The organism is Streptacidiphilus sp. MAP12-20 (assembly GCF_041262525.1).
In the GTDB taxonomy this organism is placed as follows: Bacteria; Actinomycetota; Actinomycetes; order Streptomycetales; family Streptomycetaceae; genus Streptacidiphilus.
In genome coordinates, this window is the sequence record NZ_JBGCCK010000018.1 from 55,953 (window position 1) to 112,694 (window position 56,742).

Annotated in this window: 52 protein-coding genes and 2 tRNA genes (2 of these 54 running past the window's edge); 13 read left to right on the top strand and 41 right to left on the bottom strand. The window is 70.9% G+C overall.

The window, feature by feature from the left end; genetic code table 11:
- From ABIA32_RS23555 to ABIA32_RS23605, 11 genes are all read right to left on the bottom strand, one after another.
- A protein-coding gene (locus ABIA32_RS23555; RefSeq protein WP_370098865.1) for an AAA family ATPase crosses the window boundary here: on the bottom strand, positions 1-60 show its beginning. Its footprint begins 645 nt before the window's first position; the window shows 60 of its 705 coding nt (coding positions 1-60); it begins with the start codon at positions 58-60; its stop codon lies off the left edge, out of view.
- A gap of 46 nt (positions 61-106) precedes the next feature.
- Positions 107-553, bottom strand: coding sequence for a type II 3-dehydroquinate dehydratase (gene aroQ, locus ABIA32_RS23560; protein WP_370098867.1), 447 nt, complete (start codon positions 551-553; stop codon positions 107-109).
- The gene (aroB, locus tag ABIA32_RS23565) at positions 550-1,650 is read right to left on the bottom strand and encodes a 3-dehydroquinate synthase (protein ID WP_370098870.1); all 1,101 of its coding nucleotides are present in this window, start codon (positions 1,648-1,650) and stop codon (positions 550-552) included. The genes aroQ and aroB overlap by 4 nt, the downstream gene beginning before the upstream one ends.
- Complete coding sequence (locus ABIA32_RS23570; protein WP_370098874.1) at positions 1,647-2,162, bottom strand: shikimate kinase; 516 nt, start codon at positions 2,160-2,162, stop codon at positions 1,647-1,649. Before ABIA32_RS23570 ends, aroB begins: the two co-directional genes overlap by 4 nt.
- The gene (aroC, locus tag ABIA32_RS23575; protein WP_370098877.1) at positions 2,159-3,343 is read right to left on the bottom strand and encodes a chorismate synthase; all 1,185 of its coding nucleotides are present in this window, start codon (positions 3,341-3,343) and stop codon (positions 2,159-2,161) included. Before aroC ends, ABIA32_RS23570 begins: the two co-directional genes overlap by 4 nt.
- Before the next feature lie 218 nt (positions 3,344-3,561).
- Positions 3,562-4,398, bottom strand: a complete 837-nt coding sequence (locus tag ABIA32_RS23580) for a shikimate dehydrogenase (protein WP_370098879.1) — start codon at positions 4,396-4,398, stop codon at positions 3,562-3,564.
- Positions 4,395-6,047, bottom strand: coding sequence for an endolytic transglycosylase MltG (gene mltG, locus ABIA32_RS23585; protein WP_370098882.1), 1,653 nt, complete (start codon positions 6,045-6,047; stop codon positions 4,395-4,397). The genes ABIA32_RS23580 and mltG overlap by 4 nt, the downstream gene beginning before the upstream one ends.
- 186 nt (positions 6,048-6,233) lie before the next feature.
- Positions 6,234-6,710 (bottom strand): Holliday junction resolvase RuvX, encoded by a 477-nt coding sequence (ruvX, locus tag ABIA32_RS23590; protein ID WP_370098885.1) that lies wholly within the window; start codon positions 6,708-6,710, stop codon positions 6,234-6,236.
- A 10-nt stretch (positions 6,711-6,720) separates the two neighbouring features.
- Positions 6,721-9,393, bottom strand: a complete 2,673-nt coding sequence (gene alaS, locus ABIA32_RS23595) for an alanine--tRNA ligase (RefSeq protein WP_370098888.1) — start codon at positions 9,391-9,393, stop codon at positions 6,721-6,723.
- On the bottom strand, positions 9,393-9,812 hold the full coding sequence (locus tag ABIA32_RS23600; RefSeq protein WP_370098891.1) for a DUF6167 family protein: 420 nt from the start codon (positions 9,810-9,812) through the stop codon (positions 9,393-9,395). The genes alaS and ABIA32_RS23600 overlap by 1 nt, the downstream gene beginning before the upstream one ends.
- A 4-nt stretch (positions 9,813-9,816) precedes the next feature.
- The gene (locus tag ABIA32_RS23605) at positions 9,817-10,302 is read right to left on the bottom strand and encodes a DUF948 domain-containing protein (RefSeq protein WP_370098894.1); all 486 of its coding nucleotides are present in this window, start codon (positions 10,300-10,302) and stop codon (positions 9,817-9,819) included.
- Between the two features lie 242 nt (positions 10,303-10,544).
- On the opposite strand from ABIA32_RS23605, the gene ABIA32_RS23610 reads away from it, so the two are divergent.
- Positions 10,545-12,722, top strand: coding sequence for a regulator (locus tag ABIA32_RS23610; RefSeq protein ID WP_370098897.1), 2,178 nt, complete (start codon positions 10,545-10,547; stop codon positions 12,720-12,722).
- On the opposite strand, the gene rpsD is transcribed toward ABIA32_RS23610, so the two are convergent.
- The 4 genes from rpsD to ABIA32_RS23630 form a co-directional block, all read right to left on the bottom strand.
- A complete protein-coding gene (gene rpsD / locus ABIA32_RS23615) occupies positions 12,710-13,324 on the bottom strand; it encodes a 30S ribosomal protein S4 (protein ID WP_370098900.1) in 615 nt (204 codons plus the stop codon). The two genes, ABIA32_RS23610 and rpsD, sit on opposite strands and share 13 nt — an antisense overlap.
- Positions 13,325-13,704: 380 nt before the next feature.
- A complete protein-coding gene (locus tag ABIA32_RS23620; protein ID WP_370098903.1) occupies positions 13,705-15,054 on the bottom strand; it encodes a replication-associated recombination protein A in 1,350 nt (449 codons plus the stop codon).
- Positions 15,055-15,137: 83 nt separating this feature from the next.
- Positions 15,138-15,824, bottom strand: coding sequence for a response regulator (locus tag ABIA32_RS23625; protein WP_370098904.1), 687 nt, complete (start codon positions 15,822-15,824; stop codon positions 15,138-15,140).
- Positions 15,821-17,461, bottom strand: coding sequence for an ATP-binding protein (locus ABIA32_RS23630; RefSeq protein ID WP_370098906.1), 1,641 nt, complete (start codon positions 17,459-17,461; stop codon positions 15,821-15,823). The genes ABIA32_RS23625 and ABIA32_RS23630 overlap by 4 nt, the downstream gene beginning before the upstream one ends.
- Positions 17,462-17,617: 156 nt before the next feature.
- Between ABIA32_RS23630 and ABIA32_RS23635 the strand changes: the two genes are divergently transcribed.
- Positions 17,618-18,964, top strand: a complete 1,347-nt coding sequence (locus ABIA32_RS23635; protein WP_370098909.1) for a cation:dicarboxylate symporter family transporter — start codon at positions 17,618-17,620, stop codon at positions 18,962-18,964.
- Positions 18,965-19,094: 130 nt separating this feature from the next.
- Here ABIA32_RS23635 and aspS read toward each other — a convergent pair whose 3' ends face one another.
- The 3 genes from aspS to ABIA32_RS23650 are packed head-to-tail and all read right to left on the bottom strand — an operon-like array spanning position 19,095 to position 22,840.
- A complete protein-coding gene (aspS, locus tag ABIA32_RS23640; protein ID WP_370098912.1) occupies positions 19,095-20,855 on the bottom strand; it encodes an aspartate--tRNA ligase in 1,761 nt (586 codons plus the stop codon).
- Complete coding sequence (hisS, locus tag ABIA32_RS23645) at positions 20,852-22,117, bottom strand: histidine--tRNA ligase (protein ID WP_370098914.1); 1,266 nt, start codon at positions 22,115-22,117, stop codon at positions 20,852-20,854. Before hisS ends, aspS begins: the two co-directional genes overlap by 4 nt.
- A gap of 12 nt (positions 22,118-22,129) precedes the next feature.
- A complete protein-coding gene (locus tag ABIA32_RS23650) occupies positions 22,130-22,840 on the bottom strand; it encodes an MBL fold metallo-hydrolase (protein WP_370098917.1) in 711 nt (236 codons plus the stop codon).
- Between the two features lie 216 nt (positions 22,841-23,056).
- On the opposite strand from ABIA32_RS23650, the gene ABIA32_RS23655 reads away from it, so the two are divergent.
- The gene (locus ABIA32_RS23655; RefSeq protein WP_370098920.1) at positions 23,057-23,929 is read left to right on the top strand and encodes a peptidylprolyl isomerase; all 873 of its coding nucleotides are present in this window, start codon (positions 23,057-23,059) and stop codon (positions 23,927-23,929) included.
- Between the two features lie 234 nt (positions 23,930-24,163).
- The gene (locus ABIA32_RS23660) at positions 24,164-25,393 is read left to right on the top strand and encodes a DUF349 domain-containing protein (RefSeq protein ID WP_370098922.1); all 1,230 of its coding nucleotides are present in this window, start codon (positions 24,164-24,166) and stop codon (positions 25,391-25,393) included.
- A 290-nt stretch (positions 25,394-25,683) separates the two neighbouring features.
- On the opposite strand, the gene ABIA32_RS23665 is transcribed toward ABIA32_RS23660, so the two are convergent.
- The 12 genes from ABIA32_RS23665 to ABIA32_RS23720 all read right to left on the bottom strand — a co-directional run bounded on the left by ABIA32_RS23665 (position 25,684) and on the right by ABIA32_RS23720 (position 38,375).
- Entirely contained in the window at positions 25,684-28,125 is a 2,442-nt protein-coding gene (locus ABIA32_RS23665) for a bifunctional (p)ppGpp synthetase/guanosine-3',5'-bis(diphosphate) 3'-pyrophosphohydrolase (RefSeq protein WP_370098924.1), read from the bottom strand.
- 151 nt (positions 28,126-28,276) lie between these two features.
- A complete protein-coding gene (locus tag ABIA32_RS23670) occupies positions 28,277-28,819 on the bottom strand; it encodes an adenine phosphoribosyltransferase (protein WP_370098927.1) in 543 nt (180 codons plus the stop codon).
- A gap of 2 nt (positions 28,820-28,821) precedes the next feature.
- Positions 28,822-29,961 (bottom strand): protein translocase subunit SecF, encoded by a 1,140-nt coding sequence (gene secF / locus ABIA32_RS23675; RefSeq protein WP_370098930.1) that lies wholly within the window; start codon positions 29,959-29,961, stop codon positions 28,822-28,824.
- Between the two features lie 4 nt (positions 29,962-29,965).
- Entirely contained in the window at positions 29,966-31,798 is a 1,833-nt protein-coding gene (secD, locus tag ABIA32_RS23680) for a protein translocase subunit SecD (protein ID WP_370098933.1), read from the bottom strand.
- Between the two features lie 147 nt (positions 31,799-31,945).
- Positions 31,946-32,392, bottom strand: a complete 447-nt coding sequence (gene yajC / locus ABIA32_RS23685; protein ID WP_370098935.1) for a preprotein translocase subunit YajC — start codon at positions 32,390-32,392, stop codon at positions 31,946-31,948.
- Between the two features lie 203 nt (positions 32,393-32,595).
- The gene (gene ruvB / locus ABIA32_RS23690; RefSeq protein WP_370098938.1) at positions 32,596-33,666 is read right to left on the bottom strand and encodes a Holliday junction branch migration DNA helicase RuvB; all 1,071 of its coding nucleotides are present in this window, start codon (positions 33,664-33,666) and stop codon (positions 32,596-32,598) included.
- A gap of 35 nt (positions 33,667-33,701) precedes the next feature.
- Positions 33,702-34,319: a Holliday junction branch migration protein RuvA gene (gene ruvA, locus ABIA32_RS23695; RefSeq protein WP_370098941.1), complete on the bottom strand. Its 618-nt coding sequence runs from the start codon at positions 34,317-34,319 to the stop codon at positions 33,702-33,704.
- Positions 34,316-34,840: a crossover junction endodeoxyribonuclease RuvC gene (gene ruvC / locus ABIA32_RS23700; RefSeq protein WP_370098944.1), complete on the bottom strand. Its 525-nt coding sequence runs from the start codon at positions 34,838-34,840 to the stop codon at positions 34,316-34,318. The genes ruvA and ruvC overlap by 4 nt, the downstream gene beginning before the upstream one ends.
- A gap of 277 nt (positions 34,841-35,117) precedes the next feature.
- Entirely contained in the window at positions 35,118-35,876 is a 759-nt protein-coding gene (locus ABIA32_RS23705; protein WP_370098946.1) for a YebC/PmpR family DNA-binding transcriptional regulator, read from the bottom strand.
- Between the two features lie 54 nt (positions 35,877-35,930).
- Positions 35,931-36,554 (bottom strand): pyridoxal 5'-phosphate synthase glutaminase subunit PdxT, encoded by a 624-nt coding sequence (pdxT, locus tag ABIA32_RS23710; protein WP_370098949.1) that lies wholly within the window; start codon positions 36,552-36,554, stop codon positions 35,931-35,933.
- Positions 36,555-36,650: 96 nt separating this feature from the next.
- Positions 36,651-37,565, bottom strand: coding sequence for a pyridoxal 5'-phosphate synthase lyase subunit PdxS (gene pdxS, locus ABIA32_RS23715; RefSeq protein ID WP_370098952.1), 915 nt, complete (start codon positions 37,563-37,565; stop codon positions 36,651-36,653).
- A 270-nt stretch (positions 37,566-37,835) separates the two neighbouring features.
- Positions 37,836-38,375 carry a hypothetical protein gene (locus tag ABIA32_RS23720; RefSeq protein ID WP_370098955.1) on the bottom strand — a complete coding sequence of 180 codons (540 nt, stop codon included), beginning with the start codon at positions 38,373-38,375 and terminating at the stop codon, positions 37,836-37,838.
- Between the two features lie 70 nt (positions 38,376-38,445).
- Between ABIA32_RS23720 and ABIA32_RS23725 the strand changes: the two genes are divergently transcribed.
- Positions 38,446-39,036: a chloramphenicol phosphotransferase CPT family protein gene (locus ABIA32_RS23725; protein ID WP_370098958.1), complete on the top strand. Its 591-nt coding sequence runs from the start codon at positions 38,446-38,448 to the stop codon at positions 39,034-39,036.
- A 33-nt stretch (positions 39,037-39,069) separates the two neighbouring features.
- Here the strand turns inward: ABIA32_RS23725 and ABIA32_RS23730 are convergent, their stop codons facing one another.
- The 3 genes from ABIA32_RS23730 to pgsA are packed head-to-tail and all read right to left on the bottom strand — an operon-like array spanning position 39,070 to position 41,845.
- Complete coding sequence (locus ABIA32_RS23730) at positions 39,070-40,233, bottom strand: glycosyltransferase family 4 protein (protein ID WP_370098961.1); 1,164 nt, start codon at positions 40,231-40,233, stop codon at positions 39,070-39,072.
- Positions 40,230-41,183, bottom strand: a complete 954-nt coding sequence (locus ABIA32_RS23735) for a phosphatidylinositol mannoside acyltransferase (RefSeq protein ID WP_370098964.1) — start codon at positions 41,181-41,183, stop codon at positions 40,230-40,232. The genes ABIA32_RS23730 and ABIA32_RS23735 overlap by 4 nt, the downstream gene beginning before the upstream one ends.
- Positions 41,180-41,845, bottom strand: coding sequence for a phosphatidylinositol phosphate synthase (gene pgsA, locus ABIA32_RS23740; RefSeq protein WP_370098966.1), 666 nt, complete (start codon positions 41,843-41,845; stop codon positions 41,180-41,182). The genes ABIA32_RS23735 and pgsA overlap by 4 nt, the downstream gene beginning before the upstream one ends.
- Positions 41,846-42,101: 256 nt before the next feature.
- On the opposite strand from pgsA, the gene ABIA32_RS23745 reads away from it, so the two are divergent.
- On the top strand, positions 42,102-44,246 hold the full coding sequence (locus tag ABIA32_RS23745) for an elongation factor G-like protein EF-G2 (protein ID WP_370098969.1): 2,145 nt from the start codon (positions 42,102-42,104) through the stop codon (positions 44,244-44,246).
- 136 nt (positions 44,247-44,382) lie between these two features.
- Here ABIA32_RS23745 and ABIA32_RS23750 read toward each other — a convergent pair whose 3' ends face one another.
- Positions 44,383-44,787, bottom strand: a complete 405-nt coding sequence (locus tag ABIA32_RS23750; RefSeq protein WP_370098972.1) for a thiol-disulfide oxidoreductase DCC family protein — start codon at positions 44,785-44,787, stop codon at positions 44,383-44,385.
- Positions 44,788-44,914: 127 nt separating this feature from the next.
- On the opposite strand from ABIA32_RS23750, the gene ABIA32_RS23755 reads away from it, so the two are divergent.
- Positions 44,915-46,540 carry a hypothetical protein gene (locus tag ABIA32_RS23755; RefSeq protein WP_370099101.1) on the top strand — a complete coding sequence of 542 codons (1,626 nt, stop codon included), beginning with the start codon at positions 44,915-44,917 and terminating at the stop codon, positions 46,538-46,540.
- A gap of 6 nt (positions 46,541-46,546) precedes the next feature.
- Here the strand turns inward: ABIA32_RS23755 and ABIA32_RS23760 are convergent, their stop codons facing one another.
- The 4 genes from ABIA32_RS23760 to ABIA32_RS23775 form a co-directional block, all read right to left on the bottom strand.
- Complete coding sequence (locus ABIA32_RS23760; RefSeq protein WP_370098975.1) at positions 46,547-47,107, bottom strand: HIT domain-containing protein; 561 nt, start codon at positions 47,105-47,107, stop codon at positions 46,547-46,549.
- A gap of 63 nt (positions 47,108-47,170) precedes the next feature.
- Positions 47,171-49,147, bottom strand: a complete 1,977-nt coding sequence (thrS, locus tag ABIA32_RS23765) for a threonine--tRNA ligase (RefSeq protein ID WP_370098978.1) — start codon at positions 49,145-49,147, stop codon at positions 47,171-47,173.
- 91 nt (positions 49,148-49,238) lie between these two features.
- Positions 49,239-50,579, bottom strand: coding sequence for a hypothetical protein (locus ABIA32_RS23770; RefSeq protein WP_370098981.1), 1,341 nt, complete (start codon positions 50,577-50,579; stop codon positions 49,239-49,241).
- A 43-nt stretch (positions 50,580-50,622) separates the two neighbouring features.
- Positions 50,623-51,180: a DUF4365 domain-containing protein gene (locus ABIA32_RS23775; RefSeq protein WP_370098984.1), complete on the bottom strand. Its 558-nt coding sequence runs from the start codon at positions 51,178-51,180 to the stop codon at positions 50,623-50,625.
- Positions 51,181-51,391: 211 nt separating this feature from the next.
- Here ABIA32_RS23775 and ABIA32_RS23780 point away from each other — a divergent pair, with 211 nt between their 5' ends.
- Positions 51,392-52,117 carry an exonuclease domain-containing protein gene (locus tag ABIA32_RS23780; RefSeq protein ID WP_370099104.1) on the top strand — a complete coding sequence of 242 codons (726 nt, stop codon included), beginning with the start codon at positions 51,392-51,394 and terminating at the stop codon, positions 52,115-52,117.
- 46 nt (positions 52,118-52,163) lie between these two features.
- Here the strand turns inward: ABIA32_RS23780 and ABIA32_RS23785 are convergent.
- Positions 52,164-52,235, bottom strand: a tRNA-Val gene (locus ABIA32_RS23785).
- A 107-nt stretch (positions 52,236-52,342) separates the two neighbouring features.
- On the opposite strand from ABIA32_RS23785, the gene ABIA32_RS23790 reads away from it, so the two are divergent.
- A complete protein-coding gene (locus tag ABIA32_RS23790; protein WP_370098986.1) occupies positions 52,343-52,780 on the top strand; it encodes a cysteine hydrolase family protein in 438 nt (145 codons plus the stop codon).
- Positions 52,781-52,855: 75 nt separating this feature from the next.
- Here the strand turns inward: ABIA32_RS23790 and ABIA32_RS23795 are convergent.
- A tRNA-Val gene (locus tag ABIA32_RS23795) sits at positions 52,856-52,927 on the bottom strand.
- 361 nt (positions 52,928-53,288) lie between these two features.
- On the opposite strand from ABIA32_RS23795, the gene ABIA32_RS23800 reads away from it, so the two are divergent.
- The 3 genes from ABIA32_RS23800 (at position 53,289) to ABIA32_RS23810 (ending at position 55,730) form a co-directional block, all read left to right on the top strand.
- Positions 53,289-53,702, top strand: a complete 414-nt coding sequence (locus ABIA32_RS23800; RefSeq protein WP_034091203.1) for an SsgA family sporulation/cell division regulator — start codon at positions 53,289-53,291, stop codon at positions 53,700-53,702.
- 274 nt (positions 53,703-53,976) lie between these two features.
- Positions 53,977-54,570, top strand: a complete 594-nt coding sequence (locus tag ABIA32_RS23805) for a CGNR zinc finger domain-containing protein (protein ID WP_370098989.1) — start codon at positions 53,977-53,979, stop codon at positions 54,568-54,570.
- 17 nt (positions 54,571-54,587) lie between these two features.
- On the top strand, positions 54,588-55,730 hold the full coding sequence (locus ABIA32_RS23810; RefSeq protein WP_370098992.1) for a low temperature requirement protein A: 1,143 nt from the start codon (positions 54,588-54,590) through the stop codon (positions 55,728-55,730).
- Between the two features lie 72 nt (positions 55,731-55,802).
- Here ABIA32_RS23810 and ABIA32_RS23815 read toward each other — a convergent pair whose 3' ends face one another.
- The gene (locus ABIA32_RS23815; RefSeq protein ID WP_370098994.1) at positions 55,803-56,258 is read right to left on the bottom strand and encodes a hypothetical protein; all 456 of its coding nucleotides are present in this window, start codon (positions 56,256-56,258) and stop codon (positions 55,803-55,805) included.
- A 65-nt stretch (positions 56,259-56,323) separates the two neighbouring features.
- Here ABIA32_RS23815 and ABIA32_RS23820 point away from each other — a divergent pair, with 65 nt between their 5' ends.
- Positions 56,324-56,742, top strand: partial view of a DsbA family protein gene (locus ABIA32_RS23820; RefSeq protein WP_370098996.1) — the 5' portion only. The gene runs 73 nt beyond the window's last position; only the first 419 of its 492 coding nucleotides appear in the window; its start codon is at positions 56,324-56,326; the stop codon falls past the right edge of the window.

Here is a 56,742-nt window from a genome sequence, read left to right on the forward strand (position 1 = left end):
CGGGCCGGAGGCCGGCGGCGGGGGCAGGCTGCCGGAGTAGTACCCCTGGCTCTCTGACATCCGGTCACCTCCGCGACGGAGAATACCGTCCCGCCCGTACCGAGGGTTACCGCTGCTCGGCCAGAGCCCGCAGCGCCAGCTCGTAGGAGCCGATTCCGAAGCCGGCGATCGTCCCCGTCGCCACCGCCGAGATGACCGAGGTGTGCCGGAACTCCTCCCGCGCGTGCGGGTTGGAGATGTGCACCTCGATGAGCGGGGCCGTCCGCTGCGACGCGGCGTCGCGCATGCCGTAGGAGTAGTGCGTGAACGCGCCGGGGTTGATCACGACGGGCAGCTTGCCGTCGGCCGCCTCGTGCAGCCAGCGGATCATCTCGCCCTCGTCGTTGGTCTCCCGCACCTCGACCGCGAAGCCCAGCTCCGCGCCGAGCTTCGTGCAGCGCTCCACCAGGCCCGCGTACGACGTCGAGCCGTAGACGTCGGGCTCGCGCGAGCCGAGGCGGCCCAGGTTCGGGCCGTTCAGCACCAGCACCCGCTGCGGTTCCTGCGCGCTCACACGCCCACCTCCGCGTACGCGGCGACGAGCAGCGACGGGTCCGGGGCCTCCAGCACGGTCGGCTTGCCGAGGCCGTCGAGCACGATGAAGCGCAGCCGGTCGGCCCGCGACTTCTTGTCGAGCTTCATCGCCTCCAGCAGCTTCGGCCAGGCGTCCGCCCGGTAGGTCAGCGGGAGGCCGACGGAGGCGAGGACGGCCTTGTGCCGGTCCGCGGTCTCGTCGTCCAGGCGGCCGGCCAGCCGGCCCAGCTCCGCCGCGAAGACCATTCCGACGCTGACGGCCGCGCCGTGGCGCCACTTGTAGCGCTCGTTGCGCTCGATCGCGTGGGCGAGCGTGTGGCCGTAGTTGAGGATCTCGCGCAGCCCGGCCTCGCGCAGGTCGCCGGAGACGACCTCCGCCTTGACCTTGATCGAGCGCTCGATCAGCTCGGCCGTGTGCGGCCCTGCGGGGGTCTTCGCGCCCTCCGGGTCGGCCTCGACCAGATCCAGGATGACCGGATCGGCGATGAAGCCGGTCTTGATGACCTCGGCCAGCCCGCTCACGTAGTCGTGGCGCGGCACCGTCTCCAACGTGTCCAGGTCCGCCAGCACGCCGACCGGCGGGTGGAAGGCACCGACCAGGTTCTTGCCCTCGGCGATGTTGATGCCGGTCTTGCCGCCGACCGCCGCGTCGACCATGCCCAGCAGCGTCGTCGGCATGGAGACCCAGCGCACGCCGCGCAGCCAGGTCGCCGCGACGAAGCCGGCCAGGTCGGTGGTCGCGCCGCCGCCGATGCCGACGATCACGTCGGTGCGGGTGAAGCCGGTCTGGCCCAGCACGGACCAGCAGTACGCGGCGACCTCGGCGCTCTTGGCCTCCTCCGCGTTGGGCACCTGCAGCGCGATGGCCTCGTAGCCCTGCGCGGCCAGGTCGTCGCGGATCGCCTCGCCGGTCGCGGCCAGCGCCTCGGGGTGGATCACCGCGACGCGCTGCGCGGCGTTGCCGATCAAGCTCGGCAGCTCGCCCAGCAGCTGGTGCCCGACCAGCACGTCGTAGGCGTCGCTGCCGCCGCTCGCGCCGACGCGAATGCGGGTGATGTCCTGCTGCTGCTCGCTCATGCCTTGCTCAGCTCCAGTGCGTCCATGACCGCGTCGGCCACCTGGTCCGGCGTCGACTCGGCCGTGCTCACCACGGCCCGCGCGATGCGCGTGTAGACCGGGCGGCGCTGTTCCATCAGTTCGCGCCAGCGGGCGCGGGGGTTGCCGATCAGCAGCGGGCGCGGCGCGTCCAGGCCGACCCGCTTGACGGCGTCGGCGAGCACCACGTCGAGGAAGACCACCGGCAGGCCGCTCAGCAGCGCCTCGGTCTCCTCGCGCATGACGGCCCCACCGCCGAGCGCGAGCACGCCCGTGTGCTCGGCGACGGCCGCCTTGACGGCCGCCGCCTCCAGCGCGCGGAAGTGCGGCTCGCCCTCGTCGACGAAGATGTCCGCGATCGGCTTGCCCGCCGACTCGACGATGTCGGCGTCCGTGTCCCTGAAGGCGACGCCCAGGCGCTCGGCGAGCAGCTGCCCGACGGAGCTCTTGCCCGCGCCGGGCGGCCCGACCAGGATCACCAGAGGTGCGGTCACTTCACGACCAGGTGGTCGAGGTACCCCTGAACGTTGCGGCGGGTCTCGGAGACGTTGTCGCCGCCGAACTTCTCCGCGACCGCGTCGGCCAGCACCAGCGCGACCATCGCCTCGGCGACGATCCCGGCGGCCGGGACGGCGCAGACGTCCGAGCGCTGGTGGTGCGCCTTGGCGACCTCGCCGGTGCGGGTGTCGATCGTGGCCAGCGCGCGCGGCACGGTCGCGATCGGCTTCATCGCGGCGCGGACCCGCAGCAGCTCACCGGTGGACAGCCCGCCCTCGGTGCCGCCGGAGCGACCGGAGGTGCGGCGCACGCCCTCGGCGGTCGGGACGATCTCGTCGTGCGCCTGCGAGCCGGGGATCCGGGCCAGCTCGAAGCCGTCCCCGACCTCGACGCCCTTGATCGCCTGAATGCCCATCAGCGCGGCGGCGAGCCGGGCGTCCAGACGGCGGTCCCAGTGCACGTGGGAGCCGAGGCCGACGGGGACGCCGTAGGCGAGGACCTCGACTACGCCGCCGAGGGTGTCGCCGTCCTTGTGGGCCTGGTCGATCTCGGCGACCATCCGCTTGGACGCGTCCGCGTCCAGGCAGCGCACCGGGTCCTCGTCCAGCCGCGCCTCGTCCGCCGGGACGGGCAGGACACCGGCCGGCGCCTTGGCCGCGCCGAGCTCCACGACGTGCGAGACCAGCTCGATGCCGCAGGTCTCCTTGAGGTAGGAACGGGCGACGGTGCCGAGTGCGACGCGGGCGGCGGTCTCGCGGGCGCTGGCGCGCTCCAGGATCGGGCGGGCCTCGTCGAGGGAGTACTTCTGCATCCCGGCCAGGTCGGCGTGGCCCGGACGGGGCCGGGTCAACGGCTCGTTGCGGGCGAGCCCGGCGAGGATCTCCGCGTCGACCGGGTCGGCCGACATGACCTGCTCCCACTTGGGCCACTCGGTGTTGCCGACCATGACCGCGACCGGCGAGCCCATCGTCAGCCCGTGGCGGACACCGCCGAGGAAGGTGACGACGTCCTGCTCGAACTTCATCCGCGCGCCACGGCCGTAGCCGAGCCGACGGCGGGCGAGCGCGTCCGCGACCATCTCGGTGGTGACGGGCACACCGGCGGGCAGACCCTCCAGCGTCGCGACGAGTGCGGGGCCGTGCGACTCCCCTGCCGTCAGCCAGCGCAGCGTTCCCAAGGGTTTGCTCCTTCAGATCCCGGACGAACGGTTGCCTACCGCGATCCTCCCATGACGGAGCGCGGAGGACAGAATCCGTCCAAGAAGTGATCAGCCACCTCGGGGGCGCGAGGAACTGCGCGACAAGCCACCCATGTAGGTAGAGCACCGAGCGCGCAGGGCCATCCGCACAGGGCGGTTGCTCGCGCAGTTCCTCGCGCCCCTGGAGGTGTTGCCACTTACCCAGGCTGTGAAAGTGCCGCCTCGCCCGCGGAGCGCATGGCCGCGACAACGTCCGCGTCTGGCAGCCCCGTGAACAAACGGCTCTGCAGGACCGCCTGGTGCACCAGCAGGTCCAAGCCGCCCAGCACCACCCCGTCCCGCTTCTGCCACGCGGAAGCAAGCGCCGTCGGCCACGGGTGGTAGAGGACATCGAAGAGCGTGCCCGGCTGCTCCGGGACCGCGTCCGCGAGGAAGTCCGTCGCGCCGACCGGCGTCGTGGAGATGACCAGCTCCGCGCCGAAGGCCTCCGCCGCGCGGTCCCACTCCTCGGGGACCACGTCGACGCCCAGCCGGTTCCCCACCTCCCGCATCTGCGCCGCCCGCTCGGGCCCGCGCACGAACGCCAGCACCGGACCGTCGCAGACCCGCGCCAGCGCGGCCAGCGCGGAGGACGCCGTCGCGCCCGCGCCCAGCACCGCCGCACTGCGGACCCGCTCGACGCCGCGCTCGCGCAGCGCCGCGACCAGGCCGGGGACGTCCGTATTGTCCCCGGTCCGGCGACCGTCGGCGTGGAAGACGACCGTGTTGACCGCGTCCACGCCGAGCGCCACCGGCGAGACCTCGTCGAGCAGCGGGATGACCGCCCGCTTCAGCGGCATGGTGAGCGAGAGGCCCGCCCACCCCTCGCCCTCGACGTCCAGTTCCCGGAGGAACCGGGGCAGCGCCGCCTCGTCGACCTCGAACCGGTCGTAGCGCCACTCCTCCGCCAGCCCCAGCGCCGCGAACGCGGCGCGGTGCAGGGCCGGCGAGAGCGAGTGAGTGATCGGGGATCCCAGGACCGCCGCGCGCCTCACTGGCACTGTCCCGATGTCCGGTTGACCTTCTGGCCGTGCTTGGCGCAGTAGACCTGGACGTCGTCGAGGAACGTGCTCCACGTGGCGGAGAAGCGGGTGTCGTTGGTGTCGACGGCGACGAAGAAGGCCCAGTCGCCCGGGGTCGGGTTCAGCACCGCCTGGATCGCGGCCTCGCCCGGGTTGCTGATGGGCGTCGGGGGCAGGCCCTTCACCTTGTACGTGTTGAAGCCGCCCTCGGGGCTGGCCAACTGGGCGTTGGTGAAGGTCTTGCTGCCCAGGTGGTACTGCAGCGTCGTGTCGACTTCCAGCATGCCGTAGGTGACGTTGCTGTTGAGGCGGTTGTAGAGCACCCGCGCGATCTTGCCGAAGTCGGACGTGTTGTTGCCTTCGGCCTGGAGGATGCTCGCCTCGGTCAGCACCTCGTAGCCGTTCGCGAGCTTGACGCCCTTCGCCCCGGCGTCCAGCTGCAGGCTGTCGATCTTGGACTTGGCCATGGTGACCATCGCCTGGAGCAGGTCGAGCGGCTTCATGCCCTTGGCGATCGAGTAGCGGGTCGGCCAGAGGAAGCCCTCAGGGTTGTTCTTGGCCTCCGCCGGCAGGCCGAGCTGGGCAGCGTGGTCCTGCGCGGCCTGAGCCGTCGTGCCGGCCTTGAGGTTGAGCTTGCCGTCGACCAGCGCGTAGATCTGCTTGGCGGTCTTGCCCTCGGGGATCGTGACGGAACTCCCGCCCGCCTGGTCGATCAGCGACTTCAGCGCCAGGGCAGCCGACATCTGCAGCTTCAGCGTGTAGTAGCCGGGCTGGATGTTCTGCGAGCTCTTGTCACCGTTGTAGGCGTTGACGAAGGCCTGGGCGCTCTCGATCACGCCGGCGGCCTTGAGCGTGTTGGCCATCTTCCAGCCGTCGGCGCCGTCCGGGATCTGCACCTGGACGTCGCTCGTCCCGGCACCGGCATAGTCCGGCGGCGGGCCGAAGTGGCTTTCGTAGTACTGGTAGCCGAAGTAGCCGCCACCGCCCAAGAAGGCGATCAGCATCATCGACAGGCCGAGGCAGGCGACGCCGCTGCGCTTGCGCTCGGTGCGGCCCTGCTGCTTGTCCTTGCGGCGACCGCTGCGGCTGTCGTCCTCGTCCGACAGGAAGGGGAGGTACTCCTCGCCGTCCTCGTGCTCCTCGACGTAGACGTCCTCGTCCGCGTGGACGTGGTGCTCCTCGACGGGCGGAGCCTCGCCTCGGGCCTCGGCCTCGAGTCGCGCGGCCTCGGCGACCCAGTCGATGCCGTCGGCGCCGGGGCCGGACGGCGGCGGGCCCTGCGGCCGCTGGGGCCGTGCCTGCGGCTGCTGGGGCTGCTGGGGCTGCTGCTGCGGGTTGAAGACCGGCTGCTGCCCCGTCCCGTACGGGCCCTGCGGCCACCCCGGCTGCTGGGGCTGCGGCTGCTGCGGCTGCTGCCCGTACGGGTACGGCTGCTGCGGGTACGGCTGGGGTTGCTGCGGCTGCCCGTACGGCTGGGGTTGCTGCGGGTTCCCGTAAGGCTGCTGGGGCTGCTGTGGCTGCCCGTAGGGGTACGGCTGCTGGGGCGGGTAGCCGCCCTGTTCTCCGTACGGGCCGGCCTGGCCCCACGGTTCGGAGCCGTAGCCCCGGCCCTGGTCGGTCATGCATCCCCTCGGATTCAGCGACGAATCGAACCGGCGTACCCATGGGCTCGCCGTGGACGGAACGTTACCCGACCGAAGCCAACCGGAGGCTTTGGGCACGTTCGCGCCACGCAGAGCACCGCACGTGGTAGCCCAGAGTGACGAAGGGGCCCACCCGAAGGTGGACCCCCAATGCAAGGCGTCAGCCTACAGCGACTCCCCAGCGGGTTCGACAGTCTCCCCCGGCGGGCGTCCGCTCGTCTTCTCGGTCTCCAGCGCGCTCTGCAGGATGACCACGGCCGCGGCCTGGTCGATGCGCGAGCGGCCCTGCTTCGATTTCACTCCCGCGGCGCGCATGCCCGCCGCCGCGCTGACGGTGGTCATCCGCTCGTCCACCAGCCGCACCGGCACCGGCGCGATCCGCGCCGCCAGCCGGCCCGCGTACTCGCGGACCTTCGCGGCGGCCGGGCCCTCGCGTCCGCTCATGGAACGCGGGAGCCCGACGACGACCTCGATCGGCTCGTACTCCGCCACGATGGCGGCGAGCCGCGCCTGCGACTTGCCGCCTGCGGGGACCGTCTCCACCGGGGTGGCCAGCAGCCCGTCGGGGTCGCAGGACGCGACCCCGATCCGGGCGTCGCCGACGTCCACGGCGATCCGACGGCCGCGACGCATGGAAGTCATCGATCCGGCCTCAGGCCTTCTCGGTGACGAGGGCGCGCACGGCCTCGACCGCCTGGCCGACGGCGGTCGGGTCCTGCCCGCCGCCCTGGGCCACGTCGTCCTTGCCGCCACCGCCACCACCGAGGGTCTTGGCGGCGGCGCGGACCAGCTCGCCGGCCTTGATGCCGCGCTCACGGGCGGCCTCGTTGGTGGCGATCACGGTCAGCGGACGGCCGTTCGCGACGGTGAACAGCGCGACCACAGCGGCCCGGCCGCCCTGGCCGACGCGGTTGCGCACGTCCAGGACCAGCTTGCGCAGGTCGTCGGCGCCGGTGCCGTCCGGGACCTGGCCGGTGACCAGGGCCGTGCCGCGCACGTCCTCGGCGCCCTCGGCCAGCCCGGCGGCGGCCTGCAGGACCTTCTCGGCGCGGAAGCGCTCGATCTCCTTCTCGGCGTCCTTGAGCTTGGCGAGCATGCCGGAGATCTTCTCCGGCAGCTCCTCCGGGCGACCCTTGACCAGCTCGGTCAGCTGGGCCACCACGGTGTGCTCGCGGGCCAGGAAGTTGTAGGCGTCCACGCCGACCAGCGCCTCGACGCGGCGCACGCCGGAGCCGATGGAGGACTCGCCGAGCAGCTTCACCAGGCCCAGCTGGGCGGTGTTCTCCACATGTGTGCCGCCGCAGAGCTCCTTGGAGAAGTCGCCGATCGTGACGACGCGGACCTTCTCGCCGTACTTCTCGCCGAACTCGGCGATGGCGCCCTGCTTCTTGGCCTCGGCGATGCCCATGATCTCGGCGGTGACGTCGAGCTCGCGGCTGAGCACCTCGTTGATCTTCTGCTCGACGTCGGTGAGCACCATGCCGGGGACGGCGGTCGGCGAGCCGAAGTCGAAGCGGAAGCGGCCCGGGGAGTTCTCCGAACCGGCCTGGGCGGCCGTCGGGCCGAGCGCGTCGCGCAGCGCCTGGTGGGTCAGGTGGGTGGCGCTGTGGGCGCGGGCGATGGCCCGGCGGCGGCGCACGTCGATGACGGCCTGCACGGACGCGCCGACGGTCACCTCGCCGACCTGGACGACGCCCTTGTGCACGACCACGCCGGGGACCGGCTTCTGCACGTCGTGGATCTCGATGACGGCACCGGACTCGGTGCGGATCCGGCCGTGGTCGGCGAGCTGGCCGCCGCCCTCGGCATAGAAGGGGGTGCGGTCCAGCACGATCTCGACGTCGTCGCCCTCGGAGGCGGCGGGCGAGGAGACGCCGTCGACGAGCAGACCGACGACGCTGGCCTCGTTCTCGTTGTTCGTGTAGCCGGTGAACTCGGTCTCGCCCGAGGCGTCCGCGATGGAACGGTAGGACTGGACGTCGGCGTGGCCGGTCTTCTTGGCCTTGGCGTCGGCCTTGGCCCGGTCCCGCTGCTCCTTCATCAGGCGGCGGAAGCCGTCCTCGTCCACGGCCAGACCCTGCTCGGCGGCGATCTCCAGGGTGAGGTCGATCGGGAAGCCGTAGGTGTCGTGCAGCTGGAAGGCGTTGTCGCCGGAGAGCACCTTGCCGCCCGCTCCGCGGGTCTCGGTGATGGCGGTGTCCAGGATGTTGGTGCCGGCGCGCAGCGTCTTGAGGAAGCTGGCCTCCTCGGCCAGCGCGACGGTCTCGACGCGCTTGCGGTCGGTCAGCAGCTCCGGGTACTGCTCGCCCATCGTGGTCAGCACGACGTCGATCAGCTGCTCGACGACCGGGCCGGTGGCGCCCAGGAGCCGCATGTTGCGGATGGCGCGGCGCATGATGCGGCGCAGCACGTAGCCGCGGCCTTCGTTGCCGGGGGTGACGCCGTCGCCGATCAGCATGGCAGAGGTGCGCATGTGGTCGGCGACCACGCGCAGCGAGACGTCCGAGCCGTGCTCGGCGCCGTAGCGAACGCCGGTCAGCTCGGTGGCCTTGTCGATGACGACGCGCAGGGTGTCCGTCTCGTACATGTTCTGGACGCCCTGGAGGATCATCGCCAGGCGCTCCAGGCCGAGCCCGGTGTCGATGTTCTTGGCCGGGAGGTCGCCCAGGATCGGGAAGTCCTCCTTGCCGTCGCCCGCGCCGCGCTCGTACTGCATGAAGACCAGGTTCCAGATCTCCACGTAGCGCTCGTCGTTGACGGCCGGGCCGCCCTCGACGCCGAACTCGGGACCGCGGTCGTAGTTGATCTCCGAGCAGGGGCCACAGGGGCCGGGGACGCCCATGGACCAGAAGTTGTCCTTCTTGCCCAGCCGCTGGATCCGCTCCTGCGGAACGCCGACGACGTCGCGCCAGATCCGCTCGGCCTCGTCGTCGTCGAGGTAGACGGTGATCCAGAGGCGCTCCGGGTCGAGGCCGTAGCCGCCATCGGCCACAGACGAGGTCAGCAGCTCCCAGGCGTACTTGATGGCCCCTTCCTTGAAGTAGTCCCCGAAGGAGAAGTTGCCGCACATCTGGAAGAAGGTGCCGTGGCGAGTGGTCTTGCCGACCTCCTCGATGTCCGGGGTGCGGACGCACTTCTGCACGCTGGTGGCGGTCGGGAACGGCGGCTTGACCTCGCCCAGGAAGTAGGGCTTGAAGGGCACCATGCCGGCCGGGACCAGCAGCAGGGTCGGGTCGTCCGCGATGAGCGACGCCGAGGGGACGACGGTGTGGCCGCGCTCCTCGAAGAAGCGCAGCCAGCGGCGGCGGATCTCAGCCGACTCCATTACAGGTCCTCATTCCGGTCGAGCTTGCTGGTGACGGTCTTGCTGGTGATGGTCGTGCGGTTCTGCAGAGCTGGGGTGACGGGACGGGCAGCGGGCTCGACGGCTGCCGCGTCCTGCCGCGCTCGCGGCAGGACGGAGCGCATCGGCGCCGCGCGCAGCACCGGCGCGTCAGGATGGACGGGCGCGGCCAGCACGCTGCCGTCCAGGCCGAGTTGGCGGTTCAGCTCCAGCTCGCGCTGGAGCATCCCGGCCCGCACCTCGTGCGTGAAGTTGCGCACGGCGCGGCCGACTTCGAGCGATCCGAGGGCCGCGCCCTCAGCCACGCCGCCCGGAGTGAGGCTGCGCGCGAGGCGGTTGGCCTTGTTGATGGTCCAGACGGTGGCGCCTGCGCCCACCGCCATCCAGAAGATCCGGCGCATCGGCTCAGCCCCTCCTTCCCAGGCCCACCAGGCGCAGCAGGCCGTTACGGCGGACGGTCGTGCGTCGCACCTCGGCCTTCACCATGCGCTCGATCAGTTCTCGTTCGGTCTGATGCGGAACGTACCGCTCCGGGCGGCCTTCCGCTCGTTGTTTTGCCACCGCGCTGCGGACGCCGTAGCTGAACGCGGAGAGCTTGACCAGCGGTCCGCCCAGCGTGGCGGCCATGGTCGAGGAGAGCGCGTGGGCGTTGGCGGCGGCGTCCTGGACGTCGGCGGTGATCGCGTCGACGCGCACCAGCTGGTCGTTGGCCGCGCGCAGCGCCTCCGCCGCCTCGTCGAGCAGCGGCACGGCCCGCTCCGTCACGGTCTCGACCAGCTCGGTCGCCTGACGCAGCGCCTTGGCCAGGCGCAGCAGCACCACGGCGAGGAGGGTGACCAGCACCGCCCAGAACACGGCGACGACGAGGCCCGCGACCTCTCCACCCGACACCTTGGCGCTCCCTCGCAACATGCTGGTCCGTTTGCAAAACCCTATCGCGCCGCGACGCGGATCCCGACCGCATTACCACCGCACGAGGCCGCACGTACAGAGTGTGTGCGGATTCCTCGCGGGACGGTCAAAGGGAACGTAACCTACCGATTGGTCACCTCGTTGGGCCATCCAGGGGAACGATGCTCGCCTCCGAAAGGGGACCTGTGCACACAGGCTTGTCCGGAAACCTGCCCGCCGAGATGACCGGATTCGTCGGCCGCAGGGTCGAACTTGCCGCGGCCCAGCGGCTGCTGCGCGGCTCCCGGCTGGTGACCGTGGTCGGCCCCGGCGGCGTGGGCAAGTCCCGGCTGGCCATCCGGGCGGCCGCCGCCGCGGCGGACCGCTTCCCCGACGGGGTCTGGATCGTGGACTGCGTCGAGGTGAAGGAGCCCGGCCTGCTCTGCCACGCCGTCGTCGAGGCGCTGCGGCTGACCGACGGCACGGCGCGCCCGGTGCAGCAGATCCTGCTCGACTTCTTCGCCCGCCGCGAGCTGCTGCTGGTGCTGGACGGCTGCGAGCACCTGGTGGAGAAGATCGCCCCGATGCTGGCCTTCATGCTGGGCGCGGCCCCCGGTCTGCGCGTGCTGGCCACCAGCCGCCAGTCGCTGGAGGTCGCCGGCGAGCACCTGCTCCAGCTGGCCCCGCTGCCGGTCGACGGACCGCGCGCGGACGCGGTGGCGCTCTTCGCGCAGCGCGCGGCGGCCGTGCTGCCCGGCTTCCGGGTCACCCGGAAGAACCTGGAGCAGGTCACCGCGCTCTGCCGCCGGCTCGACGGCATCCCGCTGGCGCTCGAGCTCGCGGCCGGGCGACTGCGGGTGCTCTCGGTGGAGCAGATCACCGAGCGGCTCGACGACCGGTTCCGGGTGCTGACCGGCGGCGCGCGGACGGCGCTGCCGCGGCACCAGACCCTGCGCACCGCGATCGGCTGGAGCCATGAGCTCTGCTCGCCGCAGGAACGGTTGCTCTGGGCCCGGCTCTCGGTCTTCGTCGGCGCCTTCGACCTGGAGGCGGCCGAGTACGTCTGCGCCGGCGAGGGGCTGGCCCCGGACGAGGTGCTGGACGTCCTGTCGGAGCTGGTCGCCAAGTCGGTGGTGCTGCGCGAGGAGGGTGGCGAACCCGATGACGGAACGGGCGGCGCAACGGACGGCGGGTCGGGCGGCGCAACGGTCCGCTACCGGATGCTGGACACGCTTCGCGAGTACGGCGCGCAGTGGCTGCACGAGTCCGCGGCCGAGCCGCTGCTGCGCCGCCGCCACCGGGACTGGTACCTCGGTCTGGCCACCTGGGGCGAGGTCGAGTGGTTCAGCCCCCGGCAGTTGGAGACCAGCGTCCGCACCGAACGCGCCCACAGCAACCTGCGGGCGGCGCTGGACTACTGCCTGACCGAGCCGGGTGAGGAACAGATGGCGCTGCTGCTCGCCGGGACGCTCTGGTACTTCTGGGTCGGCTGCGGACACCTCGGCGAGGGCCGGATGTGGCTGGACCGCGCGCTGGACCTGGCCCCCGAGCCGACCGAGGCACGAGCCAAGGCGCTCTGGGTCACCGGCTACATGGCCACCCTTCAGGGCGACGCGGTCCGCGCGCTGCCCGCGCTGGAGGAGTGCCGCCGGCAGGCCCTGGAGACCGGCGACGACCGCGCGCTCGCCTACGCCGTGCACCGGCAGGGCTGCGCGGCCCTGATCGCGGACGAGTTGGACCGTGCGGTCGAGCTGTTCGACGAAGCGCTGTGGCACTACGACAAACTCGGCGAGCTCAACAGCAACGTGCTGATGGGCATGTTCGAGCTGGGCCTCGCCCACACCTTCCGCGGCGACGCGGCCACCGGAGCGACCTGGATGGGCAAGGTCCTCGCCGAGTGCGAGCGCTACGGCGAGCAGTGGGCCTACGCCTACGGCCTCTTCGCCTGCGCCGTCTCGGCCTGGACGGTCGGCGACCTGGAGCGGGCACGGGCCTACGCACGCGAGTCCGTCCGGCTGAACCACACCTTCAGGGACCTGGTCGGCCTGGTGCTCGGGCTGGAGATGGTGGCCCTGCTCACCGCCGAGCCCGGCCCCGACGACCAGCCCGGCGATCTGCGGGAAGCGGCGCTGCTGCAGGGCGCCGCGCACGCGGTCTGGCGCTCGGTGGGCGTCCCGCTGTTCGGCTCCCGGAACTTCAACGCCGCGCACCAGGAGTGCGACCGGCGGATCCGTGCGGGACTCTCCGAGGCCGACGCTGCCGAATCGTTCCGCCAGGGCGCCGCGCTCGGACTCGACCACGTCGTCACCCGCGTCCTGAACGCCCCGTCGCGCGCCGCCGGTGCCGGAACAGCACAGCGCCCCCACGACCGAGTGGTCGTGGGGGCGCTGCGAGGACCGCTCGCGGGTCAGCGCGAGTAGTACTCGACGACGAGCTGCTCGTCGCAGATAACCGGGACCTCGCGGCGCTGCGGCAGCCGGTCCAGGCGGAAGGCCAGGGCCTTCAGGTTGACCTCGAGGTACTTCGCGGTCTGACCCTCACCCGCGTTGCCACCCTCACGGGCGACGACGAACGGGGTCTTCTCCTTGGAGCGCTCGCGAACCGTGACGACGAAGCCGGGCTTCATCTGGTACGACGGGCGGTTGACCTTGGCGCCGTTGACCTCGATGTGGCCGTGGACGACCATCTGACGGGCCTGGTAGATCGTGCGGGCGATGCCCGAACGCAGGACCAGGGCGTCGAGACGGGTCTCCAGCAGGGCGACGAGCGCCTCACCGGTCTTGCCCTCGACCTTGCGGGCACGGTCGAACGCGCGAGCCATCTGGGTCTCGGACAGGTCGTACTGGGCGCGCAGACGCTGCTTCTCGACCAGACGGACCTTGTAGTCCGAGTTCTGCTTGCGGCCACGGCCGTGCTGCCCCGGCGGGTACGGGCGGGCCTCGAAGTACTTGACGGACTTCGGGGTCAGCGGAATGCCCAGTGCACGGGCAATCTTGACCTTGGGGCGCTTCTGGTTCGCCATGAACCAATACCTCTTTCGGTGTGTAACAGGCTCACCGCTGTTGAAGGAGGTCGCTTCTCGCGGTCCAGGGAGAGCCGCTCCCAGGACCGGGCACAAAGTGCAACACACGAGTGGCCCACCAACCCTGCGGGTGGTGGGCTGCACGCGACACCCGAAGGTGCGCAACGCTCCTGCCGGATTTCTCCGGCCTGTGTGACGCCCCGCCGGTGACGTCACGCCTTACGGCGCGACACGGGACATCTCGCTCCGGAAAGCTTACCAGCAGACGGAACGTCCTCAGGGGCGCGAGGAACTGCGCGAGAAACCACCCTGTGCGGATGGCCCTGCGCGTTGAGGACCATCCGCACGCCGATGGTTGCTCGCGCAGTTCCCCGCGCCCCTTAGGGGTTCCCCTTGAGCCTCTCTCTGATCCACTCGACCGTGTCCGCGTAGCGGGCTTCCGCCCCGTGCCGGCTCGGCCGGTAGTAGCGCTTGCCGTGGATCGCGTCCGGCGCGTACTGCTGGGCCGCCACGCCTTCCGGCACATCGTGCGGGTAGACATACCCCTGCGCATGCCCCAGCTTCTTCGCGCCCGCGTAGTGACCGTCACGGAGATGCGCCGGGACGGGACCTGCCAGCCCAGCCCGCACATCCGCCAGCGCCTCGCCGATGGCGATCGTCGCCGAGTTCGACTTCGGGGCCAGCGCCAGCGCGATCACCGCGTGGGAGAGCGTGAGCGACGCCTCGGGGAAGCCGATCATCGCGACCGCCTGCGCCGCCGCGACCGCGATCGGCAGGGCGTTCGGGTCGGCGACGCCGATGTCCTCGCTCGCGGAGATCATCAGTCGTCGGGCGATGAACCGCGGGTCCTCGCCCGCCTCGATCATCCGGGCGAGATAGTGCAGCGCGGCGTCCACGTCACTCCCCCGGATCGACTTGATCAGCGCGCTCGCCACGTCGTAGTGCTGGTCGCCGTCGCGGTCGTAGCGGACCGCCGCGCGGTTGACCGCGGTCTCGGTCAGTTCGAGGGTGACCGTCTCCTCCTGCTGCTCGATCGCCGCGCCGGCCGCCGCCTCCAGCGAGGTCAGCGCCTTGCGGGCGTCGCCGCCAGCGATTCGGACCAGATGGTCCTCGGCGTCCTCGGCCAGCGCGACCGCCCCGCCCAACCCCCGCTCGTCCGCCACCGCGCGGTGAAGCAGCGCGCGGACGTCCTCGTCCGTCAGCGACTCCAGAGTCAGCAGCAGCGAACGCGACAGCAGCGGCGAGATCACCGAGAAGTACGGGTTCTCCGTCGTCGCCGCGATCAGCGTGACCCAGCGGTTCTCGACCGCCGGCAGCAGGCTGTCCTGCTGGGCCTTGGAGAAGCGGTGGATCTCGTCCAGGAAGAGCACCGTCTCCTTGCCGCTGGTGCCGACCGCCCGTCGCGCGCCCTCGATGACCGCGCGGACCTCCTTCACCCCGGCGGTGATCGCCGACAGCTCGACGAAGCGGCTCTCCGTCGCCTGGCTGATCACATACGCCAGCGTCGTCTTGCCCGTCCCGGGCGGTCCCCAGAGGATCACCGACGACGTCGCAGCGGGCCCGCCGCTCGCGGCGACCAACCGCCGCAGCGGGGACCCTGGCTTCAGCAGCTGGCGCTGCCCGGCGACCTCGTCCAGCGAGCGCGGCCGCATCCGGACGGCGAGCGGCGAGCGGCCCGGCTCTTTGGCCTGGAAGTCCTCGGCGGCGGCGGTGAACAGGTCTGGTTCCACTCCCCCGACACTACCGTCACGGACCGACACCCAAGCTGGGCCCAGCCCGCCGCCCCCAGCTGGCGCACCACGCCCTTGGCTGGTCACCGCCGGCGGTAGGCGAGTTCGGGGCGGCCGACCTGGCCGTACTGCGGTTCGCGGCGGGCGCGGCCGGTCTCGACCAGGTGCTCCAGGTAGCGCCGCGCGGTGATCCGCGAGACGCCCGCCGCTGCGCCGACCGCTGCGGCCGAGAGACCCGAGACTGCCTCCCGCAGCACGCCTGCCACAGCTTCGAGCGTCGGTGTCGTCAGGCCCTTGGGGAGCGTCGTGCCGCGTGGGCTGCGCAGTTCGGCGAAGGCCTGGTCGACCTCGTCCTGGCCGAGGGCCTCGCCGTCGCGGTCCAGGCTCTCACGGTAGCGGGCGTAGCGGGTGAGCCGGTCCAGGAGGGCGGCGGCGGCGAAGGGCTTGAGCAGGTACTGCACGACGCCGGTCGACACCGCCCGGCGGACGGTCGCCAGGTCGCGCGCCGAGGTGACGGCGATGATGTCCGCGCCGTGCCCCGCCGCGCGCAGGGTACGGATCAGCTCCAGACCGTGGCCGTCCGGCAGGTAGAGGTCGAGCAGGATCAGCGCCACCGGCGCGTCCTCCCCACGCCGCCGTTCCAGGAAGCGCAGCGCCTCGGCCACGCTGTGCGCGGTGCCAGCGCAGCGGAACCCGGGCGCGCGGTCCACGTAGCTGGCGTGCGCGTCGGCGGCGACCGGGTCGTCCTCGACCACCAGGACCTGGATCACCGCGACACCTCCCGCCCGCGCTGCAGCGGGATGCGGACCGTCAGCACCGCGCCCGTCGTATTCGGGCCGACCTCGACGCTGCCGCCGTTCCGGCGCGCGGTCTGCGCGACGAGCGCCAAGCCCAAGCCCCGCCCCGACTGCTTGGTCGACCAGCCGCGCCGGAAGACCTGCTGCACCGCGTCCGGCTCGATGCCGGGCCCGGTGTCGGCGACACGCAGCAGCAGCTCGCGCGCGTCGCTGCGGGCGGTGACCGTGACGGTGGGCGGTCCGTCGTGCGCGGCGGAGCCCTCGATCGCGGCGTCCATGGCGTTGTCGATCAGGTTGCCGAGCAGGGTGACCAGGTCGCGGGCGCTGAAGTCGGCGGGCAGGGCGTCGTCGATGCGGCTCTCCTCGGTCAGCGTGAGCTCGACGCCGCGCTCGGCCGCCTGCGCGGCCTTGCCGAGCAGCAGCGCAGCCAGCACCGGCTCGTTGACCGCGCCGACGACCCGGTCGGTCAGCTGCTGCGCGAGCTCCAACTCGGCGGTGGCGAAGTCGACGGCCTGCCGGTGGCGGCCCAGTTCGATCAGCGAGACGACGGCGTGCAGCCGGTTCGCCGCCTCGTGCGCCTGCGCGCTCAGCGCCTCGGCGAAACCGCGCACGGAGTCCAACTCGCCGCTGAGCGCCTGCAGTTCGGTGTGGTCCCGGAGAGTGACCACGGTACCGAGGTCCGGGCCGTCGCCGATCGGGGAGGTGTTCAGCACCACCACCCGGTCGGTGGTCAGCTGGAGCTGGTCGCGGGCCGGCTCGGGTCCGGTGATCGCGGCGCGCAGCGGTTCCGGCAACGGCAGCTCGGCGAGCGGCAGCCCGTCGACCGGGCCGCTGAGGCCCAGCAGCTCCCGGGCGGCGTCGTTGCACAGGACGACCCTGCGCTCGCGGTCCAACAGGACCAGGCCCTCGCGGACGGAGTGCAGCGTGGCCTGGTGGTAGTCGTAGAGATGGCTGAGCTCGGCCGCGCCCATGCCGTGCGTGTGCCGCCGCAGGCGCCGGTTGGCCAGCCAGGTCCCGACCCCGCCGAGGACGAGGGCGGCGAGCGCGACCAGAACCAGCGCGGTGATCGCCCCGCTGAGCTGCCCGCTCAGGCTCTGCACGGTGATGCCGACGCTGACCAGCGCGACGAGCTTGCCGGTCGCGTCGAGCACAGGCACGACGGCCCGCACGGAGGGGCCGAGCGTGCCGGTGTAGGTCTCGGTGAAATTCTGCTCCCCGGCGAGCGCGGGGCCGATGTGCCCGAGGAAGTGCCTGCCGATCTCGCGCGGATCAGGGTGGGTCCAGCGGATGCCGTGGGTGTCCATGATGGTGACGAAGTCGACCCGGGCGTCCCGGCGGACCTGCTCGGCGTAAGGCTGCAGCACGGCGGTCGGATCCCCGCTGCCCTGCACCGCGGAGAGGACAGTGGGCGCGTCGGCGACGGAGTGGGCCGTGGCGAGCACCTGGCGCTCGGCGGCCTGCTGGGCGCGGTCGCTGGTGAGCACGTAGGCCAGCACCGCTCCCCCGGCCACCACCAGGGCGACGATCAGCACCTGCACCGCGAACAGCTGCCCGGCCAGGCTGCGCGCCACGCGGTGGCGTGGGCGCAGGGGAGGGCGGCTGAGGTGCATGTCTGCCAGTGTGCACGCGCCCGCGCGGCACGCGTAGCGGGTCCGCCGTGAACTCTATGAACGCAAGCGTGACGCGCACCACGCCCGCGTCGATAGTCGTCGAAACCGGCCCGCCACCCCGAGGCCGGTGGGGACGACCGGCAAGGGAGCCGCAGCATGTCAGTCAGATCAGTCGGAGCGGTCAGGCGCGAGCGTACGCACTATCTCTATCTGGCCGTGATCGCGGCGGTCCTCGCGGGCATCGTCGTGGGCCTGGCCGCGCCCTCGTTCGCGGTGCAGCTCAAGCCCGTCGGGACGGGCTTCGTGAACCTGATCAAGATGATGATCAGCCCGGTCATCTTCACCACGATCGTGCTGGGCATCGGCTCGGTGACGAAGGCTGCCAAGGTCGGCAAGGTCGGCGGACTGGCGCTCGGCTACTTCGTGGTGATGTCGACGGTCGCGCTGGCCATCGGCCTCGTCGTCGGCAACATCGTGAACCCGGGCGCGGGCCTCCACCTCACCGAGGCCATGGCGAAGGCCGGTCACGCCCAGGCGGCGACGGGAGCGGCGGAGAACACCACGGACTTCCTGCTCGGGATCATCCCGACCACCCTTGTCTCGGCGCTGACCGGCGGTCAGGTACTGCAGACGCTGCTGGTGGCGCTGCTGGTGGGCTTCGCGCTGCAGTCGATGGGGGCAAGCGGCGCGCCGGTGCTGCGCGGGGTGGAGCACCTGCAGAAGCTGGTCTTCCGGGTGCTGTCAATGATCATGTGGGCGGCCCCGGTCGGCGCGTTCGGCGCGATAGCGGCCGTGGTGGGCGCCACGGGCTGGGCTGCGCTGAAGTCGCTGCTCATGATCATGCTGGGCTTCTACCTGACGTGCGCGATCTTCGTGATCGTGGTGCTCGGCCTGCTGCTGCGCCTGGTCGCGGGCGTCAACGTCTTCGCGCTGCTGCGCTATCTCGGGCGCGAGTTCCTTCTGATCCTCTCCACCTCGTCGTCGGAGAGCGCACTGCCGCGCCTGATCGCGAAGATGGAACACCTGGGCGTGAGCCGCCCGGTCGCGGGGATCACCGTCCCGGCCGGCTACAGCTTCAACCTGGACGGCACGGCGATCTACCTGACGATGGCCTCGCTCTTCATCGCCCAGGCGATGGACAAGCCGATGTCGCTGGGATCGCAGATCTCGCTGCTGCTGTTCATGGTGATCGCGAGCAAGGGCGCGGCAGGCGTCACCGGCGCGGGCCTGGCGACCCTGGCGGGCGGCCTCCAGTCGCACGCCCCCGCTCTGGTCGACGGCGTCGGCCTGATCGTCGGCATCGACCGCTTCATGTCGGAGGCTCGGGCCCTGACGAACTTCGCGGGCAACGCCGTTGCCACGGTCCTGATCGGCCACTGGACGCACGAGCTGGACCGCGACCGCATGGCCCTGGTCCTCACCGGACGACTGCCGTTCGACGAGGCAACTCAGGCCACCGAGACTGCTGCGGTGATACCGACTCAGACGCCCGCTGCTGTCTAAGACGGGAGTGGGCAACGCCCAAGGGGCGCGAGGAACTGCGCGAGCAACCACCCTGTCCGGATGGCCCTGCTCGTTCAGCGACACACCACACAGGGTGGTCTGTCGCGCAGTTCCTCGCGCCCCCTAGGGCTTACGCCTCTGCCTTGGGCTTCGCGTCGACGCCCGCTTCCTTGCGCTGCGCGGCCGTGATCGGCGTCGGCGCGCCGGTCAGCGGGTCGCCACCGGTGGACGTCTTCGGGAAGGCAATGACGTCGCGGATCGTGTCGTAGCCGCCCAGCAGCGCGACCAGACGGTCCAGGCCCAGCGCGATGCCACCATGCGGCGGCGGGCCGAAGTCGAACGCGTTCAGCAGGAAGCCGAACTGCGACTGCGCCTCCTCCGGGGAGAGCCCGATCGCGTCGAACGCGCGCTTCTGCACGTCCTTCTGGTGGATACGGATCGAACCGCCGCCGATCTCCGAGCCGTTGAGCACGAGGTCGTAGGCGTTCGAGAGCGCGCTGCCCGGGTCGGTGTCGAAGGTCGCCATCGACTCCGCCGTCGGCGCGGTGAAGGGGTGGTGCACCGCGTGCCAGCCCTGGAACTCGCCCTTGTCGTCCTCGATCGGCTCGAACATCGGGAAGTCGACGACCCAGAGGAAGGCCCACTTGGACTCGTCGATCAGGTCGCAGCGCTTGCCGATCTCCAGACGCGCCGCACCCAGCAGCTCCTGCGAGGCGGTCTTCTTGCCTGCCGCGAAGAACACGCAGTCGCCCGGCTTCGCGCCCACCGCGTCGGCCAGTCCGGCGAGGTGCTCCTCGCTGAGGTTCTTGGCGACCGGGCCGCGCAGCTCGCCGGTCTCCTCGTCGATCAGCACGTAGGCCAGACCGCGCGCGCCGCGCGCCTTCGCCCAGTCCTGCCACGCGTCCAGCTGCTTGCGCGGCTGCGACGCACCGCCCGGCATGACGACCGCGCCGACGTACGGCGCCTGGAAGACGCGGAACTCGGTGCCGGTGAAGTACTGCGTCAGCTCGGTCAGCTCGTTGTCGAAGCGGACGTCGGGCTTGTCGGAGCCGTAGCGGTTCATCGCGTCGGCGTAGGCGATGCGCGGCAGCGGCAGCGGCAGCTCGTAGCCGTGGACCTCGCCCCAGACCCGGGCGATGACCTCCTCGCCCAGCTTGAGGATGTCCTCCTGGTCGACGAAGGACGCCTCGACGTCGAGCTGGGTGAACTCCGGCTGACGGTCGGCACGGAAGTCCTCGTCACGGAAGCAGCGCGCGATCTGGTAGTAGCGCTCCATGCCGGCCACCATCAGCAACTGCTTGAACAGCTGCGGCGACTGCGGCAGCGCGTACCAGCTGCCCGGCTGCAGGCGGACCGGCACGACGAAGTCGCGGGCGCCCTCGGGGGTAGAGCGGGTGAGGTACGGCGTCTCGATGTCGAGGTAGCCGTTCTCCTCCATCACCGTGCGGATGATGTGCGTCGCCTTCGAGCGCAGCCGCAGCGCGCGGGCGGGGCCCTCGCGGCGCAGGTCGAGGTAGCGGTACTTGAGGCGGACCTCCTCGTTGACCGAACCGGGCTCGTACTCCGCCACCATGAACGGCAGCGCGGCGGCCTCGGAGAGCACGGTCAGCTCGGAGACGACGACCTCGACCTGCCCGGTCGGGATGTCCGGGTTCTCGTTGCCCTCGGGGCGGATCCGGACGTCGCCGACGATCTTGACGCACCACTCGGATCGCAGCTCGCCCACGGCCTCCAGGTCGCGGAAGACGACCTGGAGGGTGCCGGAGGTGTCCCGCACGTCGACGAAGGCCACGCCGCCGTGGTCGCGGCGGCGGGCGACCCAGCCGGCGAGGGTGACGGTGGTGCCGGCGTGCTCCGGGCGGAGCGTGCCGGCCTCGTGGGTGCGGATCACTGGAGCTTCTCCTTCAGGGTGGCGACGAGAACGTCGAGGGCGACCGGGGTCTGGTCACCGGTGCTGAGGTCCTTCAACTGAACCAGACCTTCGGCAAGATCACGCTCACCGGCGACGAGCGCGTAGCGGGCGCCGGAGCGGTCGGCGGCCTTCATGGCCGCCTTGAGGCCCTTGCCGCCGTAGGCGATGTCCGCGCTGAGGCCGTTCCGGCGCAGCTCGGTCACCTGGGCGAAGAGCACCCGGCGAGCCTGCTCGCCGAGCGGGACGGCGAAGACGTCGCTGGCATTGGGCGTCGGCAGCTCGACGCCCTCGGCCTGCAGTGCGAGCAGCGTCCGGTCGATGCCGAGCGCCCAGCCCACGGACGGGAGCGCAGGTCCGCCGATCATCTCGGACAGGCCGTCGTACCGACCGCCTCCGCCGACGGCGGACTGCGAGCCCAGACCGTCGTGGACGAACTCGAAGGTGGTCCGGGTGTAGTAGTCCAGGCCGCGCACCAGCTTGGGGTCGTCCTCGAAGGCGATGCCCGAGGCGGTCAGCAGCTCGCGGACGTGCTCGTGGTACGCCTTGCACTCCTCGCAGAGGAAGTCGACGAGCATCGGCGCGCCGACGAGCTGCTTCTGCACGTCCGGGCGCTTGTCGTCGAGCACGCGCAGCGGATTGATCTCCGCGCGGCGAAGCGTCTCGGGGTCCAACTCGAGGCCGCGCAGGAAGTCCTGGAGCGCGGCGCGGTAGACCGGGCGGCACTGCTTGTCACCGAGGCTGTTGAGCAGCACACGGAAGTTGCTCAGCCCGAGCGAGCGGTAGGCGTCCACGGCCAGGATGATCAACTCGGCGTCCAGCGCCGGGTCCTCGGCGCCGATCGCCTCGGCGCCGACCTGCCAGAACTGGCGATAACGACCGGCCTGCGGACGCTCGTAGCGGTACTGCGAGCCGCTGTACCAGAGCTTGACCGGGAGGTTGCCGACCCGGTGCAGGTTGGCCTGGAGCGCCGCCCGCAGCACCGAGGCGGTCGCCTCCGGGCGCAGTGCGAGCTGGTCGCCGCCCTTGGTGATGAGGGTGTACATCTCCTTGGTCACGATGTCGGTGGACTCACCGACGCCGCGCGAGAAGAGATTGACGTCCTCGAAGACCGGCGTCTCAATGTAGCCGTATCCGGCGCGGCGCAGCGGCGCGGCGATCGCCTCGCGGACGGCGAGGACGGTGGCGGAGTCGGGCGGGAGAATGTCGTAGGTGCCCTTGGGGGCGGAGAAGCTGCTGCTCACGTCTCGTCTCAATCAGATTCCGCGGCGCGGGGCGCCGGGCGTCGTCGCGGCGCTGCCGGCTACCTGTCGCAGGTACGGGTTGGCGGCGCGCTCGCGGCCGATGGTGGTCTGGGGGCCGTGTCCGGAGAGGACCACGGTCTCGTCCTGCAGTGGCAGGCACACGCGGGCCAGCGACCGCAGGAGGGCGTCGTGGTCGCCTCCGGGGAGATCGGTGCGTCCGACGGAGCCGGCGAAGAGCAGGTCGCCCGAGAACAGCACCGGCGGAAGGTCCGGTGCGGCGGGCGTCCTGAACGTCACCGACCCCCTGGTATGGCCCGGCGCGTGGTCGACGGTGAGGCTCAGCCCGGCGAGCTCCAGCACGCTGCCGTCGGTGAGCACCCGCACGTCGTCCGGCTCGCCGACCGTCAGCTCGCCCATCAGCTGCGCGCCGATGGAGCGGCCGAGGGCCTTCTCCGGATCGGAGAGCATGTAGCGGTCCTCGGGGTGGATCCAGGCCGGGATGCCGCGCGCGCCGCAGACCGGGACGACCGAGGCGACGTGGTCGATGTGCCCGTGGGTGAGCACCACCGCGACCGGCTTGAGCCCGTGCTCGCGCACCGCGTCCTCGACGCCGGCGGCCGCCTCGTGGCCCGGGTCGACGATGACGCACTCCTCGCCGGCTGCGGGGGCCAGGAGGTAGCAGTTGGTGCCCCAGGCTCCAGCGGGAAAGCCGGCGATGAACACGTGAGTCCTTTGCACAGGTACGGGTGGAAGGCTGCGAATGCTGGCAGCAGCCTACCGGCGGTACGGGAAGGATCGCGAACCGTATAGGGCGGGGGCCGATCCTTCTCATAGCCGCATTCAGCACGCGTTTACAGTTTTGGTCCCTACACTGGGCGGCCGTTGAGTGGGAAGATCCCCGCGACGGACAGACCCGATGACGACGAGGAGGGTGGCTCGGTGGCCCCCAACGACACCCGCAGGCCCCAGCAGCTTCCCAAGGACAAGGAGAAGCGCCGCCGCGAACTGCAGCGGATGAAGCTGGAGCGACAGGCCGCGGCGCGGGCCCAGCGGGTCACGTCCGCCCGCAAGAACACCGCGATCGTGGCGGCCGCGGTCGTCGCGGTCGCCGCGGTGGCGACCGGTGCGGTGCTGCTGTGGCCTTCCGGCGGCGCCAAGAACAAGCCCTCCGCGGACGCGATGAACAACCGCGCGTCGAGCTCCGCCGCGCCTTCCACGGCCCCTTCGGCGAGCACCGCCAAGGCCGCCTACACCATCACGCCGAAGAGCGACGGCAGCTGGAAGACCGAGCCGGCGATGTCCATCGACACCAGCGGCAACTACACGGCCAAGATCAACCTGGGCCAGGGCAGCGTCACCATCAAGCTCGACGCGGCCGCGGCGCCGCACACGGTGAACTCCTTCGTCTTCCTGGCGAACAACCACTTCTTCGACAACGTCTACTGCCACCGCCTCACCACGGCCGGCATCTACGTGCTGCAGTGCGGTGACCCGACGGGCACCGGATCCGGTGGTCCTGGCTACCAGTTCAAGGACGAGAACCTCACCGCGTCGTCGATCAAGGGCGGGGTCTACCCGGCCGGCACGATCGCGATGGCGAACTCCGGCGCCAACACCAACGGCTCGCAGTTCTTCCTCGTCTACAAGGACAGCCAGCTCTCCCCCAACTACACGCCGTTCGGCACGATCACCGGCGGCCTGGACGTCCTGACCGGCATCGCCGCGAAGGGCGCGGACAGCTCCAACGGCTCTGGCGACGGTAAGCCGATGCAGCCGGTGATCATGAACAGCGTCACCGCGGGCAAGGGCTGAGCAAGACCGCAACGGGGCCCGGGGCGGCCGGATCCACGGCGCAGGCAATTATCCGCGCGGGGATACGGACAGCGCCGGGCCCCTTCGCCTATGTTGGCGTCTTGTAGGGTGCGCTTCTGCGCTCTCCGGCGGCGCGGAGACGAAACCGGCCGGGCAATCTTCGAACGTGGACGGCGGCCGCCTCCCCTGGTCCCAACGGTTCCAGGGCGGTGACCGCCATATGGAGGAGGCGCTGTGACCAGCGATCCGTGGGGCCGTGTCGACGACGAGGGGACCGTCTACGTGCGGACGGCCGACGGCGAGCGCGTCGTCGGTTCGTGGCAGGCGGGTTCCCCCGAGGAGGCTCTGGCCTACTTCACGCGCAAGTACGAGGGCATCGCGGTGGAGATCGGTCTGCTGGAGCGCCGCGTGCGCACCACCGACCTCGCCGCGAAGGATGCGATGACCGCGATCGAGCACCTGCAGGCGCAGGTGACCGAGGGCCACGCGGTCGGCGACCTGGACGCCCTGGCCAAGCGCCTCGAGGCGCTGGTGGCCGAGGTCGACTCGCGCCGCGAGGAGCGGAAGGCGGCCCGGGCCAAGGCGCAGGAGGAGGCGAAGGGCGCGAAGGAGGCGCTGGTCGCCGAGGCCGAGCAGCTGGTGGAATCCACTCAGTGGCGCGAGGCCGGGGACCGGCTGCGCGACCTGGTGGACACCTGGAAGGGCCTGCCCCGCCTGGACCGCAAGTCCGACGACGAGCTGTGGCACCGCTTCTCGCACGCCCGCTCGGCCTTCTCCAAGCGCCGCAAGGCGCACTTCGCGTCGCTTGACCAGCTCCGCGAGGAGGCCAGGCTCAAGAAGGAGAAGCTGGTCGTCGAGGCCGAGTCGCTCTCCGGCTCGACGGACTGGGGCGCGACGGCGGCCCGCTACCGCGAGCTGATGACGGAGTGGAAGGCGGCGGGTCGCGCGCAGCGCGAGTCCGAGGACGAGCTGTGGACCCGCTTCCGCGGCGCCCAGGACGTCTTCTTCCAGGCCCGTTCGTCGGTCTTCGACGAGCGCGACGCGGACGAGCGCGGGAACCAGACGGCGAAGGAGGCCCTGCTGGTCGAGGCGGAGGCGCTGCTCCCGATCGGTGACCTGCGGTCGGCGAAGGCGTCCTACCGCGATCTCGCGGAGCGCTGGGAGGCCATCGGCCACGTCCCGCGCGACGCGCGCCCCCGCCTTGAGGCGCGCCTGCGCACGGTCGAGCAGGCCATCCGCGAGGCGGAGGACGCCGAGTGGCAGCGCAGCAACCCCGAGGCCCGCGCGCGGGCCACGGGCATGGCGGGTCTGCTGCAGACGGCGGTGGAGAAGCTGGAGAAGCAGATCGCTGCCGCTGAGGCGAAGGGTGACTCCCGTCAGGTCGCCAAGCTCCAGAGCGAGCTCGCCGGCCGCCAGGAACTGCTGGCGCAGGCGCTGAAGGGGCTCCAGGAGTTCAGCGGCTAGCGCCTTCGGCAAGCGAGGTACTTGCACTATTCAGGGGCGCGAGGAACTGCGCGACAAGCCACCCAAGGTGGTGTGTCGCCGAACGAGCAGGGCCACCCCCACAGGGTGGTTGCTCGCGCAGTTCCCCGCGCCCCTTAGCGTGTGCCGCATGCGGGAAGTTGCACGACCTAGGGGCGCGAGGAACTGCGCGACAAGCCACCCAAGGTGGTGTGTCGCCGAACGAGCAGGGCCACCCCCACAGGGTGGTTGCTCGCGCAGTTCCTCGCGCCCCTTAGCGTGTGCCCGCTAGCTCATCGCGACTTGGCTGAGGTCACCCGGTAGACGTCGTAGACGCCCTCTACGCCGCGGACCGCCTTCAGGACGTGGCCCAGGTGCTTCGGGTCGCCCATCTCAAAGGTGAAGCGGCTCATCGCGACCCGGTCGCGCGAGGTCTGGACCGCCGCCGACAGGATGTTGACGTGCTGGTCGGAGAGGACCCGCGTCACGTCCGACAGCAAGCGCGAGCGATCCAGCGCCTCGACCTGGATCGCGACGAGGAACACCGACGACTGCGTCGGCGCCCACTCGACCTCGACCATCCGCTCCTGCTGCTGCGCCAGCGCATCCACGTTGACGCAGTCCGCCCGGTGCACGGAGATGCCGTTGCCGCGCGTGATGAAGCCGACGATCGGGTCGCCCGGCACGGGCGTGCAGCAGCGCGAGAGCTTGACCCACACGTCCGCCACGCCCTTGACCACCACCCCGGGATCCTGCGTCGCCCGACGCTGCCTGCGGTTCCGGGCAGGCGACGGAGTCGTCAGATCCGCGATGTCCTCGGTCGCCCCCTCCTCGCCCCCGGCCGCCTGGACCAGCTTCTGGACGATCGTCTGCGCCGCGACATGGCCCTCGCCGATCGCCGCGTACAGAGACGAGATGTCCGGGTAGCGCATCTCGTGCGCCAGCGTGACCAGCGAGTCGCCGGTCAGGATCCGCTGCAGCGGCAGGCCCTGCTTGCGCATGGCGCGGGTGATCGCGTCCTTGCCCTGCTCGATGGCCTCCTCGCGGCGTTCCTTCGAGAACCAGGCACGGATCTTGTTGCGGGCGCGCGGGGACTTGACGAAGCTGAGCCAGTCCCGCGAGGGGCCCGCGTTCTCGGCCTTGGAGGTGAAGACCTCGACCGTGTCGCCGTTCTCCAGCACGCTCTCCAGCGGGACGAGCCGCCCGTTGACACGTGCGCCTATCGTCCGGTGCCCGACCTCCGTGTGGACGGCATAGGCGAAGTCCACCGGGGTGGCCCCGGCCGGCAGCGCTATGACGTCGCCCTTCGGGGTGAAGACGAAGACCTCGTTGTTGGAGAGGTCGAAGCGCAGCGACTCCAGGAACTCGCTCGGGTCCTCCGTCTCCTTCTGCCAGTCCAGCAGCTGGCGCAGCCAGGCCATCTCGTTGACGGTCTCGCCCTTGCCCGCCGGGGTGTCCGTGCGGACCTTGGAAGCGCCCGCCACCGCCTGCTGCTTGTACTTCCAGTGCGCGGCGATGCCGTACTCCGCCCGGCGGTGCATGTCGAAGGTGCGGATCTGCAGTTCGACCGGCTTGCCCTCGGGCCCGATGACCGTCGTGTGCAGCGACTGGTACATGTTGAACTTGGGCATGGCGATGTAGTCCTTGAACCGCCCCGGCACCGGGTTCCACCGCGCGTGGATGGTGCCCAGCGCCGCGTAGCAGTCGCGGACGGAGTCGACCAGGACCCGGACGCCGACCAGGTCGTAGATCTCGGCGAAGTCCCGGCCTCGCACGATCATCTTCTGGTAGACGCTGTAGTAGTGCTTCGGGCGGCCCTTGACCTCGGCCTTGATCCTGGCCGTCTTGAGGTCGCCCATCACCGCCTCGGTGACGCTGTGCAGGTACTCGTCGCGCTTGGGCGCGCGCTCGGCCACCAGACGCACGATCTCGTCGTACATCTTGGGGTAGAGGATCGCGAAGGCGAGGTCCTCCAGCTCCCACTTGATGGTGTTCATGCCCAGCCGGTGCGCCAGCGGGGCGTAGATCTCGAGCGTCTCGCGGGCCTTCTTCTCCTGCTTCTCCCGCTTGAGGTAGCGCATGGTGCGCATGTTGTGCAGCCGGTCGGCGAGCTTGATGACCAGGACGCGCGGGTCCTTGGCCATCGCGACGACCATCTTGCGGACCGTCTCGGCCTGCGCGGCCTCGCCGAACTTGACCTTGTCCAGCTTGGTGACGCCGTCGACCAGCATGGCGACGGTGTCGCCGAAGTCGCGGCGGAGCGTGTCGAGACCGTACTCGGTGTCCTCGACGGTGTCGTGGAGCAGCCCGGCCATCAGCGTGGGGGCGTCCATGCCGAGCTCAGCGAGGATTGTCGCGACGGCGAGCGGATGGGTGATGTACGGGTCGCCGCTCTTGCGCTTCTGGCCGCGGTGCCACTTCTCCGCGATCTGGTAAGCGCGCTCCAGCGTGTGGAGATCGGCCTTGGGGTCGTTGCTCCGCACTATCCGGAAGAGCGGTTCGAGCACCGGGTTGAACGTGTTGCTGCGCTGGCCGCCCAGGCGGGCGAGGCGGGCCCGGACGCGGGAGGGCGAGGCGGACCCCGGCGCGGTCGGTCGCGGCGCGACGGCGTGCGCCCCGGCGGCCTGGAAGGTGGCCGGGACGGACGGGGAGACGGGCTTCGGCGCGGCCGCCGGTGCTGCCGCGGGGCCCTTCTCCTGCGCGTCGGGGGCTGTGGGCGCGACCTCTTCGGGCAAGTGCACTCCTCTGGAGCGAGACCGGAACCTCAATGGTACCGAGCGTCACTGTCGCGTGCGGCCACGGCCCGCGCCGGGCGGCCTGGACGGGAACGGCGAAGGGTGGGCCCGGATCATCCGGGCCCACCCTTCATACCGTGCATCTTGGCTGTCAGACCGTGATGACCGTCTCCAGCGGGGCGTCGCCGAGCAGCGGCGCCAGCCGGGCCCGGCCACCGAGGAAGCCGAGCTCCATCAGCACCTCGACACCCGCCAGCTCCGCTCCGGCGCGCTTGATCAGCTCCAGCGCCGCCTCGACGGTGCCGCCGGTCGCGAGCACGTCGTCGACGACCAGGACCCGCTCACCGGGCACGAAGGCGTCCGTCTGGACCTCGATGACGGCCGAGCCGTACTCCAGGTCGTAAGCCTGGCGGTGGAGGTCACCGGGCAGCTTGCCCTCCTTGCGGACGGGCACGAACCCCGCCCCGGCGGCATAGGCGGCCGGCGCGGCCAGGATGAAGCCGCGAGCCTCCAGGCCCACGATCTTCGTGGCGCCCAGCGCCTTGGCGCGGGCCGCGAGGTGGTCCACCAGCGCGGCCAGCGCCTCGGCGTCGCCGAGGAGGGGTGCGATGTCCTTGAAGATCACGCCCGGCTTGGGGTAGTCGGGAACGTCGCGGATCTTCGCGGCGAGCAGCTCCGCCAGCGTGTCGCTCATGCTCAGCCCCGCCGCCCGCCGGAGGAACGGCGGTCGTTGCGGCTGCGGTTGACAGGCTGGTTGCGCGGCCCGCCGGTCGAGGCGGCCGGGATGGCGACCTCGTCCTGCGGGTTGCCCGCGCTGTCGCCCTCGTCCACGGTGCGGCCCTCGGCCAGCGCCTTGGCGTCGGCGGCCTTGCGCTGCTTGACCTTGCGGGCCAGCTCGATGTACTCCGGGCGCTTCTCCTGCAGCCACGCGACCATCGGGGTGGCCACGCAGATGGAGGAGTAGGCACCGGCGGTCAGACCGATGAAGAGCGCCAGCGAGATGTCGTTGAGGACACCCGCACCGAGCAGACCGCCACCGATGAACAGCAGCGAGGCGACCGGCAGCAGCGCCAGCACCGAGGTGTTGATCGAGCGGACCAGGGTGCTGTTCAGCGAGGCGTTGGCCGCGTCGCTGTACGTCATCCGGTTCTGCTTGGTGAGTTTGTTCGTCGCGGTCTTGAGACCGTCGAAGACGACGACGGTGTCGTAGAGCGAGTACCCGAGGATCGTCAGGAAGCCGATGATCGTGCCCGAGGTGACCTCGAACCCGACCAGGGCGTAGACGCCGACGGTGATCACCAGGTCGTGCACCAGCGCGACCAGCGCTGCGACCGCGAGCCGCCACTCGAAGGCGAACGCGAGGTAGAGCGTCACGAGCACCATGAAGGCGATCAGGCCGTAGATGGCCTTCTGGCTGATGTCGTGACCCCAGCTGGCGCTGAGGTACTGGGTGCTGATCTGGTTCTGGGACAGACCCAAGGACTGCGACAGCGCCGCCTGACCGTCCGAGGCCGAGACCTTTTCGGTGGAGCTGATCTGGATCAGGATCGTCTGGCCCTTGACGCCGTTGGCCGTCTGAACGACTGCCGAGCTGTCGTGGGTGAGGTCGTTGGCCGCCTTCTGGGCCTGGGCGACGGTGACGCCGGGCTTGCTGATCGTGTAGACGTCACCGCCCTTGAACTCGATGCCCAGGTTGAGCCCGCGGACCGTCAGGCCGAGCACCGCGAGGACCAGGATGGCCCCGGAGATGATCACCCACAGCTTGCGCCGCCCGACGAAGTCGAAGCCGACCTCACCGGTGTAGAGCCGGTGGCCGAGATTGCCGAAGCGTGACATCGGGTCAGGCCTCCTTGCTGGCGGCAGGACGGGCCGGACGGCGGCTGTTGCGACCGTCGCGGAGAGGAGAGCGCACACCGAGTCGCTCGGGCGAGAGCCCGGACCACGGGTGGCCGGAGGCGAAGAACTTCTTCCTGGCCAGCAGCGTCATCAGCGGCTTGGTGAAGAGGAAGACCACCACGACGTCCAGGAGGGTGGTCAGACCCAGCGTGAACGCGAAGCCCTGCACCTTGCCGAGGGTGAAGAAGTACAGCACCGCGGCGGCGAGGAAGGAGACGAAGTCCGACACCAGGATCGTCCGCCGGGCGCGCGGCCAGGCGTTGCGCACGGCCGGACGCAGCGTGGCGCCCTCGCGCAGCTCGTCACGGATCCGCTCGAAGTAGACGACGAACGAGTCCGCGGTGATACCGATGGCGACGATGGCACCACAGACGGCCGGCAGGTTCAGCGCGAAGCCGATCGTGCCGCCGAGGAGGCTCATGATCGACCAGGTCAGTACGGCGGAGACGCCCAGCGAGGCGACGGCCACCAGGCCGAGGCCGCGGTAGTAGACCACCGAGTAGAGCACGACCAGGATCAGGCCGATGAGACCGGCGAGCAGGCCCGCGTCGAGCTGGCTGCCGCCGAGCTCGGGCGAGACGGTGACGACTTCCTGCTTCTCGAAGCTGAGCGGCAGCGAGCCGTAGCTGAGCACGTTCGACAGCGACTGCGCGTCCTGCTGCGTGAAGCTGCCGGTGATCTGCGCCTGACCGCCCCCGATGGTCGAGGTCACCTGGGGCGAGGACTGGACCTGGCCGTCCAGGTCGATGGCGAACTGGTTCTGCGGGCTCGTCTTGGAGGCCAGCATGGTGGTCGTCTTCGTGAACTCACCGCTGCCCTTCGAGTCGAAGGACAGGTTGACCTGCCACTGACCGGTCTGCGAGCTCAGACCCGCCGAAGCCCCGCTGATGTCGGTGCCGTTGACGGCGGCCGCGTCCAGCGCGTACTTGGTCCAGATGGTGCCGTTCTGGGCGTCCTTGGAGCAGGCGACGATCCGGTCGGCGCCCTTGGAGTTCCTGGCCGCCTTCGAAGCGGACTCGCGGCCCGCTGCGGTGGTGCAGTCCAGGGCGTTGAACTCGCTCTGCATGGCAGGCGGAACGCTGCCGCCCAGAGCGCCGGTGACGGTGCCGCCGGCGGCGGGCGAGCTCGGCTTGGCGCTCGGGCTGCTGCTCGCCTTGGCGGAGCTGGAGCTGGAGCTGGAGGCATGCGGGGAGGCGGAGGCCGAAGGGCTCGCCTTCAGCGCGTTGGAGACCGCATCGCCCTGCGTCTTGCTGGCGCTCGGCGAGGCGCTCCCGCTTCCGCTCAGCTGCGGGTGGGTGGCCGAAGCGCTCGGGGTCGCCCCCGGCTTGGCACTACCCGTGGCGCTGGGCGAGGCGGAGCTCTTCGGAATCGCGCTCGCGTTGACCTGCTGCTGCTCGGCCAGCACCGGACGGAAGTAGAGCTGGGCGGTCGTCGCCAGCTCATCCGCGACCTGCGTGGAGTTGGTGCCCTTGGGGATGTTGATGACGATCTCGTCGGATCCCTGCACCTGGACCGTGGACTCGGTCACGCCGGTCCCGTTCACGCGATCAAGCATGATCGACGATGCGATCGCCATGTTGGCGGCGTTGATCGCCTTGGGATCGGTCGAGGTCGCGCGCAGCGTCACGCTGGTGCCACCGGCGAGGTCGATGCCGAGGCGCGGCTTCGTGTTGCCGGTCCCGAACATGATCGCCACCAGGGCCACCATGATCGCCAGGATCAGGCTCAGCGCACGCCCCGGGTATCCGTCACGGGGACGGGACTTGGGTGATGCCACCTTCTCGATTCTCTCTGTCCATGCCGTGGGCAGGTCAAGCAGCCCGCACCGGGGTACCGGCGGACAGGGGGCGGCTCGGCCACGACGCAGCGGTCCTTGGGCCCGTGCGGGGGCTCACGCCCCCACCTGGTCCCGTAGCGGGCAAGGCTACTTGGCGGAGGCGTCCTTGTCGCCACCCACCGTGGCCTCGGTCTTCTCGGCCTCGGCGTCAGTCTTTTCGAGCACGACCGGAGTGTCCTCAACGGCCGGAATGTCCGACTCCGCGACGACGGCCTGGGCGTCGGCGTCCTCGGCCTCATCGGCCTCCGGCTCGTCGCCGTGGACGATGCGGTTGTACTCGACCGGGTCGAGGACCTGGGCGATGGACGCCTTGGTGTAGAGCGCGAACACGCCGGGGGCGATCTCGAGCTCGACGGCCTCGTCCGTCACGTCCTTGACCAGCGCGTACATGCCACCGATGGTGCGCACGCCGGCGCCGGGCTCCAGGCGGTTACGCATTTCCGTCGCCTGCGCCTGACGCTTCTTGTTGCTGCGCATGGTCAGGAACATGAAGCCGCCCAAGATGACGACCATGAAGAGAAGGGGATTGCCCACGACTGACTGTCCTTTGCGAGGCCGCGAAGGGGGCGGCCGGTCGGTGAAACGGGTACCGCCCCGAGGGGCGGCGGGCGGAGTCTAGGCGACTCCGACAGGTCCAACAACGTCCAGCATGTCATCTGGGTGAGCCGAAAGGCGAGCGCCGTGACAGACGTGACGTGTCCCGGCACAAATCCCAGCTCCGGACCGATTCCCCAGGCTCACCCCTCGGAGGCCCCGAAAAGCTCCGTCTGAGCCGGGACAGCCGCCCCGGCGGCCTGCTGCGGAGGCGTGAGCCCGAGGTGCTGCCAGGCGGCGGCGGTGGCGATCCGGCCGCGCGGGGTACGGGCGAGCAGGCCCTCGCGGACTAGGAAGGGCTCGGCGACCTCCTCGACCGTCTCGGCCTCCTCCCCCACCGCGACCGCCAGCGTCGACAGGCCCACCGGGCCGCCGCCGAAGAGCTTGAGCAGGGCGTGCAGCACGGCCCGGTCCAGCCGGTCCAGGCCCTTGGCGTCCACCTCGTAGACGGCAAGCGCGGCGCGGGCGATCTCCTCGGTGATCAGGCCGTCGTGCCGGACCTGGGCGTAGTCGCGGACCCGGCGCAGCAGCCGGTTCGCGATACGCGGCGTGCCGCGGGAGCGGCGGGAGATCTCGGCGGCGCCCCTGGGGTCTATCTCCACGTCCAGCAGCCGGGCCGAGCGGTGGATGACCCGCTCCAGCTCCTCGGGGGCGTAGAACTCCATGTGGCCGGTGAAGCCGAAGCGGTCGCGCAGCGGGGGCGGCAGCAGGCCGGCTCGCGTCGTCGCGCCTACCAGGGTGAAGGGCGGCAGCTCCAGCGGGATCGCGGTGGCGCCGGGGCCCTTGCCGACGATCACGTCGACGCGGAAGTCCTCCATCGCCATGTAGAGCATCTCCTCGGCGGGCCGGGACATGCGGTGGATCTCGTCGAGGAAGAGCACCTCGCCCTCGGCGAGTGAGGAGAGGATCGCTGCCAGGTCGCCCGCGTGCTGGATCGCCGGGCCCGAGGTGATCCGGATCGGGGCGTTCATCTCGGCCGCGATGATCATCGACAGCGTCGTCTTGCCGAGGCCGGGCGGTCCGCTCAGCAGCACGTGGTCCGGGGTGGCGGCCCGGTGCTTCGCGGCCTGCAGGACGAGCGACAGCTGCTCGCGGACGCGCTCCTGGCCGATGAACTCGTCCAGGTCGCGCGGGCGCAGCGCCGCCTCGACGGCCCGGTCCTCGCCGTCTGCGGCGGCGGTGACCAGGCGGTCGGCGGCGGCGTCGTCGTGCATCAGGGCTCGGCTCCTCAGGCGTCGGCTGGGACGGGTCAGCGGGTGCGGTTGCGGGTCTGCAGGGCGCTGCGCAGCAGGGCGGAGACGTTGGGCTTCTCCGTCGCCTCGGCCTTCGGGGTGACCGCGACGACGGCCTCGTCCGCCTCGCGCGGCGCGAAGCCGAGACCGACCAGCGCGGCGTGCAGCTGGTCCTGCCAGGGCGCGGGGCCGGCCGCGATCGGAGCGTGCGGCTGGCTGGGGAGGGAGCCGTGGGGCGCGCCGAGCCGGTCCTTGAGCTCGATCAGCAGCTTCTGTGCGCCCTTGGGCCCGATGCCGGGCACGGCGGTCAGCGACTTCGCGTCGCCGCGCGCGACGGCGACGCGCAGCGCCTCGGGACTGTGCACGGCGAGCATGGCCTGCGCCACCTTCGGCCCGACACCGCTGGCGGTCTGCAGCAGCTCGAAGGTGTGCCGCTCGTCATCGTCGGCGAAGCCGTAGAGCGTGAGCGAGTCCTCGCGGACCACGAGGGAGGTCGCGATCCTCGCCTCCATGCCGAGCCGCAGGGTGGCGAGAGTCTTCGGCGCGCACTGGACCAGCATGCCGACACCGCCGACCTCGATCACGGCGCTGCTCGGCGTCAGTGCGGCCACCGGGCCGCTGACGAAGGCGATCATCCACGAGTCCTGTTCTGGGCGGCGACGGCGGCGGCGATCCGGTTGTTGGCCGTGCCGCGCCAGATGTGGCAGATGGCGAGCGCGAGCGCGTCGGCCGCGTCGGCGGGCTTCGGCGGCGCGTCGAGCCGCAGGATGCGGGTGACCATGGCCCCGACCTGCGCCTTCTCGGCGCGACCGCTGCCGCTGACTGCGGCTTTGACCTCGCTCGGGGTGTGCAGGGTGACCGGTATGCCGCGGCGCGTCGCACAGAGCATGGCGACGGCGCTGGCCTGGGCGGTGCCCATCACGGTGCGCACGTTGTGCTGGGCGAAGACGCGCTCGACGGCGACGAGTTCGGGCTGGTGCGTGTCGAACCAGACCTCGAGGCCGCGTTCGATCTGGAGCAGCCGCAGGGGCACGTCGAGCTCGGCGGGTGTGCGCACGACGCCGCAGGCGACCATCGTCAACGGCCGCCCCGGCGCGCCGTCGACGACGCCGACCCCGCAGCGGGTCAAGCCTGGATCCACCCCGAGAACACGCATGTGCGCAGGTTATCCGTTCGCACTGACAGAACCCCTCAGGGGCGCGGGGGTCTGCCGATTTGCAGTTCGCGACAGGTCAGGACGGAGGACCAGTTGCACTACCAGGGGCGCGAAGCTCTGCTCGATGAACTGCGTGCGCGACAAGCCGCCCTGCGAGGTAGAGCCCCGAACGCGCAGGGCCATCCTCCCCCAGCCTTCGGCCGGGGGTACCCCCTGTCAGTGGTTTCTCGCGCAGTTCCCCGCGCCCCTGAGGTCGCTGCAACTGAACGTCTGCTGACTACTCGGCGTCGAGCTCGGCCTCGACCTCGGGAGAGAGGTCGAAGTTGGCGAAGACGTTCTGGACGTCGTCGCTGTCCTCGAGCGCGTCGATCAGCTTGAAGATCTTGCGGGCGCCGTCCGCATCCAGTTCGACCTGGACGGAGGGGACGAAGTTGGCCTCGGCCGAGTCGTAGTCGATGCCGGCGTCCTGCAGGGCCGTGCGGACCGCGACCATGTCGGTCGCCTCGGTCTGGATCTCGAAGGCGTCGCCGATGTCGTTGACCTCTTCGGCGCCGACCTCGAGGGTGACCTCCATGATCGTGTCCTCGTCGACCTTGTCGGCCTTGGGGACGATGATGACGCCCTTGCGGCTGAACATGTAGGACACCGAACCCGGGTCCGCCATGTTGCCGCCGTTGCGGGTCATCGCGACGCGGACGTCGGACGCGGCGCGGTTGCGGTTGTCGGTGAGGCACTCGATCAGGACCGCCACGCCGTTGGGGCCGTAGCCCTCGTACATGATCGTCGCGTAGTCGGCGCCGCCGGCCTCCGCGCCGGAGCCGCGCTTGACGGCGCGGTTGATGTTGTCGATCGGGACCGAGCTCTTCTTCGCCTTCTGGATGGCGTCGTAGAGGGTCGGGTTACCGGCGGGGTCGCCACCGCCCGTGCGGGCCGCCACCTCGATGTTCTTGATCATCTTGGCGAAGAGCTTGCCGCGCTTCGCGTCGATGACGGCCTTCTTGTGCTTGGTGGTAGCCCACTTGGAGTGGCCGGACATCGAGTTGCTCCTTAAAACAGCACCAGGTGGAAGTGAACGGATGAGATCTTACCGTCACCGGCCGTGACCGGCGGCGCGGACCATCTCCACGAAGTAGGCGTGCACGCGGTGGTCGCCGGTGAGCTCCGGGTGGAACGAGGTGGCCAGCAGGTTGCCCTGACGGACCGCCACCACGTGCTCGGCGTCCGTGCCCTTGTGCAGCGACGCCAGCACCTCGACGCCCGTGCCGACCGACTCGACCCAGGGGGCGCGGATGAAGACGCCGTGCACCGGGCCGCCCTCGTCCAGGCCGGCGAAGTCGACGCCCTGCTCGAAGGACTCGTTCTGGCGCCCGAAGGCGTTGCGGCGGACGACCATGTCGATGCCGCCGACCGTCTCCTGGTCGTCGCGCCCGTCGAGGATCTTGTCGGCCAGCATGATCATGCCCGCGCAGGTGCCGTAGACCGGCATCCCGGCCGCGACCCGGGTGCGCAGCGGCTCCATCACGCCGAAGAGCAGCGCCAGCTTGGACATGGTCGTGGACTCGCCGCCGGGGATGACCAGCGCGTCGATCTCCGCCAGCTCCTCGGGGCGGCGGACCGGGCGCGCCAGCGCGTCGGCCTCGGCCAGGGCGACCAGGTGCTCGCGCACGTCGCCCTGGAGGGCGAGGACACCGATGACGGGGGTGGAGCTGGACACGGGACGACCTCTTCTTGAGTACAGCGTGAGTTCAGGTGAACGGAGGGAGCCCCGCCCCAACGGGGGACGGGGCTACCACACGGGACGAGAGGGCGATTACCAGCCGCGGTTGGCGTAGCGCTCGGTCTCGGGCAGGGTGTCGCAGTTGATGCCGACCATGGCCTCGCCCAGGTTGCGGGAGGCGTCCGCGATGATCTTCGGGTCGTCGTAGAAGGTGGTGGCCTTCACGATGGCGGCGGCGCGCTTGGCCGGGTCGCCCGACTTGAAGATGCCGGAGCCGACGAAGACGCCCTCGGCGCCCAGCTGACGCATCAGCGCGGCGTCGGCGGGGGTGGCGACGCCACCGGCGGAGAAGAGCACGACCGGGAGCTTGCCCAGCTCGGCGACCTCGGCGACCAGCTCGTACGGGGCGCGAAGCTCCTTGGCCGCGGCGTAGAGCTCGTTGTTGTCGCAGCCGCGCAGCTTGGCGATCTCGGCCTTGATCTGACGCAGGTGGCGGACGGCCTCGACGACGTTGCCGGTGCCGGCCTCACCCTTGGAGCGGATCATGGCCGCGCCCTCGGCGATGCGGCGCAGTGCCTCGCCCAGGTTGGTGGCGCCACAGACGAAGGGGGTGGTGAAGGCCCACTTGTCGGAGTGGTTGACCTCGTCGGCCGGGGTCAGCACCTCGGACTCGTCGATGTAGTCGACGCCGAGCGCCTGCAGTACCTGGGCCTCGACGAAGTGGCCGATGCGCGACTTCGCCATGACCGGGATCGAGACGGCCTCGATGATCTCTTCGATCATGTTCGGGTCGGACATGCGGGCCACGCCGCCGTCCTTGCGGATGTCGGCGGGGACGCGCTCCAGGGCCATGACGGCCACTGCGCCCGCGTCCTCGGCGATCTTCGCCTGCTCGGCGTTGACCACGTCCATGATCACACCGCCCTTGAGCTGCTCGGCCATGCCACGCTTGACGCGGGCGGTGCCGACGGCAGGCTGGTCGGAGGTGAAGGGGGTGTTGGTGGACACGAATGACCTCACTGAAGACGCGGATTCGGTGCGATAAGCCCAATGGTAGGCCCGTATCGACCATATCCGATGCTCCACACGGTCCAGCCGGGCAGTACCGACTCCTCCACTCCGTAGCACCCGGTTGGACCGTTCGACTGCGTTCGGGGCGAGGGACGGGCCGGCGACGACCGCAGCCGACCCGGGTGACGCAGCGGGTGACGGAGCGGGTGACGGAGGCGTCCTCCGCTTGACCGGAACCGGTCGGTGCCGGAGCGGCCACCCGCCGGCTCAGGTGCGGACCCGCTCCAGCGTCGCAGGCGCCTCGTCGTCCATCTCGAAGGCCAGCGGGAAGGGCGCGCGCCCGGCCAGACGGAACAGCCGGACGATGCGGTGACGCCGGACCGCGCGCGCGGCGCGCACCGAGTCGTTGTGGAACCGCCGCGCCATCGGCACCCGCCGCACAGCCTCCCCGAGATCCGCGAGGGCCTCCGGCCCGCCGGGCAGCGCAGCCAACTCGTCCACCTGCTCCTGCTCCGCGAAGACGGCGCGCAGCGCCTGCGACAGGTCACTCTCGGCGACCTCACGCGCCTCGGGCGGAGCGGTGCGGGCGGCGTGGGACGCCTGGTACAGCACGATGGACGCGGCCGGATCCAGCAGCGTGGAGGTCGCCAACTCCTGTGCGCCGGAGGCCCGTCGCAGCAGCTGCGCGTCGAGCGCGGCACGCGCGGCGTCGATCCGCGCGTGCAGACGGTCGAGCCGCCCGGCGGTCCAACTGAGGTACAGGCCGAAGGCGGCGACCGCGACGGCGATCCAGATCCAGGTGCTCACGAGGTGTGACCCTATCCGCCCGGGGCGGGCCCGCGAGTTGTCCGGGCATCAGGCGTGTGATCATGCCGGTATGGCATCTGGTCGGATCATCTTCCTGAACGGCACCTCGAGTTCGGGGAAATCAAGCGTCGCCCGGGAGCTTCTGGACATCCTGGAGGACGGCGTCTTCTTCCACATGGCGGTTGACGGCTTCAACGCGATGCGCAGCAAGCGGCAGCTCGGAGCGGAGGAGCTCGACGCCGCGCTACGGCGGACCAGGATGGGCTTCCACCGCTCGATCGCGGCCATGGCCGAAGTGGGCAACGACATCGTGGTCGACCATGTCTTGAGCGAGCCCTGGCGGCTGCTCGACTGCCTGACGGTGCTGCCGCCCGAGGACGTCGTGTTCGTCGGCGTCCACTGCCCGCTCGACGAACTGGCCCGCCGCGAGCTGGCGCGTGGTGATCGCCCGCCGGGCCTCGCGGCGCACCAGTACGACCTGGTGCACCGTCACGGCGACTACGACCTGGAGTGCGACACCGGCACGGCAAGCCCCCGCGAGTGCGCCGAGCAGATCAAGGAATTCCTCCCCTGGCGCCCCAGCCCCACGGCCTTCACCCGCCTCCGCCGACGCCACCTGGCGGGCCAGGGATCTGCCGAGAAGGTAGGGCTCCTGACCTGACCACTCCACGGTCAGCCACCCGACGGACAGGCCCTAGTCGCGGGCGAGGCCGAGGCGGGTGCGCCAGGAGGAGGCGGGTTCGAGGTCGGTGACGGCCGCGGCGCCCTGGGTGACCGTCTCGTAGACGGCCAGGATGTCGGCGCCGACCGTGGACCAGTCGAAGCGGCGGACGTGGCGTGAGCCCGTCTCGCTCAGCGCTTCGCGGCGGGCCCGGTCGCCCAGCAGACGCAGCGTCACCCCGGCCAGCGAGGCCGCGTCCTCGATCGGGAACAGCTCGCCGCTCGAACCGCCGTCCAGTACCTGCCGGAAGGCGTCCAGATCGCTGGCCACCACCGGCGCGCCCGCCGACAGCGCCTCGACCAGGATGATCCCGAAGCTCTCGCCGCCGGTGTTCGGCGCCACGTAGACGGTGACGCTGCGCAGCAGCCGTGCCTTCTCCTCGTCGGAGACCATGCCGAGGAAGGTGATCCGGTCCCTGACCGCCTGCGGCAGGTCCTTCACCGCCTCCTCCTCGTCGCCCTTGCCGGCCACGAGCAGCCGGACCGCAGGCCGCTCCGCCAGGATCGTGGGCAGCGCCTCCAGCAGCGTGGGCAGGCCCTTGCGCGGCTCGTTGATCCGGCCGACGAAGCCGATGGTCTCCCCCTGCCACTCCCGCCGCGGCTCCGCGCTCGCGAAGAAGCCGACGTCGACGCCGTTGGGGATGACCACCGCGTCGCCGCCCAGGTGCTCGACCAGCGTCGTGCGGGCGTACTCGCTCACCGCGATCCGCGCCGAGATCTTCTCCAGCGCGGGCTGCAGGATCGGCTCCGCCGCGATCATCGCCCGGGAGCGCGGGTTGGAGGTGTGGAAGGTCGCCACGATCGGGCCGGTCGCGGCCCAGCAGGCCAGCAGCGACAGGCTCGGCGTCGCGGGCTCGTGCAGGTGCAGCACCTCGAACTGGCCCTCGTGCAGCCAGCGGCGCACCCGCGCGGCGGACAGGAAGCCGAAGTTCAGCCGGGCCACCGAGCCGTTGTAGGGCACCGGGACCGCGCGCCCCGCCGAGGTGACGTACGGCGGCAGCGGGGTGTCCTCGTCGGACGGGGCCAGCACCGAGACCTCGTGGCCGAGACCGATCAGATGCTCCGCGAGGTCGCGGACGTGGAACTGGACGCCGCCGGGGACGTCCCAGGCGTAGGGGCAGACGATGCCGATTCTCACGCCTGGGCCTCCACGGCTTCGGTGGGCGGGTCGAGCGGCTCGGCCGGTTCGGCGTCCGCCTGGCGCGGTTCGAGGTCGGCGAGCCAGAAGCGTTGCAGCATGTGCCAGTCCTTGGCGTGCTCGCGCACGCCCCCGGCCCACACGTCGGCCATGGCCTGGGTCATCGCCGCCGTCTTCTCGCGGCGGCTGCCGTGCTCGGGGACCGGGATCTCCTCGTGCACGCAGCCCTTCATGGTCTTGGTCTCGTCGTACCAGAGGGTGACCGGCAGCAGCGCCGCGCCGGTCTGCTGGGCCAGCGCGGCGGGACCGGCGGGCATCCTGGTCGCCGCGCCCTGGAACTGCACCTCCACGCCGGAGGCGGACAGGTCGCGGTCGCCGACCAGGCAGACGAGCTTGCCCGCGCGCAGCCGCTTCGCCAGCGTGGCCAGGGTGTTCGCGCCGCCGGTGAGCGGCAGCACCTCCATGCCCAGGCCCTCGCGGTAGGCGACGAAGGCGTCGAACAGCTTCTCCGGCTTGAGCCGCTCGGCGACCGTGGTGAACGGGTAGCCACGGACCACGACCCACGCCCCGGCGAGATCCCAGTTGCCCATATGCGGCAGCGCCAGGATCACGCCGCGGCCGGCGGCGAGCGTGTCGTCGAGGCGCTCGATGTGCTCGGGGGCGAAGGAGGCGGTGATCTTCTCCCTGCTCCAGACCGGCATCCTGAACGACTCGCACCAGTACCGCAGGTAGGAGCGCATGCCCTCGCGGCTGAGCTCGCGGATCTCCGCGTCGTCCAGCTCGGGCCGGACCCGGCGCAGGTTCGACTCCAGGCGCAGCACGCTCTTGCCGCGGCGCTTCCAGGTGAAGTCGGCGATCCGCTGGAACAGCGCGTCCGCGGCGGGTTCGGGCAGGCGCTTCACCAGGCCCCAGCCGGTGGCGTACGCGGCGTAGGTCAGCTGCTCCTTCACAGGGCCTCCCCCGTGGCTGTGGTGGCGCTCAGTGCGGCCAGCTCGGCCGCCTCGCGGCGCACGGTGAGGATCCGCTGGAGACAGGTGACCAGGCTGCCCGCCGCGACGCCCCACAGGGCGATCGGCAGCAGCCACTGGATGCCGGGGACACCGAACTGGTGCAGCCCGGCGAGCCCGGCCGCGACCAGCGTGCCGACCAGCCGCTCGGCGCGCTCGACCAGGCCCGAGACGTCACACTTGAGGCCGAGGCTCTCCGCGCGCGCCTTCGTGTAGGAGACCACCTGGCCGCTGGCCAGGCAGAACAGCGCCACCGCGCAGAGCAGCAGGTTGTCGCCCTTGCCCGCGTACCACATGGCGATGCCGCCGAAGATCGCGCTGTCGGCGACCCGGTCGAGCGTCGAGTCCAGGAAGGCGCCCCACGGCCCGGAGCGGCCCGCCTGGCGGGCCATGTTGCCGTCGACCAGGTCGGAGAAGACGAAGGCGGTGATGACGATCGTGCCCCAGAAGAAACTGCCGCGCGGGAAGAAGACCAGCGCCCCGGCCACCACCCCGGCGGTTCCGACCAGGGTGACCGCGTCCGGGCTTACGCCCCTGCGCAGCAGGAAGGCCGCGAGGGGCGTGAAGACGCGGGTGAAGAAGGCTCGGGCGTATTTGTTGAGCATGGGTCTGCCGACCGCTCCGTTCCTGAGATGTCCAGGCTGCTGCGTTCCTGCTGCGACGAGGGGCGTGCGCACATTGTCCAGTCGTGCGCCATGCTATCGGGCCTACTGGGCCTGACCGGCGTATGGACCTGCGGCGAACACGGTGGGAGGCTCCAAAGTACCGCGGGTGACCGACGTCACATTCCGGCTCATTCCCGTTCACCCGGCGCGGCCCCGTGGCGTCTCTGCAGCGCGCACGCGGGAGGAGATAACGATCATGAGCGACAGGCAGAACACACCAGCGGGAGCCGCCGGCAGGGCACCTTCGGCCGACCGGCCCGAACAGATCAGGAACGTGGTGCTGGTCGGCCACAGCGGTGCAGGAAAGACCACGATCGCCGAGACCCTCGCCCTGGTCACCGGGGCGATCAACCGGGCCGGGCGAGTGCAGGACGGCACGACCGTCTCCGACTACGACGAGATCGAGCACCGCACGCAGCGCTCGGTCCAACTCTCCCTCGTCCCGCTGGAACACGCGGGATTCAAGATCAACCTGCTGGACACGCCCGGCTACGCCGACTTCACCGGCGAGCTGAGGGCCGGGCTGCGGGCCGCCGACGCAGCGCTCTTCGTGGTCCCGGCGAACGAGGAGGTCGACGGCGCGACGCGGAGCCTGTGGGATGAGTGCGCGGCCGTGAACATGCCCCGGGCGCTGCTCGTCACCAAGCTGGACACCCCGCAGGCCGACTTCGACGCCACCGTCGAGCGCTGCCGCTCCGCGTTCGCTCCCGACGCGCCGGACTCCGTCCTCCCGCTCTACCTGCCGCTGCGCTGGGGCGAACTCGGCCCGGACGGCGAGCGACACGTGTCCGGCCTGATCGGCCTGTTGAGCCGTCACTCCTACGACTACGCGAGCGGCAAGCGCATCGAACGCGACATCGACGCCGAGCTCGCGGCCGAGGTCGACCCGGCCAGGGAACGGCTGATCGAGGCGGTCATCACCGAGAGCGAGGACGAGTCCCTGATGGACCGCTACCTCGGCGGCGAGACCATCGACACCAAGACCGTCATCGACGACCTGGAACGCGCGGTCGCCCGCGGCCACTTCCACCCGGTACTGGCGGCCCTGCCGCCCGCCGACGGCTCACGCGAGGGCGTGGGGACGGCGGAGCTGCTGGAACTGATCACCTCGGCCTTCCCCTCCCCCGTCGAGCACGTCACCCCCCTCCCGGCCGGCGAGGCCGACCTGGCCTGCGACCCGGAAGGGCCGCTGGCGGCGCAGGTCCTGAAGGTCACCAGCGACCCGTATGTGGGCCGACTGACCCTGTGCCGGATCTTCTCGGGGACGCTGCGGCCGGACGGCCAGGTGCACGTGGGCGACGTTGACGAGCGGGTGGGCGCGCTGAGCTCGCCGTTCGGGAAGACGCTGCGGCCGGTGGCGCAGGCCGTCGCGGGCGACATCGTCTGCGTCGCGAAACTCGCCCACGGCGCGACGGAGGACACGCTGAGCCAACCAGGCCGGTTGGTGGGCCTCGGGCACTGGGACCTGCCGGAACCCCTGCTGCCGGTGGCCATCACCGCCCACAGCAAGGCGGACGAGGACAAGCTCTCGCAGGCGCTGGGACGGCTGTCCGCCGAGGATCCGACGCTGCGGCTGGAACAGAACCAGGAGACCCACCAGCTCGTGCTGTGGTGCCTGGGCGAGGCCCACGCGGACGTCCTGCTGGACCGCTTGCGCGGGCGTTTCGGCGTGCAGATCGACACGGTCGACTACGTCGTCCCGTTCAGGGAGACGATCGCGGCGCCCGCGACGGCGCGCGGCCGCCACGTGAAGCAGTCCGGCGGGCACGGACAGTACGCGATCTGCGAGATCGAGGTGGAGCCGTTGCCGACGGGCAGCGGCTTCGAGTTCGTCGACAAGGTCGTCGGCGGCTCGGTGCCCAGGCAGTTCATCCCGTCCGTGGAGAAGGGCGTGCGCGCGCAGTTGGCGCGCGGCGTGGCGGCGGGCTTCCCCGTGGTGGACGTGCGGGTGACGCTGATCGACGGCAAGGCCCACTCCGTCGACTCCTCCGACGCGGCGTTCCAGACGGCGGGAGCGCTGGCCCTGCGGGAGGCGGCGACGGGCAACGTCCGCCTGCTGGAGCCGGTGGCCGAGGTGCACGTGCTCGTCCCGGACGAGTACGTGGGCAACGTCCTCAGCGACCTCTCCGGCCGTCGCGGCCGGGTCCTGGGCACGGAGCCTGTCGGCTCGGGCGGCCGCACGGTGGTGCACGCGGAGGTACCGGAACTGGAAATCGTCCGCTACGCGGTGGACCTCCGCTCCCTGAGCCACGGCGGCGGCAGCTTTACGCGCGAGTACGCGCGGCACGAACCGCTGCCGGAGGCGATCGCGACGAAGGTGTTCAAAGCCGCAGAGAGGTGACCAGAGGTAGTTGCACTACCCAGGGGCGCGGGGAACTGCGCGACAAGCCACCCCAGGTGGTGAGTCCCCGAACGAGCAGGGCCATCCGCACAGGGTGGTTTCTCGCGCAGTTCCCCGCGCCCCTGAGGTAGTGCAACTAACGCGGCAAGGCACAGGCGGGCGTGCCGCCTGGGAGGCGGTGGCGGTTCACGGCGACGAGACGGTAGAGCGCTGCCATGGCGACGCGGACACCCGGCAGCAGCGCGACAGCGCCCAGCACGTTCCACGGGAGCCGCTGAGTACGCAACAGCAGCCGCGCCGCCGCAGCCGCGCCGCCGTATGCCTTGCCCGAGGGGGTGATCCAGACGATCTCGCGCTCCACCCGCTCCGGGGTCACCGCCCCCGCGGTGAACTTGCCCAGCGCGTCCAGGTCCGCGAACTGGAACGGGATCGACGCCCAGCCGTCCGTCCCGAGAACCCGCTCCGCCGTCCGCAAGGACGACGTGCAGAAGGCGCAGTCGCCGTCGTAGACCAGGACCGGCGTGCCCGCAGTGATCTCCATACACCCCATTGTCGCAGGTCCCACGGAGGTCGCACTCGCCGAACCCGCTGACATGGCGTGATCCACGGAGATACGCTGACAGCGCACGAGCGTTGACGGACGTTCAGGGAGGAGACGCGCCGTGACGATGAGCGACCTCGGGCCGCAGATTCTGCGCACCGACCCGTCACCCAGCTCGGGGGCGACCACCTCCCTCTCCTCCATGGCCTACCGCGACGGGGACTACGAGGCCCTGGTCAACCTCCACCCCGAGATCACGCACAAGGCCGGCAAGATCAAGCTGCTCTCCCCCAACCTGGGCGAGGCCTTCTGCGAGGCCCTGATCGCCCGCACGCTCGGGGCCAAGCGCAAGCCCATCGTGCCGTCCTACGGCGCCACCCCGCGCATCGTCGTCGAGCACTGTCTCGAGGCCGAGGACGTCCGGCACCAGCGCGACAAGCGGCTGACCCTGGTGGCCCTCGTCTTCGGTCTCATCTTCCTGCCCGGCACGCTGCTCTGGCTCGCCGTCTTCGAGATCGCCCGCCGCTCCCCCGCCAAGAACCGGGAGTTCTACCAGAGCGTCGGCCTCATGGTCGTCGTGGTGATCGCCGCGATCCTCGCCTGGCGGCCGGGCGGGGCCACCGGGCTGTGGGGGCAGTACCTGCGGATCATGACGATCGTGCCGCTGGTCGGCTGGTATCTCGCCCGGCGCATCTGCCTGGGCAACTCGGAGAAGCTGCGGGCCCGTTGGGGCGCCCTGCTGGAGGGCGGCGCGGCCGGCCCGCTGGTCCCGGGCGCGGTGCCCAAGGGGCCGGACGACCACAAGGCCGAGAACCAGCGCAAGCAGCTGAGCAGACTGCTCTCCGAGCAGGAGACGAACGTCGTCCACTACGCGGGCAGCAAGGGCATCCTGGGCCTTGGCCAGCGCTGGGCGCTGTGGACGCTGGCCGAGCAACTCACCCCGGCCGAGGGCCACAAGGAGCTGCGGCCGTTCCACAACTTCGACCTGATCCGCAAGATCGAGGAGCGGCTGCACCTGCTCGGCCGCAGCGTCGTGGACAAGGGCGGCATCCCCGGCGTCCGGGTGGACCACTGGGTGGTGCTGCCGATCGGCGAGGGCGCGGACGAGATCGCCCGCCCCAGCGGGCCGGACATGGACGGCGACCGGATGCGCGCCTCGTCCGTCGCCGACCTGGCCAACAAGCAGACCTTCGGCGAGGGCCCGCGCCACTACCTGGGCACGCAGTTCACGCTCTGGAACGGCCAGCTGATCGTGACGCTGATGACCAGCGTCAGCGTGCTCTCCGACACGCTGCGGATAGAGATCAGCGGCCACGCGCTCGGCCCGCTGCCCCCGCTCTTCGGCGCGAAGCCGAAGGCGCCGGAGAAGCAGGTGCAGAAGACCGGCAAGTTCTGGGAGGAGAAGACGATCACCCTCCCCATCGTCACCAACGCGGAGGTCGTCCGGCTCGCGGTCCGTGCGCCGTTCACCTGGAGCCAGGGCCTGCTCAACTGGCTCGGCGGCTCGATCAAGCTGCCGGAGCCGTTCGGCATCCGCTCGGCCTGGACGACCCGCCCGTGGACTCACCGCTTCATGGCCGACGACGCGATCCGCGTCGCCACGCCGGTGCTGCGCGCGGTCCACGACGCGACGATGGACATGCTCGCCGACCACGACGTGGACCTCGAACGCTTCCTCGCCCGCTCGCAGTTCCTCAGCACCGAGGTGCAGACCATCCGCCCGTTCAAGGCGGACGTGTACGAGGCGGACTGAGGGACGTCAGCTCTCGGGCCAGGCGTCGGCGATCAGCTTGCGGGTGTCGCCGAGCATCTGCGGCAGCACCTTCACCTGCCCGACGACGGGCATGAAGTTGGTGTCGCCGCCCCAGCGCGGGACGACGTGCTGGTGCAGGTGCGCGGCGATGCCGGCGCCGCCGGCGCTGCCCTGGTTGATGCCGATGTTGAAGCCGTGCGCGCCGGAGGCCGCGCGCAGCGCGGTCATCGCCTGCTTGGTCAGCTCGGCGATCTCGACCGTCTCCTCCAGTGTGAGATCGGTGTAGTCGGCGACGTGCCGGTACGGGACGGCCATCAAGTGGCCGCCGTTGTAGGGGTACTTGTTCAGCACCGCGTAGGCATGCACACCGCGACGGACGATCAGGCCGTCCTCGTCGCTCATCGCCGGGATCGCGCAGAACGGGCAGCCGTCGTCGGGCGCGGGGCCTGTCGGCTTGGACTCGCCCTGGATGTATGCCATCCGGTGCGGGGTCCACAGGCGTCCGAATCCGTCGGGAATGCCCGCTCCGTGCTGCTGCTCCGGCTCCGTCGTCATGCTGATCAGCATAGGCGGAAGGGCGGTCCCACCGGGACCGCCCTCACACCACAAGACAAGGTCACACCTGGCCCCTCAGACCTGGACCCGGCGCTCCACCACGTCGACCAGCTCGGCCAGCGCGTCCGCGCGGCTGATGCCGTTCTTCTGCGAGCCGTCGCGGTAGCGGAAGGAGACCGTGCCGGCCGCCATGTCCTCGTCCCCGACGATGACCATGAAGGGGACCTTGTTCCGCTGCTGGTTGCGGATCTTCTTCTGCATCCGCTCCGAGGAGGCGTCGACGTCGACGCGCAGGCCCTTGGCCTTCGCCTCCTTGGCGAAGTCCTGCAGGTACTCGATATGCGCGTCGCCGATCGGGATGCCGACCGCCTGGACCGGGGCGAGCCACGGCGGCATCGCGCCGGCGTAGTGCTCCAGCATGACCGCGAAGAACCGCTCGATCGAACCGAACAGCGCGCGGTGGATCATCACCGGCCGCTGGCGCGAGCCGTCCGCCGCCGTGTACTGGAGGTCGAAGCGCTCCGGCAGGTTGAAGTCGACCTGGATCGTCGACATCTGCCAAGTGCGGCCGATCGCGTCCTTGACCTGGACGGAGATCTTCGGGCCGTAGAACGCCGCGCCCCCCGGGTCAGGGACCAGCGGGAGATTCTGCTTCTCGGCGGCCTTGCGCAGCGTCTCGGTCGCCTCCTCCCAGACCTCGTCGGAGCCGATGTACTTCTCCGGGTCCTTGGTGGAGAGCTCCAGGTAGAAGTCGGTCAGGCCGTAGTCGCGCAGCAGGTCCAGCACGAAGGTCAGCAGCGAGTCGAGCTCGTCCGCCATCTGCTCCTTGGTGCAGTAGATGTGCGCGTCGTCCTGGGTGAAGCCGCGGGCGCGGGTCAGGCCGTGGACGACACCCGACTTCTCGTACCGGTACACCGTGCCGAACTCGAACAGGCGCAGCGGCAGCTCACGGTAGGAGCGCCCCCGGGCATCGAAGATCAGGTTGTGCATCGGGCAGTTCATGGGCTTGAGGTAGTAGTCCACGCCCTCGTCGAGCTGCATGGGCGGGTACATGCCGTCGGCGTACCAGTCCAGGTGGCCCGACTTCTCGAACAGCGTGCCCTTCGTCGCGTGCGGGCTGTAGACGAACTCGTAGCCCGCCTCCTCGTGCCGCTTACGCGAGTAGTCCTCCATGGCGCGGCGGATGATGCCGCCCTTGGGGTGGAAGACCGCGAGGCCGGAGCCGATCTCCTCGGGGATCGAGAAGAGGTCTAGCTCGGCGCCGAGCTTGCGGTGGTCGCGCTTCTCGGCCTCGACCAGGAAGTCGAGGTACGACTTCAGCTCGTCCTTGGACGGCCAGGCGGTGCCGTAGATGCGCTGCAGCATCGGGTTCTTCTCGCTGCCGCGCCAGTACGCGGCGGCGTTGCGCATCAGCTTGAAGGCCGGGATCAGCCGGGTGCTGGGCAGGTGCGGGCCGCGGCAGAGGTCCTTCCAGCACAGCTCGCCGGTCTTGGCGTCGATGTTGTCGTAGATCGTCAGCTCGCCGCCGCCGACCTCGACGTTCGCGCCGTCCTCGCTGCTGGCCGAGCCCTTGAGGCCGATCAGTTCCAGCTTGTAGGGCTCGCTCGCGAGCTCCTCGCGGGCGGCGTCCTCGGTCACGACGCGGCGCTCGAAGCGCTGTCCGCGCTTCTGGATCTCCTGCATCTTCTTCTCGATGACCTTGAGGTCATCGGGGGTGAACGGCTTCTCGACGTCGAAGTCGTAGTAGAAGCCGTCCTTGATGGGCGGGCCGATGCCGAGCTTCGCGTCGGGGAAGCACTCCTGGACGGCCTGGGCCATCACGTGTGCGGTGGAGTGGCGCAGGATGTTGAGGCCGTCCTCGCTGGTGATCTCCACCGGCTCGACCTCGTCGCCGTCGCGCAGCTCGTAGCTGAGGTCCTTGAGCTCGCCGCCGACCTTGGCGGCGATGACGGCGCGCTCGCCGTCGAAGAGCTGGGCGGCCGTCGTGCCCGTCGTCACCACGCGGTCTTCCCGATCGGGTTCGCGACTGATGACCACACGGACGTCCGACACCGGACTCTCCTGACTCTCGGTTCCTCATGAGGGGCAGCGGGACCGCTGCGATCACGATGGTACCGACCCGGGGACCGCCCTCGCGCAGGCATTACCCCGCGTCGTCGGCTCCGTCGGCCTCGTCCGGTCCGTCCTCGCCCTCCCCCGCGCCCCGGAAGCCGGTAGCGCGCAGCCGCAGCGTCTTGGCGAGGCGGTCGCGGTCGGCGTCGTCCAGCGCCACGACCGAGACCTCCCTGGCCCCGCTGATGCGGCGGAAGCCGCCCTTGCGTTCCAGCAGTCCGCGCAGCCGGACGGGCGTCCCGTCCAGGTGGGCTCCGACGGCGGTGCGGTAGTCGGCGTCGCCGAGGCGGACCCGGACCTCGTCGACCTCGGCGCCGGTGAGGACGCGGAGCCGGACGACGCCCTCGCCGCCGGGCACGGCGCGCTTGAGGCGGATCACGGCGCCGGTCAGCTCGACCTGGACGGCGGGCTCGCTGCGTTCGAGCTGCTCGGCGGCGGCCTCCAGGGCGGGCAGGTCGCCCGGGGAGAACTCGATGAGCAGCCGCCGGTTGCCGAAGCCGTGCGGCACCCCGACCGCGGCGGACCAGTGCAGCGTGACCGTCGCGCCCTCGCTGCCGCGGACCAGTTGCACGACGGCGCTGATCAGCTCGCGGCTGAGGCCGAGCCGCACGCCGTTGTCGAAGGCGTCGGTGCGGCCGGTGGCGCGTTGCAGGTCGACGGCCTCGCGCAGCGCTTCGAGGGCGAGCACCAGCGTGGTGGCGGTGTGGCGGTCGGCGGGCGCGGGGCTGTAGGCGGTGAGCAGCCCGGCGCCGGTGCCGGGCGCGACGACCAGGACACGATCGAGGAAGTCGGCGGCGTAGCCGTCGAGGCGGGCGCCGAAGTACGCGGCCCGTGTCTGGCCGGCCTTGGCGGCGGCGGCGAGCATGGCGCTGGCGGCGGCGCGCAGTTCGGCCTCCGCGCCCCAGGGCACGGCTCCGCCGACGCCGGGCACCTCGCGCCGCCAGTGGATCTCGTCCCCAGGCACGAGCAGGGCCGCGAGGATCGCGCGGGCGGACGGGACGCCGGAGCGGGCGAGGGTGCTCAGCGCCTCGTCGAGCAGCTCGAGACTGTCGTCGAAGGCGCGGTCGGCGGGGACGAGGAGGCTGGTGTCGGGCTCGCGGTCCTCGGGTGGCGCCCAGCGGCTGTAGCGGCCCTGCGCGCCGCCGCGGCGGACCCAGCCGTGGCGGGCGAGCAGGGTGGTGAGCACATCCGGGTCGACCCTGGCCGGGTCGGGCAGCACGACCTCGGCGAGGTGGGGGTCGGCGAGGTGGGGAGCGTGAGAGGGGGGCGCGTCGGGATCAGCGAGAGGCGTGCGGCCGCCTCTCGCGCGCAGGGCTCCGCGTGCGACGGGGGTCACCGCATCTGCCGGGGTGTCACGCCGCCTGGCTGTCACGCCTGCCCTCCCGCGCCGGTGGGGTGCCCGTGATCGAGGTCGATCATGGCCGGTCGCCCGCCCCCACACGCGCCATGATGGCGCACAGGGCGCGGTCATCGAAGACCTGCTGAGTCGGTATCCGGACATTCGTCCGCCGTCGGCCGGTGACGGCGTGCCCTGCCAGATTGACCCAGTAGCAGCAGTGGCGCAGTTCGAGCCGGTCGGGCTGGGCCAGCAGCCACTGGTCGACCTCGCGCGGCACCAGCATGACCACCAGGATCTTGTGCACGGCGACCCGGGGGTGGGCGAGTTTGCGCAGGTGGTTGTTGTCGAGGGTGAAACTGAAGGAGGGTCCGGCCGGGTTCGGCGCGATCTGGTACGTGCACTTCAGCTGGACCTTGATGGTGACCTCGTCGTCCTCCGTGTGCGCGGAACTGCCGTGGCTGAGATGCCAGTCGATCCCGTTGTCGGGGAAGGGTGAGGCCAGCGCGCAGCCTGCGGCGGCCGCCACGGCGTGGAGGTAGCCGACCTGGAGTGTCTCCATGCAGGAGGTGACGGCCAGTTGGCCGCGCAGCGTGTGCCCGTCCGGTGCCACCGGCTCGGGCAGGGAAAAGGCCATCGGTGCCGCTCTCGGGTCAGTGTGACGGACACGCCCGCCCGATCCGGACACCCCGTCAGTTTCGGTCTTTCCATGGCTGGATACGACGAAACAAGCTCGTCGGTTCCATGAGGATTGAATGCGCAAAGTGACCGGGTATCACCCGATCGTGAGCACTGTCGGCATCGGCCGTGGTGAGCGGGGCAGGGAAGCGGAAGGGCGGGAGACGGGGATGACGCTCTGGTACGAGGCGGCGCTCGCCTCCTTCGACACCGAAACGACGGGTGTGGACGTCGAGCGGGACCGGATCGTGACGGCGGCGCTGGTCGTCCAGGAGGCGCCCGGGGGGCCGGTGCTGCGCCGGGACTGGGTCGTGGATCCGGGCCTGCCGATCCCGGCGCAGGCCACCGCGGTGCACGGACTGACCGACGCGTGGGCGCGCGAACACGGCAGCGCCCCCGGCGTCGCGGTGGAGGAGATGGCGCGCGCGCTGGCCGAAAGCGCACGCGCGGGCCGTCCGCTGGTCGTGATGAACGCGCCCTACGACCTCACGCTGCTCGACCGCGAGCTGCGCCGGCACCGTGGCCTGACGCTCGGTCAGTATCTGACCGGCGCACCGCTGCTGGTGCTGGACCCTTGGGTGCTGGACAAGCGCCTGGACCGCTACCGCAAGGGCCGTCGCAACCTGGGCGCACTGTGCGAGTTCTACGGCATCGCACTGACCGAGGCCCACGACGCGGCGGCGGACGCGACGGCCGCGCTGGAGTTGACGCGGGCCATCGGGCGGCGGCACCAGGGGCAGTTGGAGGGGCTGACGGCGGCCGAACTCCATCTGCGCCAGGCGGTTTGGCACGCAGGGCAGGCGCGCGGGCTCGAGCAGTGGTTCAGCAGGAGCGGCGCCCCGGCCCCGGTGGACACGGCCTGGCCGCTGCGACTGCCGCTGGAGCGCGCCGCCTGAACGACCGAAGGCCCCTCGACTGATGGGCCTTCAGATGCTGCACGGGTGGGCGATACTGGGTTCGAACCAGTGACCTCTTCGGTGTGAACGAAGCGCTCTCCCACTGAGCTAATCGCCCGGGCACGGAGAGAACATTAGCACTGCCTGGGGCGATGCCAGAAAACGGATATCGCGATCCGGCCACTCGCCTCGAATGATTCGAACACCAGTGCTAGCTTTGAAGACATGGCAACGGCACTGCTCCTGATCGACGTCCAGCACGACATGCTGCTCACCCCGGCGGTCTCCGCGTCTCTGCGCGCGCTGCTCACCCGGGCGAGAAACGCAGGAGCCCACGTCGTGCACGTGCGCAGCGGCGGTCGGCCACTCCTGTTCGATTCCTGGCCCGGGGAGCCGGTGCTCGACCGCACGGCCGACGACGCCTTCCACGGCACCGGGCTGGCCGAGGCCCTGCCGCCGGGCAGCCGGCTCGCCGTCGCCGGCGTCTGGAGTGAGCACGCCGTCTCGGCCACGACGCTGGAAGCGCTGGCGCGCGGGTACCGGGTGGTACTGGCCTCGGGGGCGCACGAGGGCTTCTCGCCGGAGGCGGCGGCAGAGGTCGAACACGCGCTGGCGGCGGCCGGCGCGGTGATCGCCCACGCGGACGCGGTGCCCTTCACCTGATCGGCCGCAGTCGCCCCCCGGTCCAGACACGCCGAAGGCCCGCAGGTCGTTGACCTGCGGGCCTTACGTCACGGGTGGGCGATACTGGGTTCGAACCAGTGACCTCTTCGGTGTGAACGAAGCGCTCTCCCACTGAGCTAATCGCCCGGCGCAGGGAAAACACTACCGCATGCCGACGGGTGCTCCGGCACACCTTCAGGCCCGCGCCGGGCCTGACCGGATCGCGGCCGAACGGCGGTCGGATCGCCGTCGGACGGCCGTCGGATGGCTGGCCGATCGCTGGCGGAACGTGACCGGGAGTGGCCGAAAGAAGCCCCTGAGCGATCAATTTGGGGGCTGATTTCTCCGGATTCTGTGACGTATGTGACTGCTGTGGCTACTGCGCCATATGGGGTACCAGCGCCGCACTAATCCGGACAGAGGGGTTTACACCGGGCCCAAGGGTGGGATGGTCCGTTCGCCGACGTGCGATCCCCGAGCGCACACTGAGCGAAAGGCCTTGGCGCTTATGAACACCACGGTCAGCTGCGAGCTGCACCTGCGCCTCATCGTGTCGAGCGAGTCTTCCCTCCCCGTTCCGGCGGGGCTGCGCTACGACACGGCCGACCCCTATGCCGTGCACGCCACCTTCCACACGGGCGCCGACGAGACCGTCGACTGGGTGTTCGCCCGCGACCTCCTCGCGGAGGGGCTGCACCGGCCGACCGGGACCGGCGATGTCCGTGTCTGGCCCTCACGTAGCCACGGACAAGGAGTCGTCTGCATCGCCCTGAGCTCTCCTGAAGGAGAAGCCCTGTTGGAGGCCCCGGCGCGCGCGCTGGAGTCCTTCCTCAAGCGCACCGATGCCGCGGTCCCCCCGGGGACCGAGCACCGTCACTTCGACCTGGACAGGGAGCTGAGCCACATCCTGGCCGAGAGCTGAGGCCGCGGGCGCTCGCAGTCGGAGCGTCCGACAACCGTCCTATCGCAGTCACTCATGCGCAGGCGTGCTACTCGGGGGCACGCGGCGCAGCACGGCACGCCGCCGCGACCGATCCGGTCGCGGCGGCGTCGTCATGCGGGGCGTCGACCGTCGCGGCGCGTCGACCGAGCGGATGCCGGTCCCGGCACGTATCGGCGTGGACATGCACGGTGGCGGGTTCCGACCGGTAGAGTCTCGCCAACCAGTCGGGCCACGGAGAGCCAGGAGCCCCGCCGTGCTGATCACCCACGACACCGAGTGCGCACTCGACGTGCTGGTGGAACTGCTGAACACCGCACCGGAAGCCGGCGGCCAGGAAGGCCTGCCGGACCTCGCCGCGCTGCGCGGCTTCGTCGTCCGCCGCGAGCTGAGCGACATCGGGCCGCTCACGCCGACCGACCTCGAGGGCGTGCGGCGGCTGCGTCGGCGCTTCTGGGAGGTGCTGGGCGCGGGCACCACTCGCGAGGCCGCCGAACTGCTCAACGCGATGATCGCGCGGGCCGGCACCACCCCCAGACTCACCGACCACGACGGTCACGACTGGCACGTCCACTACTTCGCCCCCGGCGCCGCCCTCGCGGACCGGCTGGCGGCGGAGTCCGGCATCGCCCTGTCGATGGTCATCGTCGCGGGCGAACGCGACCGGCTGCGCCGCTGCGAGGCCCCGGACTGCGTCCGCGTCTTCGTCGACCTCTCCCGCAACCGCTCCCGCCGCTACTGCAACAGCCGCACCTGCGGCAACCGGCTCCATGTCGCCGCTTACCGGGCGCGCCAGCGCGTCGCTCCCCCGGCGGAGGCCCAGCGCGGCGGCGTCGGCGTGGGGTTGTGAGCCCCAAGGCCCCTGCCTTGATCCCTCCCGCTGCCTCCGCAGCCGAGTCGGTGCGGCCGTTGGAGCTCTTCTTCGACCTGGTCTTCGTCTTCACCATCACCCAGATCGCCTCCGTCCTGGTGGCCCGCCCCGACCTCGGTGGACTCGGCCGGTCGGCGCTGCTGCTGACCATCACCTGGTGGATGTACGGGGGCTACGCCTGGCTGACCAACGCGCTCGACCTCGACCGGACGGGACCACGCCTGCTGCTGCTCGCCGGGACGGCAGGGTTCTTCGTCATGTCGCTGGCGGTGCCACGCGCCGTGGGGCCGGGGCCGTGGGGGCTGGTCTTCGGTGCCGCCTACCTGTTCGTGGTGATCGTGCACACCGTCGGCTTCCTGGGCACGTCCGGGCATCGCGGGATCACCAGGATCGGCCCGTTCAACCTGGTCAGCGCACTGGTCGTGCTCGCGGCGGGGGTGGTTCCCGCGCAGCACCGGGCGTGGGTGTGGGCGCTGGCCTGCGTGATCGAGTGGGTCACGCCCTTCGTGACCGGCGCGGGCGGCTTCAGCGTCGGCGTCGGACACTTCGTCGAGCGGCACGGACTCGCGGTGATCATCGTGCTCGGCGAGTCGATCACCGAGGTCGGCTCGGCCGCGACGCACCAGAACGACCTGACGACCGTTCTGCTCGGCTCCCTGCTCGCGCTCGCCTCGAGCGCGGCCATGTGGTGGCTCTACTTCGACCGCGAGGAACGCGACAGCGCCGCCCTGCTCGAACGCGTCCCTGAGGAACTCCGGCCACGGGCGGCGGTCTACTCGTTCGGCTACGCCTATCTGGCACTGGTCTTCGGCATCGCGGTCTCCGCGGTCGGGATGCAGGAGGCGATCGACTCCTTCGCCCATCCGCTGCACGGGCTGCCTTCGGTGCTGCTTCCGCTGGGCGTCGTGCTCTTCCTGGTGGGCCTGGCCTGCTTCCACCGTGTGCTGGCGGGCAACTGGCCGGCGGCCCGGCTGGTCACGGCGGTGGCGGTCGCCGCGGTGGGCGTCGCCGCGCTGCGCTGGGCCGGCGGCGGAGTGGCGCTGGGTGTGACGGCGGCGGTGCTGATCGCGCTGGTCGCCTGGGAGCAGACCGCAGCGATGCGGACCGGTCCGCGTCCCACGGCTCCGACCCGGGCCTGAATCCCTGCTGCGCCCGGATCCAGGCGGACGTTGCCGATCGAACCCCATCCGACCGGGCAGACGGCGCAGCGGTCAGATTCCGCGCTTCTTCAAGATCTGCTCGATGTCCGAGAAGTCGCCGAGGTCGGCTGCCGCGCCCGCCTTGCCGGTCGTCGGCTCGGCCTTGGCCGGGAGCGCTGGGCCGGTGGACCGGCTCGGCGCCGCTGCGGGCGTGGGGCGGGACGGGACCTCGGTCCGGCTCTGCCGCTTCCCGCGTCGCAGGCCCGTCGCGAAGAGGATCAGGAACGCGGCACCGAGCATCGCGAGGCCAACCCAGACGCGCGGATCGAACACGAGATGCGTGGCCCACCGGGCGAGCGTGCTGCCGATGGTGCGAAAGACCGTGATCAGACCGGTCAGGTAGAGGCCGGTCGGCACGAGAGCGACGGCCAGCCAGCGCAGACCCGCCCGGACCCGGCCGCGCACGGCGGTGAGCACGGCGATCACGACGCCGAGGGCCGAGAGTGCCATGCAGATGATCGCTGTCATGATCGGGCTCTCCTTCTGCTGCTTCGCTGCACATACATTCTGCCCACAATGGGAGACTTGCGAGCATGACCGAAAGTTCCGCCCATCAGTCCGTCGAGTTCTGGTGCGACCTGCAGTCCCCCGACTGCACCGCCGCCCTCGACGACGTCCGCGCGCTGCGTGCCGCCCACGGCGAGAGCGTGGAGATCGCGCTGCGCCACTTCCCGCTGGAGAAGCACAAGTTCGCCTTTCAGGCCGCCGAGGCGGCGGAGGAGGCCTTCGTCCAGGGAGAGGGGTGGCCCTTCGTGGAGGCGCTGCTGGCCCGGACCGAGGAACTGGCGAGCGGCGGCACGACGTTTCTGGCCAAGCTCGCGAAGGAGCTGGGCCTGGACGCCGAGGAACTGGACACCGCGCTGATCGACGGCCGCCACAGCTTCACCGTCGAGGCGGACCACGCCGAAGGCAAGGCCATCGGCGTCAAGGGCACGCCGACGTATGTCGTGGC

What these genes read in the sequence shown, in the direction of transcription:
- aroB (WP_370098870.1), bottom strand. Translation starts at nt 1,650, where the DNA reads ATGAGCGAGCAGCAGCAGGACATCACCCGCATTCGCGTCGGCGCGAGC.
- mltG (WP_370098882.1), bottom strand. Translation starts at nt 6,047, where the DNA reads ATGACCGACCAGGGCCGGGGCTACGGCTCCGAACCGTGGGGCCAGGCC.
- ruvX (WP_370098885.1), bottom strand. Translation starts at nt 6,710, where the DNA reads ATGACTTCCATGCGTCGCGGCCGTCGGATCGCCGTGGACGTCGGCGAC.
- alaS (WP_370098888.1), bottom strand. Translation starts at nt 9,393, where the DNA reads ATGGAGTCGGCTGAGATCCGCCGCCGCTGGCTGCGCTTCTTCGAGGAG.
- ABIA32_RS23600 (WP_370098891.1), bottom strand. Translation starts at nt 9,812, where the DNA reads ATGCGCCGGATCTTCTGGATGGCGGTGGGCGCAGGCGCCACCGTCTGG.
- ABIA32_RS23610 (WP_370098897.1), top strand. Translation starts at nt 10,545, where the DNA reads ATGACCGGATTCGTCGGCCGCAGGGTCGAACTTGCCGCGGCCCAGCGG.
- rpsD (WP_370098900.1), bottom strand. Translation starts at nt 13,324, where the DNA reads ATGGCGAACCAGAAGCGCCCCAAGGTCAAGATTGCCCGTGCACTGGGC.
- ABIA32_RS23630 (WP_370098906.1), bottom strand. Translation starts at nt 17,461, where the DNA reads ATGCACCTCAGCCGCCCTCCCCTGCGCCCACGCCACCGCGTGGCGCGC.
- ABIA32_RS23635 (WP_370098909.1), top strand. Translation starts at nt 17,618, where the DNA reads ATGTCAGTCAGATCAGTCGGAGCGGTCAGGCGCGAGCGTACGCACTAT.
- ABIA32_RS23670 (WP_370098927.1), bottom strand. Translation starts at nt 28,819, where the DNA reads ATGAGCGACACGCTGGCGGAGCTGCTCGCCGCGAAGATCCGCGACGTT.
- secF (WP_370098930.1), bottom strand. Translation starts at nt 29,961, where the DNA reads ATGTCACGCTTCGGCAATCTCGGCCACCGGCTCTACACCGGTGAGGTC.
- ruvB (WP_370098938.1), bottom strand. Translation starts at nt 33,666, where the DNA reads ATGCACGACGACGCCGCCGCCGACCGCCTGGTCACCGCCGCCGCAGAC.
- ruvA (WP_370098941.1), bottom strand. Translation starts at nt 34,319, where the DNA reads ATGATCGCCTTCGTCAGCGGCCCGGTGGCCGCACTGACGCCGAGCAGC.
- ruvC (WP_370098944.1), bottom strand. Translation starts at nt 34,840, where the DNA reads ATGCGTGTTCTCGGGGTGGATCCAGGCTTGACCCGCTGCGGGGTCGGC.
- ABIA32_RS23705 (WP_370098946.1), bottom strand. Translation starts at nt 35,876, where the DNA reads ATGTCCGGCCACTCCAAGTGGGCTACCACCAAGCACAAGAAGGCCGTC.
- ABIA32_RS23725 (WP_370098958.1), top strand. Translation starts at nt 38,446, where the DNA reads ATGGCATCTGGTCGGATCATCTTCCTGAACGGCACCTCGAGTTCGGGG.
- pgsA (WP_370098966.1), bottom strand. Translation starts at nt 41,845, where the DNA reads ATGCTCAACAAATACGCCCGAGCCTTCTTCACCCGCGTCTTCACGCCC.
- ABIA32_RS23745 (WP_370098969.1), top strand. Translation starts at nt 42,102, where the DNA reads ATGAGCGACAGGCAGAACACACCAGCGGGAGCCGCCGGCAGGGCACCT.
- ABIA32_RS23750 (WP_370098972.1), bottom strand. Translation starts at nt 44,787, where the DNA reads ATGGAGATCACTGCGGGCACGCCGGTCCTGGTCTACGACGGCGACTGC.
- ABIA32_RS23755 (WP_370099101.1), top strand. Translation starts at nt 44,915, where the DNA reads ATGAGCGACCTCGGGCCGCAGATTCTGCGCACCGACCCGTCACCCAGC.
- ABIA32_RS23760 (WP_370098975.1), bottom strand. Translation starts at nt 47,107, where the DNA reads ATGCTGATCAGCATGACGACGGAGCCGGAGCAGCAGCACGGAGCGGGC.
- ABIA32_RS23775 (WP_370098984.1), bottom strand. Translation starts at nt 51,180, where the DNA reads ATGGCCTTTTCCCTGCCCGAGCCGGTGGCACCGGACGGGCACACGCTG.
- ABIA32_RS23780 (WP_370099104.1), top strand. Translation starts at nt 51,392, where the DNA reads ATGACGCTCTGGTACGAGGCGGCGCTCGCCTCCTTCGACACCGAAACG.
- ABIA32_RS23790 (WP_370098986.1), top strand. Translation starts at nt 52,343, where the DNA reads ATGGCAACGGCACTGCTCCTGATCGACGTCCAGCACGACATGCTGCTC.
- ABIA32_RS23800 (WP_034091203.1), top strand. Translation starts at nt 53,289, where the DNA reads ATGAACACCACGGTCAGCTGCGAGCTGCACCTGCGCCTCATCGTGTCG.
- ABIA32_RS23815 (WP_370098994.1), bottom strand. Translation starts at nt 56,258, where the DNA reads ATGACAGCGATCATCTGCATGGCACTCTCGGCCCTCGGCGTCGTGATC.